This window comes from Luteolibacter rhizosphaerae, from assembly GCF_025950095.1.
Classification (GTDB): Bacteria; Verrucomicrobiota; Verrucomicrobiia; order Verrucomicrobiales; family Akkermansiaceae; genus Haloferula; species Haloferula rhizosphaerae.
The window spans coordinates 112,610-170,280 of the sequence record NZ_JAPDDR010000002.1 but is presented as its reverse complement, the minus strand read 5'-3'; the positions used below and the strand labels follow the sequence as shown (position 1 = coordinate 170,280).

At 61.2% G+C, this 57,671-nt stretch carries 46 protein-coding genes and 1 tRNA gene (2 of these 47 running past the window's edge); 21 read left to right on the top strand and 26 right to left on the bottom strand.

All coding sequences use genetic code 11. The annotated features are described in order from the left end of the window. On the bottom strand, nucleotides 1-43 hold the 5' portion of the coding sequence (locus OJ996_RS03725; RefSeq protein ID WP_264511309.1) for a glycosyltransferase family 4 protein. It extends 1,130 nt beyond the left edge of the window; only the first 43 of its 1,173 coding nucleotides appear in the window; it begins with the start codon at nucleotides 41-43; its stop codon lies off the left edge, out of view. Between the two features lie 84 nt (nucleotides 44-127). Here OJ996_RS03725 and OJ996_RS03720 point away from each other — a divergent pair, with 84 nt between their 5' ends. After that, on the top strand, nucleotides 128-925 hold the full coding sequence (locus OJ996_RS03720) for an FkbM family methyltransferase (protein WP_264511307.1): 798 nt from the start codon (nucleotides 128-130) through the stop codon (nucleotides 923-925). Between the two features lie 6 nt (nucleotides 926-931). Here OJ996_RS03720 and OJ996_RS03715 read toward each other — a convergent pair whose 3' ends face one another. The 17 genes from OJ996_RS03715 to OJ996_RS03635 form a co-directional block, all read right to left on the bottom strand. After that, on the bottom strand, nucleotides 932-2,524 hold the full coding sequence (locus OJ996_RS03715) for a hypothetical protein (RefSeq protein ID WP_264511305.1): 1,593 nt from the start codon (nucleotides 2,522-2,524) through the stop codon (nucleotides 932-934). Nucleotides 2,525-2,794: 270 nt separating this feature from the next. Then, nucleotides 2,795-3,559: a class I SAM-dependent methyltransferase gene (locus OJ996_RS03710; RefSeq protein ID WP_264511303.1), complete on the bottom strand. Its 765-nt coding sequence runs from the start codon at nucleotides 3,557-3,559 to the stop codon at nucleotides 2,795-2,797. Between the two features lie 42 nt (nucleotides 3,560-3,601). Next, a complete protein-coding gene (cysN, locus tag OJ996_RS03705) occupies nucleotides 3,602-4,846 on the bottom strand; it encodes a sulfate adenylyltransferase subunit CysN (protein WP_264511301.1) in 1,245 nt (414 codons plus the stop codon). Nucleotides 4,847-4,943: 97 nt separating this feature from the next. Next, nucleotides 4,944-5,849, bottom strand: coding sequence for a sulfate adenylyltransferase subunit CysD (gene cysD / locus OJ996_RS03700; protein WP_264511299.1), 906 nt, complete (start codon nucleotides 5,847-5,849; stop codon nucleotides 4,944-4,946). A gap of 421 nt (nucleotides 5,850-6,270) precedes the next feature. Then, on the bottom strand, nucleotides 6,271-6,795 hold the full coding sequence (locus OJ996_RS03695; RefSeq protein WP_264511297.1) for a DUF6036 family nucleotidyltransferase: 525 nt from the start codon (nucleotides 6,793-6,795) through the stop codon (nucleotides 6,271-6,273). An 11-nt stretch (nucleotides 6,796-6,806) separates the two neighbouring features. Then, the gene (gene cysC, locus OJ996_RS03690; RefSeq protein WP_345783758.1) at nucleotides 6,807-7,403 is read right to left on the bottom strand and encodes an adenylyl-sulfate kinase; all 597 of its coding nucleotides are present in this window, start codon (nucleotides 7,401-7,403) and stop codon (nucleotides 6,807-6,809) included. A 38-nt stretch (nucleotides 7,404-7,441) separates the two neighbouring features. Beyond that, complete coding sequence (locus tag OJ996_RS03685; RefSeq protein ID WP_264511292.1) at nucleotides 7,442-8,203, bottom strand: WecB/TagA/CpsF family glycosyltransferase; 762 nt, start codon at nucleotides 8,201-8,203, stop codon at nucleotides 7,442-7,444. Nucleotides 8,204-8,211: 8 nt separating this feature from the next. Next, entirely contained in the window at nucleotides 8,212-8,481 is a 270-nt protein-coding gene (locus OJ996_RS03680; protein ID WP_264511289.1) for a Txe/YoeB family addiction module toxin, read from the bottom strand. Beyond that, complete coding sequence (locus OJ996_RS03675; RefSeq protein ID WP_264511287.1) at nucleotides 8,478-8,753, bottom strand: type II toxin-antitoxin system Phd/YefM family antitoxin; 276 nt, start codon at nucleotides 8,751-8,753, stop codon at nucleotides 8,478-8,480. Before OJ996_RS03675 ends, OJ996_RS03680 begins: the two co-directional genes overlap by 4 nt. Nucleotides 8,754-8,789: 36 nt before the next feature. Continuing rightward, nucleotides 8,790-9,905, bottom strand: coding sequence for a GDP-mannose 4,6-dehydratase (gene gmd, locus OJ996_RS03670; RefSeq protein WP_264511285.1), 1,116 nt, complete (start codon nucleotides 9,903-9,905; stop codon nucleotides 8,790-8,792). Between the two features lie 21 nt (nucleotides 9,906-9,926). Beyond that, on the bottom strand, nucleotides 9,927-10,865 hold the full coding sequence (locus OJ996_RS03665; protein WP_264511282.1) for a GDP-L-fucose synthase family protein: 939 nt from the start codon (nucleotides 10,863-10,865) through the stop codon (nucleotides 9,927-9,929). Nucleotides 10,866-10,873: 8 nt separating this feature from the next. After that, the gene (locus tag OJ996_RS03660) at nucleotides 10,874-12,064 is read right to left on the bottom strand and encodes a DegT/DnrJ/EryC1/StrS family aminotransferase (protein ID WP_264511280.1); all 1,191 of its coding nucleotides are present in this window, start codon (nucleotides 12,062-12,064) and stop codon (nucleotides 10,874-10,876) included. A 38-nt stretch (nucleotides 12,065-12,102) separates the two neighbouring features. Continuing rightward, complete coding sequence (locus tag OJ996_RS03655) at nucleotides 12,103-13,419, bottom strand: nucleotide sugar dehydrogenase (RefSeq protein WP_264511277.1); 1,317 nt, start codon at nucleotides 13,417-13,419, stop codon at nucleotides 12,103-12,105. A 21-nt stretch (nucleotides 13,420-13,440) separates the two neighbouring features. After that, the gene (locus OJ996_RS03650) at nucleotides 13,441-14,406 is read right to left on the bottom strand and encodes a UDP-glucuronic acid decarboxylase family protein (RefSeq protein WP_264511274.1); all 966 of its coding nucleotides are present in this window, start codon (nucleotides 14,404-14,406) and stop codon (nucleotides 13,441-13,443) included. A gap of 216 nt (nucleotides 14,407-14,622) precedes the next feature. Then, nucleotides 14,623-15,165: a transcription termination/antitermination protein NusG gene (gene nusG, locus OJ996_RS03645; protein ID WP_264511272.1), complete on the bottom strand. Its 543-nt coding sequence runs from the start codon at nucleotides 15,163-15,165 to the stop codon at nucleotides 14,623-14,625. Beyond that, nucleotides 15,162-15,677 carry a GbsR/MarR family transcriptional regulator gene (locus OJ996_RS03640; RefSeq protein ID WP_264511270.1) on the bottom strand — a complete coding sequence of 172 codons (516 nt, stop codon included), beginning with the start codon at nucleotides 15,675-15,677 and terminating at the stop codon, nucleotides 15,162-15,164. The genes nusG and OJ996_RS03640 overlap by 4 nt, the downstream gene beginning before the upstream one ends. 67 nt (nucleotides 15,678-15,744) lie before the next feature. Beyond that, complete coding sequence (locus OJ996_RS03635; protein WP_264511268.1) at nucleotides 15,745-17,175, bottom strand: class I SAM-dependent methyltransferase; 1,431 nt, start codon at nucleotides 17,173-17,175, stop codon at nucleotides 15,745-15,747. Nucleotides 17,176-17,280: 105 nt separating this feature from the next. Here OJ996_RS03635 and OJ996_RS03630 point away from each other — a divergent pair. The 5 genes from OJ996_RS03630 (at nucleotide 17,281) to OJ996_RS03610 (ending at nucleotide 28,947) form a co-directional block, all read left to right on the top strand. Further along, a tRNA-Cys gene (locus OJ996_RS03630) sits at nucleotides 17,281-17,355 on the top strand. Between the two features lie 829 nt (nucleotides 17,356-18,184). Next, entirely contained in the window at nucleotides 18,185-21,487 is a 3,303-nt protein-coding gene (locus OJ996_RS03625) for a helicase-related protein (protein ID WP_264511265.1), read from the top strand. Between the two features lie 11 nt (nucleotides 21,488-21,498). After that, nucleotides 21,499-25,677, top strand: coding sequence for a DUF6577 family protein (locus tag OJ996_RS03620; RefSeq protein WP_264511263.1), 4,179 nt, complete (start codon nucleotides 21,499-21,501; stop codon nucleotides 25,675-25,677). 130 nt (nucleotides 25,678-25,807) lie between these two features. Next, complete coding sequence (locus OJ996_RS03615) at nucleotides 25,808-26,830, top strand: nucleotidyl transferase AbiEii/AbiGii toxin family protein (RefSeq protein WP_264511261.1); 1,023 nt, start codon at nucleotides 25,808-25,810, stop codon at nucleotides 26,828-26,830. Between the two features lie 1,166 nt (nucleotides 26,831-27,996). Continuing rightward, nucleotides 27,997-28,947, top strand: a complete 951-nt coding sequence (locus OJ996_RS03610; RefSeq protein WP_264511259.1) for a hypothetical protein — start codon at nucleotides 27,997-27,999, stop codon at nucleotides 28,945-28,947. Between the two features lie 290 nt (nucleotides 28,948-29,237). Here OJ996_RS03610 and OJ996_RS03605 read toward each other — a convergent pair whose 3' ends face one another. The 6 genes from OJ996_RS03605 to OJ996_RS03585 all read right to left on the bottom strand — a co-directional run bounded on the left by OJ996_RS03605 (nucleotide 29,238) and on the right by OJ996_RS03585 (nucleotide 36,761). Continuing rightward, nucleotides 29,238-30,275, bottom strand: coding sequence for a helicase RepA family protein (locus OJ996_RS03605; RefSeq protein WP_264511256.1), 1,038 nt, complete (start codon nucleotides 30,273-30,275; stop codon nucleotides 29,238-29,240). Next, nucleotides 30,272-30,664: a hypothetical protein gene (locus OJ996_RS03600; RefSeq protein WP_264511255.1), complete on the bottom strand. Its 393-nt coding sequence runs from the start codon at nucleotides 30,662-30,664 to the stop codon at nucleotides 30,272-30,274. The genes OJ996_RS03605 and OJ996_RS03600 overlap by 4 nt, the downstream gene beginning before the upstream one ends. Nucleotides 30,665-31,689: 1,025 nt before the next feature. Further along, entirely contained in the window at nucleotides 31,690-32,511 is an 822-nt protein-coding gene (locus OJ996_RS03595) for a hypothetical protein (protein ID WP_264511253.1), read from the bottom strand. Further along, nucleotides 32,508-33,044, bottom strand: a complete 537-nt coding sequence (locus tag OJ996_RS26505; protein WP_425605543.1) for a tyrosine-type recombinase/integrase — start codon at nucleotides 33,042-33,044, stop codon at nucleotides 32,508-32,510. Before OJ996_RS26505 ends, OJ996_RS03595 begins: the two co-directional genes overlap by 4 nt. A gap of 919 nt (nucleotides 33,045-33,963) precedes the next feature. Beyond that, nucleotides 33,964-36,057 (bottom strand): TonB-dependent receptor family protein, encoded by a 2,094-nt coding sequence (locus OJ996_RS03590; RefSeq protein WP_264511251.1) that lies wholly within the window; start codon nucleotides 36,055-36,057, stop codon nucleotides 33,964-33,966. A 320-nt stretch (nucleotides 36,058-36,377) separates the two neighbouring features. Then, entirely contained in the window at nucleotides 36,378-36,761 is a 384-nt protein-coding gene (locus OJ996_RS03585) for a hypothetical protein (RefSeq protein WP_264511249.1), read from the bottom strand. Between the two features lie 187 nt (nucleotides 36,762-36,948). Here OJ996_RS03585 and OJ996_RS03580 point away from each other — a divergent pair, with 187 nt between their 5' ends. The 4 genes from OJ996_RS03580 to OJ996_RS03565 all read left to right on the top strand — a co-directional run bounded on the left by OJ996_RS03580 (nucleotide 36,949) and on the right by OJ996_RS03565 (nucleotide 43,543). Further along, entirely contained in the window at nucleotides 36,949-40,077 is a 3,129-nt protein-coding gene (locus OJ996_RS03580; protein ID WP_264511247.1) for a glycoside hydrolase family 78 protein, read from the top strand. 246 nt (nucleotides 40,078-40,323) lie between these two features. Continuing rightward, entirely contained in the window at nucleotides 40,324-40,512 is a 189-nt protein-coding gene (locus OJ996_RS03575) for a hypothetical protein (RefSeq protein WP_264511245.1), read from the top strand. 95 nt (nucleotides 40,513-40,607) lie between these two features. Next, entirely contained in the window at nucleotides 40,608-41,309 is a 702-nt protein-coding gene (locus OJ996_RS03570; protein WP_264511243.1) for a CheR family methyltransferase, read from the top strand. A gap of 86 nt (nucleotides 41,310-41,395) precedes the next feature. Further along, nucleotides 41,396-43,543 carry a hybrid sensor histidine kinase/response regulator gene (locus OJ996_RS03565; RefSeq protein WP_264511241.1) on the top strand — a complete coding sequence of 716 codons (2,148 nt, stop codon included), beginning with the start codon at nucleotides 41,396-41,398 and terminating at the stop codon, nucleotides 43,541-43,543. Between the two features lie 3 nt (nucleotides 43,544-43,546). On the opposite strand, the gene OJ996_RS03560 is transcribed toward OJ996_RS03565, so the two are convergent. Then, a complete protein-coding gene (locus OJ996_RS03560; RefSeq protein ID WP_264511239.1) occupies nucleotides 43,547-43,690 on the bottom strand; it encodes a hypothetical protein in 144 nt (47 codons plus the stop codon). 66 nt (nucleotides 43,691-43,756) lie between these two features. Here OJ996_RS03560 and OJ996_RS03555 point away from each other — a divergent pair, with 66 nt between their 5' ends. The 5 genes from OJ996_RS03555 (at nucleotide 43,757) to OJ996_RS03535 (ending at nucleotide 51,005) form a co-directional block, all read left to right on the top strand. Then, nucleotides 43,757-44,242, top strand: coding sequence for a DUF892 family protein (locus OJ996_RS03555; RefSeq protein ID WP_264511237.1), 486 nt, complete (start codon nucleotides 43,757-43,759; stop codon nucleotides 44,240-44,242). 152 nt (nucleotides 44,243-44,394) lie between these two features. After that, entirely contained in the window at nucleotides 44,395-46,626 is a 2,232-nt protein-coding gene (locus tag OJ996_RS03550) for a hypothetical protein (RefSeq protein WP_264511235.1), read from the top strand. A gap of 29 nt (nucleotides 46,627-46,655) precedes the next feature. Further along, on the top strand, nucleotides 46,656-47,942 hold the full coding sequence (locus OJ996_RS03545; RefSeq protein WP_264511233.1) for a glycosyltransferase: 1,287 nt from the start codon (nucleotides 46,656-46,658) through the stop codon (nucleotides 47,940-47,942). Then, nucleotides 47,935-50,343 (top strand): endonuclease/exonuclease/phosphatase family protein, encoded by a 2,409-nt coding sequence (locus OJ996_RS03540; RefSeq protein ID WP_264511231.1) that lies wholly within the window; start codon nucleotides 47,935-47,937, stop codon nucleotides 50,341-50,343. Before OJ996_RS03545 ends, OJ996_RS03540 begins: the two co-directional genes overlap by 8 nt. Continuing rightward, nucleotides 50,340-51,005: a TVP38/TMEM64 family protein gene (locus tag OJ996_RS03535; RefSeq protein ID WP_264511229.1), complete on the top strand. Its 666-nt coding sequence runs from the start codon at nucleotides 50,340-50,342 to the stop codon at nucleotides 51,003-51,005. The genes OJ996_RS03540 and OJ996_RS03535 overlap by 4 nt, the downstream gene beginning before the upstream one ends. Nucleotides 51,006-51,047: 42 nt before the next feature. On the opposite strand, the gene OJ996_RS03530 is transcribed toward OJ996_RS03535, so the two are convergent. Then, nucleotides 51,048-51,269 (bottom strand): hypothetical protein, encoded by a 222-nt coding sequence (locus OJ996_RS03530; RefSeq protein WP_264511227.1) that lies wholly within the window; start codon nucleotides 51,267-51,269, stop codon nucleotides 51,048-51,050. Between the two features lie 31 nt (nucleotides 51,270-51,300). Between OJ996_RS03530 and OJ996_RS03525 the strand changes: the two genes are divergently transcribed. The 6 genes from OJ996_RS03525 to OJ996_RS03500 all read left to right on the top strand — a co-directional run. Beyond that, nucleotides 51,301-51,783: a hypothetical protein gene (locus OJ996_RS03525; protein ID WP_264511224.1), complete on the top strand. Its 483-nt coding sequence runs from the start codon at nucleotides 51,301-51,303 to the stop codon at nucleotides 51,781-51,783. Nucleotides 51,784-52,017: 234 nt separating this feature from the next. Continuing rightward, the gene (locus OJ996_RS03520) at nucleotides 52,018-52,698 is read left to right on the top strand and encodes an EF-hand domain-containing protein (protein ID WP_264511222.1); all 681 of its coding nucleotides are present in this window, start codon (nucleotides 52,018-52,020) and stop codon (nucleotides 52,696-52,698) included. A gap of 165 nt (nucleotides 52,699-52,863) precedes the next feature. Then, on the top strand, nucleotides 52,864-53,766 hold the full coding sequence (gene ku / locus OJ996_RS03515) for a non-homologous end joining protein Ku (protein ID WP_264511220.1): 903 nt from the start codon (nucleotides 52,864-52,866) through the stop codon (nucleotides 53,764-53,766). Beyond that, nucleotides 53,723-56,053, top strand: coding sequence for a DNA ligase D (gene ligD / locus OJ996_RS03510; protein ID WP_264511218.1), 2,331 nt, complete (start codon nucleotides 53,723-53,725; stop codon nucleotides 56,051-56,053). Before ku ends, ligD begins: the two co-directional genes overlap by 44 nt. Before the next feature lie 158 nt (nucleotides 56,054-56,211). Next, complete coding sequence (locus OJ996_RS03505) at nucleotides 56,212-57,297, top strand: DNA topoisomerase IB (RefSeq protein ID WP_264511216.1); 1,086 nt, start codon at nucleotides 56,212-56,214, stop codon at nucleotides 57,295-57,297. Between the two features lie 162 nt (nucleotides 57,298-57,459). Continuing rightward, a protein-coding gene (locus tag OJ996_RS03500; RefSeq protein WP_264511214.1) for a hypothetical protein crosses the window boundary here: on the top strand, nucleotides 57,460-57,671 show its 5' portion. 85 nt of this gene lie beyond the right edge of the window; 212 of the gene's 297 nt are visible here — the first part of the coding sequence; it begins with the start codon at nucleotides 57,460-57,462; its stop codon lies beyond the right edge, outside the window.

Sequence of the window (57,671 nt, the reverse complement as noted above, 5' to 3'; positions counted from 1 at the left end):
CGGCAAGCAGGGCCACTTTTAGCGGAGCGTGGATCGCAGGCACCTGGGGAAATTGGTTTTACCCTTCTCCGAGGGGTGGCTAGCGTGCCGCCGCTCCCGCATCCTTTGCATCCGCCTTTCCCTTCCCATGACAAGCACCAGCGAACCCTCTTCTCCCGGCTTGGCCAAACGCGCTGTCATTCACTTCAAGCGCGCCCAAAGCGCATTCCGGAACTTGGGATTGGTGGATACGGCAGACTTCATCATCAAATCGAAGTTTGCTCCTCCGAAGAAGGATTTCGTTCTGAACAGCCGCCATGCCGCGTTCCCCCTCAAGTGTCGTGCAGGATCCAGCGACTTGGACGTTTTCCGCCAGATCTACGTTCATCGGGAATACCGTTGCCTCGATCATATCGCGCCGCCCTCCCTCATTGTGGACTGCGGGGCAAATGTCGGCTTCTCGGCGGTGTACTTCCTGACGCGCTACCCGAAAGCCAAGCTACTCGCGATTGAGCCCGACGCCGGAAACCACGCGTGCCTGGTCGAAAACCTGAAACCTTTCGCCGCTCGCTCCGAATCGATTTTGGCCGCTGTGTGGCCGAGCTCGAAAGAAGAGCTGGTTTTCGCTCACTTCCGCGACGGCCGCGAATGGTCGCGCAGTGTCCGGGAACCCGAGCAAGGTGAAACGGGCACTGTTCTGGCAATCGATATCCCCGGCATCATGGCTCGTGCGGGTGTGGAGCGGATTCCGCTTTTGAAGATTGATATCGAAGGCGCCGAGGGCCCGCTCTTTGCGGAGAACAGCGAAGCTTGGCTGGGGAAGGTGGACAACCTGGTGGTGGAACTCCACGGCGAGGAATGCACCCGAATCTTCCACGAGGCGATCGCGCCCTACAACTTCGAGGTCTCCGAATGCGAGGAGCTGACGGTTTGCACCCGCCGATAAGCCTTCTCAAGCACCGCGCGTGCGCGGTGCCGACGAAGCGAATGCCGGAGCCGGAAGACGATTGCCGCGGACTGGAGCGGGCGCCTCTTTCGGGGCTTGCTCGGTCGCGGAAGCAAGCTCCGCCAAACGCAAGTTATCCAGCATCTTGAGGAGGCCTGCCAAAGCCAGGAATTGCGGGAATTCGAAGCGGTAAGCACCGAACACCAGCATCGACCAGAACGGATAGAGCAGGAAGGGAATACAAACGTAGGCGACCCACGGGAACTCCTCCCGCCCTCGATAGAAGCGCACCAGTTGGAGAGACTTCCGGAACAGGATCGCCATTCCCAACAGCGCCATCGCGAGCCCGAAGACCCCCGTGAAACGGATCGTTTCTACGTGGAAGCCGTGATAGCTACCGGTGGCGAGCATCTGGTCTTGGATGTCGAAATTCTGGAAGCTGTGGCCGAAAGTCTGGTCCAGCTTCGCCTGCATCTCTCTTGCACTGATCCCGAAGCCGTCTCCGAAAGCCTTGTTACGGATATAGCGGTCCGTGAAGAGCGCCAGACGCCACATCTCGAAGCGCCACTCGGAGCTATTCTCCGCATCCACCCGGGCGGCGGCGGATACATCCACCGGCAGGACGGAGAGAATGCGCTGGACGCCGAATGGCAGGCTGCGGAGCTGCCCGCTGATCATCAGAAGCGCGAGCCCGAGAACTCCAAGAAGTCCCATCACCGCGATATCCATGAAGCGCCGGCGAATGAGTGCCGACATGACGAACACCGCTCCGAGGTAAGCGGCGCCGCTTCGGAAACCGCTGAGGAGCATCATGATTCCCCCTCCCGTCGTCAAAGCGAAGAGGACGGGGCGGAAGGGACTGAAGCAACTCAAAGGCCGGTACAAACACAGCAGCGGGATCACGATCGCCCGACCGAGAATCGAGAAGCCACCACCACCACGCTCTTCACTCAGGTTCCAATCCGCACTGCCCGTGGTCGCCACGTTGAAATTGGCGTTCGAGTAAACGGGCATGATCGCGCTCGCAATGGATGGCACCCAGTCCCCCACGATGGAGATCATGCCATCCCCCAGCATCAGGGCGATCGTGAGAATCAGGGCAATCTTGATCTGCTTGAAGGTCGCCGGTGTGATCGCCAGGCAGAAATAGGCCACGAATGCGGCGCTGAAAACGAAGTAGGACTTACCCCCCGCGGAGTCGCCGCCCAGAAGCATCACGCCCGCCGGATTTCTGGCCCATGCCTGGCCGACGGCGAGCACCTGAAGGAAAATCGCGAGGTCGACCCAATCCAGGCGGAAGACGAAGTTCGAGCGGCGCATGGCCACCCGAAGGATATACATCATGGCGGTCACCGCGGCCGCCACGCCCCAAACCGGTGGAGAACCTGGCAGAGCGTTGATCGATCCGATCAGACTCGTGGTGGCCGGAATCAACATCCAGATGTTCTTCCCCATCGCGAGGATGAACGCGATGCCCATGAAGCCCGCCACCCAGGCGATCGCCTCGGTCTGGGCGGTGGCGGCAGCAACGCCGAGATACACCGCAAACATGGCGGCGATCACGACAATGAAGATGCCTTTGATCTGGGTCGATTCCATGAATGGTCAGGCTACGAGCGGCGGGAGTCTTCCCCGGTCCCAAGCTCAAGAGAAGCGCAAAAACTTCCGCAAAAGGGCAAGCTGCCGCCCTTGGTCAACCGTTCGATACAGGTGACGGGGGCGAGTCCAAGACCGCTAACGATGATTCGGAAGGAAGCATCCTCGGTTGCCGAATCTTCATACGCCGTCGGCTTGAATGTTCAATTAAAAATGAACACTCGGGAGAACCGCCATAATCATCTGAGCGCAAACAACAACCCCGGCCCCAGATCAAACAGGGCGCCTCAGCTCCCATTTGTCGTGACGGTGGGTGATGGGGAAACCGCTTTCACGAGCAAAGCGCTCAACGGCCAGGCGGACGCCGTCCCAGGACCAGTCATCGCCAAAAAGTACGCCGCCGGGACGGACGAGATCCCAGTAGGAGACGAGGTCCTGGTAGACGTCCTCTTCCTCGTGGCTGCCGTCGATGTAGATCAGGTCGGCACGAACGTCGTGCAGGGAAAACCACTGGGCAGCGGTGACGGAGGGGATCGGGAAGGGGGTGATGCGGGACTGTCGGCCGGAGCGGCAGACGTTGGCGAGAAACTGGTAGTAGAGGGTCGGGTAGCCGTGCCTCAGGCCGAGGGAGCCGAAGCGCTCCTCGTCTGCTTGGTCGGTCCACATTTCGAGGGCTCCGAGCCATGTATCGACGCAGATGATCTCGGTATCGAGGCCCAGTTTCTCGAGTTGGGAGGCGAGAGTGAGGGCGGAGCCGCCTTTCCAAGTGCCGACTTCGATGATGCGGGCCGGTCTGATCTCCGTAACCAGTTCAGCGAAAGCGGGTGAATCGGAGCCCCAGCCAGAGGAATTGTCAGGAAATGTCTGCCAATCGAAGTTTTCGTAGGGGTCGACCTTGTGGAGCAGGGGGCGGACCCTGCCGGTGTAGTCGCCGCCGCCGGAGGTATTCGCCTTGGCGGCACGGAGCCGCCGCAGGCTGAAGCCGCAATGATAGGCCAAGCCCTTGATCCAGCTTTGCATCTGGCGCGAGAGGGACATGACTTCAGGGGGCCGCAGGTGCGGCGGGTCGGGCCGGGAAACTCAGATGATCATGCCTGCCGCCACGGTCTCGTTCGAGCCAGGGTCGACCAGGATGAAGGAGCCGGTCTGGCGGTTGCGGCGATACGAATCGTGGATCACCGGCTGCGCGGTGCGCAGGGTGATGCGGCCAATGTCGTTCATCGCAAAGGTGCCAGCCCCCTCGACCTTGTGGAGAGTATTGATGTCCACGAGGTACTTCACCTCGCTGACGATCGCCTGCATCTCGCGGGAGGTGTGGCGGAGGATCAGTTTGGCGCGGGAGGCCATCGGTTTGTTAGAGAACCAACAGATCATCGCCTCGATATCCTGGGAGCTCTGGGGCGGGTTGTTCTTCTTCACGATCATGTCGCCGCGCGAGATGTCGATCTCGTCGGTCAGCGTGAGCGTGACGCTCTGCGGGGCGAAAGCCTCGTCGAGGTTACCATCCGCGGTGTGGATGGATTTGATGCGACTGGTGAAGCCGGAAGGAAGCACGGAGATCTCATCGCCCGGCTTGAAGACACCGCCCGCCACGCGGCCGGCGTAGCCACGGAAGTCGTGCCACTCGTCGCTCTGCGGGCGGATCACCCACTGCACCGGGAAGCGAGCATCCACGTGGTTCTCCTCACCGCCGACATAGACGTGTTCCAGATGATAGAGGAGCGAGGGACCTTGGAACCAAGGCATGTTCCCGGACTTATCCACCACGTTGTCACCGTTCAGCGCGGAGATCGGGATCGGCGTGATGTCGACGATGTTGTCGAGGCGCGAAGCGAACTCCTGATAGTCCTTGATGATCTGGTTGTAGACCTCCTCAGAGTAGTCCACGAGGTCCATCTTGTTCACCGCCACCACCACGTGCTGGATGCGGAGGAGGTTGGCGATGAAGCTGTGGCGCTTGGTCTGTTCGATCACGCCCTTGCGGGCATCCACCAGGATAATCGCGAGGTTCGCGGTCGAGGCACCGGTCACCATGTTACGGGTGTACTGGATGTGACCCGGAGTGTCCGCGATGATGAACTTGCGCTTCGGCGTGGCAAAGTAGCGGTAGGCCACGTCGATGGTGATACCCTGTTCGCGCTCGGCCTTCAGACCGTCGGTGAGGAGCGCGAGGTCCACGTGACCATCGCCACGGCGCTTCGAGGTTTCCTCAATGGCTTCGAGCTGGTCCTCGAAGATGGACTTGGAATCGTAAAGAAGGCGGCCGATCAGGGTGGACTTGCCGTCATCGACGGAGCCGGCGGTGGTGAAACGAAGAAGATCCATGGAAAGGCAGAAGATGGGAGATAGAAGATGGTGGATGGTAGATGGCGGGAGAATCGACGATGTGCGATCTTCCATCTGCCATCTGGAGCGCAGCGATTTAGAAGTATCCTTCCTTCTTGCGGTCTTCCATGGCGGTTTCGGAGCGCTTGTCGTCGGCGCGGTTGCCACGCTCGGTCTGGCGGGCGGCGGCGACTTCCTCGATGATCTTGTCCATTGTGTCCGCAGTGGATTCCACGGCACCGGTAATCGTGGCGTCACCCATCGTGCGGAAGCGGATGGTCTTGCTTTCCACCACCTCGCCCTCGCGGGGTTGCACGAACTCGGAGACGGCGAGGATCGTGTTGTTGCGGACCACGACGTCGCGGGTGTGGGCGTAATAGAGGCTCGGCAGGACGATGCCCTCGCGCTGCATGTACATCCAGATGTCCATCTCGGTGAAGTTCGACAGCGGGAAGACGCGGAAGTGTTCGCCGGAATGCTTGCGGCCGTTGAAGACGTTCCAGAGCTCGGGGCGCTGATTCTTCGGGTCCCACTGGCCGAAGTCATCGCGGTGGGAGAAGAAGCGCTCCTTGGCGCGGGCCTTCTCCTCGTCGCGACGACCGCCACCGAGGAGGGCGTCGAACTGGTACTCGGCAATGGTGTCGAGCAGGGTGGTCGTTTGCGCTCGGTTGCGGGAGGCGTTCGGGCCCTTTTCTTCGACCACGCGGCCTTCATCGATCGACTTCTGCACCGAACCGACGATCAGGCGGGCACCCAACTTCTCGGCGAACTCGTCGCGGTAGGTGATCGTTTCCGGGAAATTGTGCCCCGTGTCGATGTGGAGGAGAGGGAAAGGCATGCGGGCCGGGTGGAAGGCCTTGCGGGCGATCCAAGCCATCACGATCGAGTCCTTGCCGCCGGAGAAGAGGAGGCCCGGGTTCTGGAACTGGGCGGCCGTTTCACGGAGGATGAAGATCGCTTCGGCTTCGATCTGATCGAGATGAGAGAGCTGATAGTTCGGCACGGGATGGATCTTGGGTCGGTGGGAACAGGGAGCCCGCCTCGTGGCGGAGGGCGGGAGGAAAGCCGCCGCCCGCTGCCGGTGGCAAGCAATAATTACTTATTTAAGTAACTTAGTAATGATTAGCTGGAACGTGACATCCGGTGATCCAAGGCGCGCTCAAAACTAACGAGTTCGCGAAGAATCGAATTGTAGCGCGAGTATGCGTCGCCGGGTTCATCTTGAAGCATTTGGTACAACTCGAGCTCAGCGGTAATGTCCTTCCCCGTGGGAGGTGAGATCATACCGGCCCGTGCCAGACGCGGGGCGGCAATCCTTACCAAACACGCGTTGACCCCTTTGCGACCTGCGGCGTGATCCAACAGGCCCTGCTGGATCCGATCACTGCCGGGAAGCCCCGAGAGAAGCGTGGGATCTCCAGAGCTCATGACGCTTCAACAAAGCGGGTTACCGAGGCCCGGAACGACCGGGGGTCCAGTGAGGGATAGCGTATCAAATCCGGCTCAATCCGAAGAAAAAGGTCCAGCAACCTGTCGGAATTGATCAAGCCGGATTCACGCATTGCCGTCACATCCACAACATCTCTGGTGTGCCCACGCTCCAGTTTTGCGAGGGCCTGACTGTAGAGATCGTAATGATGAAAATCCAGACTGCCGTGCCTGACGATAAAAGGAGATCGCTCGCGCCATCCCGGCAACGCGGGAATGAACTGATCCGGCGATGCCAATTCAACATTCACCGATAGGTCGTCTTTCAAGAAAGCCAAAGCCTCGAACCATCCCGAAGGCTCGGGATCCGCTTTAAGGTCGATATCGATCGTGGAGGGTCGCCAGCCGTGCAGCAGGGCAGTCGCACCGCCTGTCAGATAAATCGTTCCAGCACCCCACGTCCGCTTCCCGAGCGAACGCATGAAGGATTCAATCTTAGCAGAATCGAGGGGAGCTCGCATGACCAGACGACTCAGACGACCACAGCAGTCCGCTCGGCTAAAAATCCTGTAACTTCAGAAACGGCGTCTTCCACGCTGAGGCGCTCGGTATCGAGCGTCAGATCCGCGTTCTGCGGCTCTTCAAAGCTGCTGTCTCGGCCCGTGAAGTGGGCCACCTCCCCTTTCGCTGCCTTGGCGTATAGCCCCTTCACATCGCGGGCCTCGCAGGCGGCGAAGCTGGCCTTCACGTAAATCTCCACGAAGTCCTCGCCGAGAATGCCGCGGGCCAGATCACGATGCATGCCGCGCGGCGTGATCAGGGAGCAGAGGACGATCACGCCATTCTGAGCCAGAATCTTCGCCATCTCCGCGGTGCGCCGGATGTTCTCCAAGCGATCGTCATCGCTAAAGCCCAGATTTCCATTCAGCCCGGTGCGCAGGTTGTCCCCATCCAAGCGGATGGTGAGGCGGCCTTGCTGGTGCAGAACACGCTCCACGGCACCGGCGATGGTCGATTTACCCGAGCCGGAAAGCCCGCAGAACCAAAGCACCACGCCCTGCTGACCGAGCAGGGTTTCCTTGTCGTGGCGAGGCAGCGTGGCGTGCGGGTGAATGTTGGACATGGTCATGGGAAAGTAGCAGGGAATCGGCGGGCGGGCGACCAGAATCAAGACCGGTCCTTCATCCGGTCAAGCAGGCTGTACCAGATGAAAAGCGAGTTGTAGGCAAAGTAGCGACGGAAGAGGCGGCGGGGTTCCGCGGCGATGCGATAGGCCCATTCCAGACCGAAGCTCTGCAGGATGGCCGGGGCTTGGGACACCTCTCCCGCGTGGAAGGCGAAGGCCGCGCCGATGCCGAAGTAGACACCGGGGGGGAGACGGTCCTTATGGCGGGCGATCCAATGTTCCTGCTTGGGGCAGCCGAGGCCGACCCAGACCAGATTGGCCCCGGAATCCCGGATCAGGCCGCAGATCTTATCGAACTCCTCCGCCGACCACTCGCCGAAGGGCGGCGAATAGGTCCCCGCGATCGCAACGCCAGGGAAGCGCTCGGCGAAGTTCCGCTCCAGCTTCTCCAGCGTGGACTCCTTACCACCGAGGAGGAAGTGGCGGAATCCGGAGCGACCCGCTGTGGCCTTCAGGGTCTCCAGCATCAGGGTCGGGCCGTAGACCCGGTCCTTGAGCTTCTCCCCCTCTGGCAAAGCCGCATTGAGGGACCAGACCAGCGGCATGCCGTCCGGCACGATCAGGTCGAACTGACGCATCGATTCACCGAAGGCGGCATCCGAACGGGCGAGTGCGGCCACGTGGGTATTCGCGGCTTCCACCGCAACGACCTCCCCAGCCGCCGCTTTCTCCAAAACCCACGCCACTGCTCCGGCGTAATCCGTGCAGGCGAGCGGGAGCCCGATAACGTGTTGGATTCGCAAAAGTTAGATCAGTAGTGATAGCGTGCTTGGGCGAAAAGCACACGGTCATCTTTCACCTTGTAGACCAAGCGGTGCTCTTGGGTGATCCGTCGTGACCAGACGCCAGAACCCAAGTGACGCAAGGGCTCAGGCTTTCCTATCCCGCCGAAGGGATCGCTGCGGATCGCCTCGATCAGTTCTAGAATCCGCAATGCGACCTTCCGATCGGTCGAGACCCAGTGCGGCAGGTCGTCCAGAAAGTCCCGATCAAAGATGAGAAGGCGATCGATTGGACTCATGGCAGTCCAACCCGCCCCGCCAACTCGTCGGTGGAGAGGTTTTGCCCTTCCCCGCCCTCAAGCCGCTGAAGGGCGGCTAACAAGCGTCGCGCGTTCGCGGGAGAGCGAAGGAGGTGAGCGGTCTCCTGCAGACCCTCCCACTCCCCTACCGGCACCAAGACAACCGACTCGTGCCCCCGGCGATCGATCACCACGGGCTCGCGGGTAGAGACGGCTTCGTCCCACACACTGGCTAATCTCTCGCGTGCTTCGGAATAGGAGATCGATCCCATACCCAAAGATTAATCCCGTACAGATTAGTTGTCCAACTATTCCTTGGAAACGGAGACTTTGTGGCCGTGAGCCGCGAGCAGGGCATGCTGACGGGCGGTATCGAGATCGGAGGCCACCATCTCGGAGCACATCTCCTCGACGGTGATCTCCGGCACCCAACCGAGCTTCTCCTTCGCCTTGGCGGGATTGCCGAGGAGGGTTTCCACTTCCGCGGGACGGAAGTAGCGGGGATCCACCTTCACGATGACATCGCCGGGCTTGACCGCGGGAGCGGTGGCGGGATCCGCGGACACCACGGTGGCCACCTCATCCACGCCGCTGCCGCTGAACTCGAGCACGATACCGGCTTCCTGTGCGGACATGCGGACGAACTCGCGCACGGAGATCTGCTTGCCGGTGGCGATGACGAAGTCGTCCGGGGTGTTCTGCTGGAGCATCATCCACTGCATGCGGACGTAGTCCTTGGCATGACCCCAGTCACGCAGCGCGTCCATGTTCCCGAGGAAGAGACATTTTTCCAGACCCTGCGCGATGTTCGCGATGCCGCGGGTGATCTTGCGGGTCACGAAGGTCTCACCGCGGCGCGGGGACTCGTGATTGAAGAGGATACCATTGCAGGCATACATGCCGTAGGCCTCGCGGTAGTTCACCGTGATCCAGTAGGCATACATCTTCGCCACCGCATAAGGAGAGCGCGGGTGGAAGGGAGTCTTCTCGGTCTGCGGGATCTCCTGCACCAAGCCGTAGAGCTCGGAGGTGGAGGCTTGGTAGAAACGCGTCTTCTTCTCCAGGCCGAGGAAACGGATGGCCTCCAGCAGGCGCAGGGTGCCGATGGCATCGACATCCGCGGTGTATTCCGGGGCCTCAAAGGAGACCGCCACATGCGATTGGGCGCCGAGGTTATAAACCTCGTCCGGCTGCACCTCGCTCAGGATGCGGGTCAGGTTCGAGGTATCCGTGAGATCGCCGTAATGCAGGCGGAAACGGGAATTCTCCACGTGCGGGTCCTCATAGATGTGATCCACACGCTGGGTGTTGAAGAGCGAAGCACGGCGCTTGATGCCGTGGACTTCATAACCTTTCTCAAGCAGGAACTCCGCAAGATAGGACCCATCCTGGCCCGTGATACCGGTAATAAGTGCGCGCTTCATGGGAGAGAATTTCTGTTTTTGTTAGAGTCGTGCTTCTCCTGATTCGAGTTTCGAGAGGAAGTCTTGATAGGCGGCCGCGAGGCCTTCTTCGAAGCCGATGACGGGGCTCCAGCCGGTGCCCTTGATGCGGGACACGTCCATCAGCTTGCGAGGCGTGCCGTCAGGCTTGGTCGGGTCGGTGAGGATCCCGCCTTGGTAGCCGACCGTCTTCGCGATCAGGGTGGCGAGTTCGAGGATGGTGACGTCGTCACCCACACCGACATTCACCCAGTCCGGCGGGCTCTCAAGATCGAGCAGGTGGAAGCATGCCGCGGCGAGGTCATCGACATGAAGGAACTCGCGGCGCGGAGTGCCCGTGCCCCAAATGGTCACGTCCGGCTTGCCGGAGACCTTCGCCTCATGGAAGCGGCGGATCAGGGCAGGGATGACGTGGGAATTCTCCGGGTGGTAGTTGTCGCCGGGACCGTAGAGATTCGTCGGCATGGCCGAGTGATACATCAGCCCGTGCTGCGCCCGGTAGTGCTGGCACAGTTTCAGGCCGGCAATCTTCGCGATGGCGTAGGCTTCGTTCGTGACCTCAAGGGGGCTGGTCAGCAGGCAGTCTTCCGGCATCGGCTGCGGTGCCAGTTTCGGGTAGATGCAGGAGGAGCCGAGGAAGAGCACGCGCGGCACGCCGGCGCGGCGGCTGCCTTCCACGAGATTCGAGGCGATACTAAGATTCTCGTAGATGAAGTCGGCCGGATAGGTGGCATTCGCGTGGATGCCGCCAACCTTGGCCGCGGCCACGATCACAACATCCGGCTTCTCCGCTTCCAGGAAGTCGAAGACGGCGCGTTGATCGAGGAGATCGAGACGATCACGGCCCGCGACGATGATTTCGTTTCCGCCGCGGCGCTCCGCTTCGCGGACCAGGGCGGATCCCACCATTCCACGGTGGCCGGTGATGAAGATTTTCGACATGGGGGGATTCAGTTGGGGAAAGAAACCAAGGCGGCGATCACCTCATCGAGCTGGGCGGTCGTGAGCTCCGGATAGACCGGGATGCTGATGACCTCGGAAGCCAAGAGATCGGAGACCGGGCACGCATCCAGCGCGTGTGCGGGTAGACCGGCGAAGCACTCCTGGCGGTGCATCGGGACCGGGTAGTAGATTTCACAACCGATCCCCTTCTCCGCCAGACAGGCGCGCAGGGCATCTCGGCGACCCTCGCCCGGGACGCGCAGGGTGAACTGGTTCCAGACATGGCCATTATGACCGTAGGCGACGGGCAGGATGAAGCGAACCCCGCCTTCCGAGATCCTGGCGGCCTGTTGCTCCGGGCAGCAGCAATCGGACTCGCTGGCCTGCACGGCTCCCGGGATCTCCGAGATGCGGCTCAGGTAGTAGTCCGCATTCCGCGCGCGGCCGGCAGCATAGTCCTTGATGTGGCGAAGCTTTACCCGCAACAGCGCGCACTGAAGAGCGTCCATGCGGAAGTTCCCCCCCACCAGCGAGTGGTAGTAGCGGGGGTGCATGCCGTGATTCCGGAGGCGCAGCAGCTTCTCGGCAAGCGCGTCGTCCTGAGTGGTGACCATACCGCCGTCACCGAAGCCGCCGAGGTTCTTGGACGGGAAGAAGCTGAAGCAACCGATCCTGCCGATGCCGCCGCAGGTCCTGCCCTTGTACGTGGCGCCGAAGGATTGAGCGATGTCCTCGATGACTTCCAGACCGTGCTCCGCGGCGAAGGCGGCGATGGAGTCCATATCCGAGGACTGCCCGTAGAGATGCACCGGGATGATCGCCTTGGTCTTCGGCGTCAGCTTGGCCTTGGCAGAGGCGACATCGATGCCGAAGCAAACCGGGCAGACATCGCAGAAGACCGGCGTGGCACCGGTGCGCGAGATGCTACCGGCGGTGGCGAAGAAGGTGAAGGAAGGGCAAAGCACTTCATCGCCGGGCCCGATGCCCAGCGCCATGAGCGCGATGATCAGGGCATCCGTGCCGGAGGAGATGGAGATCGCGTGCTTCATGCCGAGCTCCGCCGCGCACTCGCGCTCGAAGGCATCCACTTCCTCGCCCAGGATGAAGCGCCCGGAGTGGAGCACCTTGTGGAAGACATCCTTCAGCTCCGCTTCGATCGGCAGGTTCTGGGCATTAACGTCGAGTAGAGGTACCGGCATGAAGTTCTAAGTGAAAAGTTCCAGGCGCCAAACGGGCATCAGGCCTTGATGACCTGCCCCTCGGGGGTGCCGACGGAGGCCATGGCATTGCGCGTGTCGATGATCAGGTCGGACCAGGCCGAGAGCTGCTGCAGATCGAAGGCGGAGTGATGGGTGGAGATGACGATGCAGTCTTGGGCGCGGATGGTTTCCTCATTCCACTCCACGGAGCGGACACCGGCCCAGTTCATGTGCTCGCGCGTAGGACCGACTACCGGCACGTGCGGGTCGTAGTAAGACACCTCCGCACCGAGGCGCTTGAAGCCATCCAGAAGGGCGAAGGTCGGGGATTCGCGCATGTCGTCCACGTTCGCCTTGTACGCCAGGCCTAGTAGCAGGATCTTCGATCCCTTCACGGGCTTGGCACGGGAGTTCAGTGCCTCCATCGCGCGATGGATCACGTAGTCCGGCATGCCGCGGTTGATCTCCCCGGCGAGTTCGATGAAGCGGGTGTGCACACCATACTCGCGCGCCTTCCAGGTGAGATAGAAGGGATCAATGGGGATGCAGTGGCCGCCCAATCCGGGCCCCGGATAGAAGGGCGTGAAGCCGAAGGGCTTGGTGGAAGCAGCGCGGATGACCTCCCAGATGTCGATGCCCATGCGATCGGCAGCCACCTTCAGCTCGTTCACCAGGCCGATGTTTACCGCGCGGTAGATGTTCTCCAGCAGCTTGGTCAGCTCGGCGACCTTGCAGGAACTGACCGGGACGATCTTCTCGAAGGCGGACTCGTAGAGGGCCACGCCCGCATCAAGGCAAGCCGCCGTGACCCCGCCCACCACCTTCGGAATATTCGTGGCGGAGAACTTCGGATTACCCGGGTCCTCACGCTCCGGCGAGTAGACCACATGGATCTCCGTGCCGACCTTGAAGCCGGCTTTCTCCACCCGCGTGACCACTTCCTCATCCGTGGTGCCGGGGTAAGTGGTGCTCTCCAGGCTGAGGACCTGCCCCGCCTTCAGGTGCGGGACCACGGCATCCACCGTATCCGTGACGTAGCTGAGATCCGGCTCGAAGTGTTCATCGAGCGGGGTGGGCACGCAGAGGATGATCGCGTCCAGACCGGCGATCACCGAGAAGTCCGTGGTGGCCTCCAGTTTGCCGGCAGCCAAAGCCTCGGCCACATGCTCGCCGGGGATGTGCTTGATGTAGCTCTTACCCGCGAGCAGGGCCTGCGGCTTGGCGGCATCGATATCGATACCGACGGCGCGGAAGCCCTTCTTCGCGTAGGCAAGCAGCAGCGGCAGGCCGACATAGCCGAGGCCCACCACACCGACAGCGGCACTCCCGTCCGCGAACTTTTTCTGGAGACTCATGATGAATGGATGCGGGCGCGCTCAGGCGACCGGCACGAAATCGCGGAAATACTCGATCGTTTCGCGGATGCCCTTGTCGAAGGGAACCACCGGCTCCCAGCCGAGGATTTCCTTCGCGCGGGAGATGTCCGGCTTGCGGACTTTAGGGTCATCGGGCGGCAGCGGCTTGGGATCGACCTTCAGCTCGATGCCGAAGACCCCCGCGATGGCTTCCGCGAACTGGCGCATGCTCATCTCGTGCGGGTTCCCGCAGTTGACGGGCTGGTGGTAATCGCTGCGGGCGAGGCGCCAGATGCCATCCACCAGATCCGAGACGTAGCAGAAAGAGCGCGTCTGGGTGCCATCGCCGAAGATGGTCAGTGGTTCGCCGCGAAGGGCTTGGCCAATGAAGGCGGGCACCACCCGGCCGTCATCGAGGCGCATGCGCGGGCCGTAGGTATTGAAGATGCGGACGATCTTCGTATCGAGTCCGTGGGCGCGATGATAGGCCATGGTCGCGGCCTCGGCGTAGCGCTTGGCTTCGTCGTAGCAGGAGCGCACGCCGATCGAGTTCACATTGCCCCAGTACTCCTCCCGCTGCGGGTGGATTTCGGGATCGCCATAGACCTCCGAGGTGGAGGCGACGAGGTAGGTGGCCTTCTTCTTGAGCGCGAGATCGAGCGCGTTGTGCGAGGCGTAGGAGCCCGCCTTGAGGGTCTCGATCGGGATCTGGACGTAATCGATCGGGCTGGCCGGGGAGGCCATGTGGAAAACGAAATCGACCGGGCCTGCGACATCGAAGGGCTCGGAGACGTCATGCTCGATGAACTCGAAGGCGGGATTGTCCGCCAGGTGCTCGATGTTCCGTGCATGGCCCGTGACGAAATTATCGAGCGCCACCACCCGCAGGCCGTCCGCCAGCAGGCGATCGACGAGGTGGGAGGGCACGAATCCGGCACCGCCGGTCACGACAGCGGTTTTGCCTTTGAGATCCTGAATCTGCTTCATTGGTTTGTTCTGGGGGGAGACTGGGAGGGGTGGCGGGGAAAACTCAAGCAAGCTGCCGCCCGTGGTCGCTTGCCCCGGTGAAGAGCAAAACCAATGCGAGCGGACACGGAAAATGTGCTTCAGGCGGCTTCATCGCAGCGCCTAGGCGGGCCGATGGATTGAAATATCGGGCTTATGTTCAATCCGAAATGAACAAATCGGGCTGCCGTGATCACGTCAGGGAAGAGGTTTGCGGGGCAGCAGGAGGGAAAAGAGGTCGACCTCGATGACTTGCTCGCGGCCAAGGAATTCGAGCAGGACCTTCACCCGCTCCCGGGCGGGGAGGACTTCCACCACGGTAGCGCGCACGCCGCCGAGCGGGCCGTGCGCGAGTTCCACTTCCTCGCCCTCGGTGATCCGGGGGCCGACCGTGAGCACCTCCTTCGCGCCTTGGCGGGCGACTTCCAGCCGCAGCGCATCGACGAAATCGTCCGGCACGGAAGGCACCTTGTCCCCGAAGCGGACGAGTCCCCTCACCCCTTGGCTATACATCACGGCGCGCTCCTCGCTCTCCAGCCGGAAGCGGGCGAGCACGTAGCCGGGGAAGAGGGCCTCCACCCACCAGACCTTGCCCCGCCGTGTGGCCTTCCGGTAGCGCAGCATGGGGCAGAACACTTCGACACCCTCCAGCTCCCGCAGGTGCGCGGCGGCGATGGCCTCGCGCTTGGTCTGCGTCTTCAGGCAGAACCACTCGGCTTCTCTGGAGGGGGAGGATCTCATTGGCCGAGGACTTTTTGGAGCAGGGGCAGCACGAAGCGCCCGCGCCCGATCCAGTATTCCAACTGCCGCACGCGGGCGTCGTAGAACTCCCTGCGGGCGGGATCCGGTTCCGCGGCGGCCATCTGGAGGAGATTGCCCGCCTTCGACTGGCCGCTCTCAAGGTGCGGGCGGACTTGCTCGCGGATGAAGCCGCCGACCAAGCGCTTGAGCTCGATCGAGGCCGAATAGTAGCTGCGGCGTGAGCCTTCCACTTCGATCTCGCGCACGGCGCCGAGGGTCTTGAGGGCGCGCAGGCCTTGGCTGGCAGAGCCCTTGCTGATGCCCAGCTTCTCCACCAGATCATCGAGGGACAGCGGATCCGGTGAAATGAAGAGGAGGCCGTAGATCTCACCGATCGACCGCGGCAGGCCGAGGACCTTCACCCCGTCCACGAAGAACTGGATGACTTGGCTCTCAAGCGAGCCGAGCGACGGGAAATCGCGGATGTCTTCCTCTTCGCGCAGCGGGGGCACGCGCGGGTGATAACTTGAGAAGGGGAAGTGTTCAATCTCAATTGAACATCGCGATATCCGCAAGCTCCTAACGGAGAATCCCTCGCTCCGCCAGATGGGAGATCCAGCGGGCGAAATCTAGGTCCGGAAACTCGGCGGCGGCTTGGGTGGCCAAGGCCTCGAAAGGGCGGGTGCCATCCATGCTGGCGAGCAGGCGCTCGTGACCGGCTGGGTAGCGGCAGGTGACGTGCCGAGCATCCACGACCGGCAAGCCGTTGGCGGAGAAGTAGCGGTTCAGCTTCGAGATCTCCGGTTGGGCGCCGGGGCTGGACGGGACTTCGATTCCGTCGGCGCGGAGTTCGAGGCAGCCGATGCGGGCCATTTGGAAGACCCAGCCGGCGATTTCCTGCGAGTGGTGGGTAGGATCCCAGCTAACGCCGAGGCGCGATGCGGTGCGCTCCAGAAGCTCCTGAACCGGAGTGCAATTGCCACCGGCGGCTTCGACCTGCTCGCGGAAGGCCCGGGTGACGGGGCTGCCGGAATGGGCCTGAGGCAGCGGCTCCGGCCCGAGACCGGTGGCAAAATGGAGGACGGCGGCGGTCGTGGTGCCTTCTTCCAAGGGAGCATCCGCCCGGCAGAGGAGGCTATTCCGGTGGGTGCGACCGGAGAGAAGGTCGAGTGTCTGTTGGAGCAAGATCGGATCTGCCGCGAGCGGTGCGAGCTTCTCGAAGGCGGCGGGATCGATGCCTTCCGGGAGGTTTTCACGGAGATCAGCCTCGCCGAGATAGCGGAGACCACGCTGGCCTGCCCAAGCGGCGAACTGGGCGAAGTAGACGGGATCGCAGACCGGGGCGAAGTCGTCGAAGGGCAAGACCTCCGGGCCCTTTCTCACGATTTCACGGCAGGTGGCTTGGAGGTGGGCGGCGTGGGCGGTGGAGTTCCCGGCCATTTCGGCGAGGGAGGCGGCGACCTCGACGACGTTTCCACCCAAGGCGGCCCCCGCCGGATTGCCAGCCAGACTGCGGATGAGCGGCACGACGTCGCGTTTCAGCGACCAGCCGGGCAGGGTGTTGTAGCTGATGCAGGCGACACCCGATTCGGAGAGAACCTGGCTGACGAGGTCGAGTAGCCGGGACTTCACGGCATCCGGCACCCAAGAGAAGAGACCGTGGACGATGAGGTAATCGCAGGGGTGAGAGGGCCGCCAGTGTTCGAGATCGGCGACTTCAAAGAGGACGTTTTCCAAGCCGGCCTCCCATGAAGCGCGGCGGGCGCTGCGGATCGCGGTGTCCGAGAAATCGAGGCCGGTGAAATCGCTCTTCGGGTAGCGGGCGGCGAGCGGAAGGAGGTTGTGGCCGGAGGCGCAGCCGAATTCCATGACGCGGGAGCCTGCGGGCAGGGCGAGGCGTTGGAGGCCGCCGAGCCGCGCTGTCACGGCGATCCGCGAGATGTCCGTGACCGGATGGCTGAGGGCCGGGTAGCGCTTTTCGGAGTAAAGTTCGCGCACCGGTTCATTCATGGCGCATTGAGGGCAGGCTGGCCGTGCATTTCAACCTCAACCCGGGCATTGACACGGTCCGCTCCGCCACGTAGGGAATCGGCCCCCGCGCGACGAGCGTCAAACGGCGGAGTAGCCAAGTGGTAAGGCATCGGTTTGCAAAACCGCTATTCGTGGGTTCGATTCCCACCTCCGCCTCCATCACAACTTATTCAAAGTGATCGGATCGCGGCAGTTGGATCCATTTTCCACAGGGTCCCACTACCGCAGAAAAGCGCTCAAAAACGCACCCATTTCTGGATGGTAAGTGGATGGTGCTTTTGGACTGCCCTGCTGCCGCCTTCCCGACCCCGGCAGAGTCCGGTCTTCGGCTGACTCTGACGCCGGGGGTCAATGTCTGCCCGAGGTCCCCTCGCGCGCGCATGCGCGCAGGCGCGCCTGAGACTCGGCTACATGCGTCCGAGGCCTCAAAACGGCCAAATTGACCCATCCGGGAGTCCTTAACCATGCAAGACGCACGAAAAGGTTGCCGAGGGTCCCGAGCGCGCTTGGCCACCACTTTTTCGAAAGACCTGACTCAAAGTCCCAGCCGGGGACGGCTTCGCGGTCTCAGGCGGCGAGGCAGCCCAAGACCTTAACACTCCTCATGCGCCAACGGGGAGTTGTTGAGGACCTTCCGGTGAGTCTATCACGGCAACGAACCGGTAGTTGTGGCTGGGTTCGATCTGGTGGGTCGCCGTTTCTGTCCACCGGAGCAGCGCGGCGCTGCTTGATCGACCCGAGTCGACCGACGAAGCTCCTCCTGGCCTACGGCCAAGGGTGCGTCCACGCGGGCCTTGGGATCCGGCCGATAGACGCTGAGGTGTAGGTTCTTGATTGCCTGCGGCCGTTCATCACCTGATGACGCTCACGACGAAGAGCTTTCCGATACTTAAGCTGCGCTTTGAGGAGAGCACCGGTTTCGTCTTGCTGGATTCGTCCAAACGGTGCGGAGTTATCAAAATCTTTGGAAATCCGAAGCCGCCCTTTAATGTCCACCCGCTTCTTCACCAACGATCAGAGCAACACGCTTCTCAAGAAATTTGAAGGGATCTTCGAGCACAACCCCGATCTCGCTCGCTTCGATGCATTGGTAGGCTACCTGCGGGCATCCGGGTACTTCGCCCTCCGGCCCCATTTGGAGAAGGTCCCCGTCGTTCGGATACTGGTGGGCATCAACGTCGACAATATCGTCGAGGAGTATCACAAAAAGGGTCAGCTTTTCCTCGCGGATGCCGGCAAGGCGCTGAAGGAGTTCCGCGACGGCTTGATCGCCGATATCCAGGGTGCGCGGTACTCGCGTGAGGTGGAGACGGGGATCCTCCAGTTTGTCGAGGATGTCGCGGCCAAGAAGGTCGAAATCCGCGCCCACCCCACGAAGCGGCTCCACGCAAAGATTTACATCTTCCTCCCCCAGGGTTTCAACGAGCACAAGCCCGGCCACGTGATCACCGGATCGTCGAACCTCACCGCATCTGGACTCGGTGCTCAGCGTGACGACCAGACCTACGAGTTCAATGCCCTGAGCCACGACTACGCGGACGTGAAGTTCGCCTCCGACGAGTTCGAGAAGCTCTGGGCCGAATCGGTTCACGTCCTTCCCAAGGAGGTCGAGGAAGTCACGAAGAATAGCTTTCTTCGGGAGGACATCACCCCCTTCGAGCTATACTACAAATTGCTCATCGAGTACTTCGGTCCCGCGATCGAATACGATCCGAACAGTGAGACCGATCTCCCGGAGGGCTTCATGCGCCTCGCCTACCAGATGGACGCGGTCACCCAAGGCTTCCTCCTCCTGCAGAGGCACGGCGGCTTTTTCCTGTCGGATGTCGTTGGTCTAGGCAAGACGATCATTGCCATTCTGATCGCCAAGAAATTCTTCTACCACAATGGCTTCCCGGCCCATTTATCGGAGACGCTGATCATCGTGCCGCCAGCCTTGAAAGATGGCTGGTTGACGACCATCGAGAAGTTCGGGTTGAAGGGGGTGCGGGTTGTCAGCAACGGGAGCCTCCACAAAATCCAGAACGCCAAAAAATACGACCTCGTGATCGTGGACGAGGCCCACAAGTTCCGGAACGACACCGCAGCTTCTTACGACGAACTCCAGCGGATCTGCAAAACCCGTACGACCCGCCGCTTTCCGGACGGCAGCTATTACAGGAAGCGGGTCATCCTCGTTTCCGCCACGCCGCTGAACAACCGGCCGAACGATATCAAGAATCAGCTCCTACTATTCCAGGACGGCAAGGATTCCACCCTTGAGGTGCCAAACCTGCAGCGCTTCTTCGCCAACCGCCAGAAGGAGTTCCAGAAGGCGCTCAAGGACCTGTCACCCGAGGACGCACGCGTCGAGATCCAGCGCATCTACGAGCTTATCCGCACCAAGATCGTCACCGAGGTCACGATACGTCGCACTCGCACCGACCTGAGGGACCACGAAGACTACAGCAAGGACCTCGACGCCCAGGGAATCACCTTTCCGAAAGTGAAGCCGCCGGAGAAGATTCTCTACCCGCTGAGCCCGGCCTTAGAGTTGCTTTACGACGAAACTCTCGCCGATCTCGACAGGGGGCTCACTTACAACCGCTACCGGGCGATCGGAGCGTTGGTCCCGGAAAAGCGGATCAAGTACCAGCAGGCCGAGCAAATATCCTCACAGCTCGCCCGGATCATGCGGACGTTGTTGTTGAAGCGCCTCGACAGTTCCTTCCACGCCTTCACCCGGTCTTTGTGCCGCTTCCGGGACAACACGCAGGCGATGGTCACCATGTTCGAGAACGGGAAGATCTACATCGCGCCGAGCCTCAATGTCTCCGAGTACATCATCGAAGACCGAGAGGACGAACTGGTCGAGCTGATCCTGGCCATGCAGGGCGACGATGCGACGCTCCAGATCTGCACGCCGGAGGATTTCGAGGCGAACTTCCTGCCGGGCCTGAAGAAGGACCTTGAGATCCTCAATGACCTCGCCGCCCGGTGGGGGGCGGTGAAGGAGGATCCGAAGCTCGACGAACTCGTCCATCGCCTGAAGACCGAGTTGCTCTCTCCCAAGATCAACCACTCCGCCGCCACGCACGGCAAACCCAAGCTTGTGGTCTTTTCCGAATCCAAGGAAACCACCGACTACCTGGTGAAGCAGCTCCACCACCACGGCTTCGAGAAGATCCTCACCATCGATTCCAGCACCCGGAAGGACCGCATGCCGAAGGTGAGGGCGAACTTCGATGCCAATGTCCCGCTCGCCGAGCAGGTTGACGACTTTGAGATCATCATCTCCACTGAAGTCTTGGCGGAAGGCGTGAACCTTCATCGGGCAAACGTCATCCTGAACTACGACACGCCGTGGAACTCGACCCGCCTGATGCAGCGCATCGGCCGGATCAACCGAATCGGCACCACCGCCTTGGAAATCCACATCTACAATTTCTTCCCCACCGCCAAGGTGGATGCCGACATCGACCTGAAGAAGAAGGCCCTCGTCAAACTCCAGGCCTTCCACTCCGCCCTCGGTGAGGACAGCCAGATTTACTCGACCGACGAGGAGGTGGATAACTTTGGCCTCTTTGACAAGGACTTGGAAGAGGAGAAGGACGAATCCCTCGCCCTGCTCATGGAGCTGCGGAAGTTCCGGCAGCAGAACCCCGAGCGCTTCCGGGAGATCCGGAATCTGCCGCTCCGGGCCCGCGTTGGCCGGAAGGACAAGATTCGGGACCAGTCCACCATCAGCTTCGTCCGCAATCGCCGGCGGGACGGTTTCTACTATGTTCACCCGGACAAGACGGTGGAGGAACTCTCCTTCGTGGAGGCGGCACGGATATTCCATGCAAACGCCCGGGAAAAAAGCGTGCCGCTCCCAGAATGCCACCACGAACAAGTAACCGTGGCGGTGGGGCACTACCACGAAACGCTCAAGTCCGAAGCCGTACGCGATCAAATCGTGGATAGCCATATCGGCCCGAACGAGCGCAAGGCCCTTCAGTTCCTCAATATTTTCATCGCCCACCCAACCCTCGCTTCTGCCGAGGAAAAGACCCACCTCAAGCATGCCCAGCTCGCCGTGCGCAAGGCGGCTTTCGGCAAGCTCCAGCGCGATCTGGTCAAGCTTGAGAAAGGCCAGAAAAAGACCCCTCTCAAGCCCGCCGCCCTGCTCGACAAGACCCTGGAGATCGTCGGCCGCTACGACTTCTCCAGTTACGACGGCGAATCCGCTGAAGACCTCAACGCAGGGCTCAGCGCGGCCGATCTGGAGCCCGTCATCATCCTCTCTGAATCCTTCACCCACTCCGACTGACCTTCCCCTCGATGAGCGAACCCAGCAGGCTTCTAGACCGTCTCCGCAAAGCCTTTGATCGGGAGGCCTGGCAGCAGGAGCTACATGACCTCTTCCCTAACGGAACGGTCACCCTTTTCGCCTCACCGCAGATCCTCTCCACCAGCCAGGAGAAGGTTACCTCCACGCTTCAGCTTGGCGTCATCAATTTGTCCGACGGACAGACCCTCGCGCTGCTGGAGGTCGAGACCAGCAATCAGGTCCTACTCGCTCGGAACCGCGTGGGACTGCGCAACTTTGTCGCCGGCTTTATTGATGAGGCTGGTGCCGCAGCCGTTCTCGCCGTGTTCCACCAGCCTGGTTCCCCCGACTGGCGTCTCACCTACGCCTCACGCCGCACCACGCTCGATGAAGACACCTTTGAGATCACAACCATAGAGACGGCACCCCGGCGCTATACGTTTTTGCTGGGCGAGAACGAACCTTGCAGGACGGCGGCATCGCGGCTCGCCATGCTCCTTGAAAAGGAGGACAATCTTACCCTCTCCGACGTGGAGAAGGCCTTCTCGGTGGAATCCCTCACCAAGGATTTCTTCAAGAAATACAAGGAGCACTATCAGGCTTTCACCGGCTATCTCTTGTCGAAAGGGATCGCAGACGCCACACGCCGGACCATCGGAATTCCGATCTCGAAGAAGGATCAGGAAAAGGCCGATAAGCCCGTCCGTGACTTCGTGAAAACCCTGCTCGGCCGGTTGGTGTTCCTGTACTTTCTGCAGAAGAAGGGCTGGCTCGGATGTCCCGCGGGGACCACCTCTTGGACCGGCGGCGATCCAGCGTTCATCCAATCCCTCTTCGCGCAGGCACAAAGTTCGGGAGATGCCGACCGCTTCCACTCCAAGTATCTGGTCCCGCTATTCTTCGACGCCCTGAACAATCCGGAGTCAAACCATCGGCCCTTCCCCCTTACTGGAAATCGTCTGCCATATTTGAACGGCGGCCTTTTTGAGGTCGATTCAAGCGCTCTCCGCAGCATCGATTTCCCTGCCGATTTGTTTGATGCTCTCCTCCAGTTCTTCAGTGAATACAACTTCACGATCGACGAGAACGACCCCGAAGACCACGAGGTGGGGATCGACCCCGAGATGCTTGGTCACATCTTCGAGAACCTGTTGGAGGACAACAAAGACAAGGGCGCCTTCTACACGCCCAAGGCAATCGTCTCCTACATGGCCCGCCAGAGCCTGCAGCACTACCTGCGCACCCACTTGGGCGACGAACCGGAACTCGAAATCCTGCTCAACGAGAAGGACCACACGAAGCACCCGAAGGGCTCCTTCGTCGCAGTCAACGCCAAGCACATCGCGAAACTGCTTGATGAGGTAAAGATCTGCGACCCCGCCATCGGCTCCGGGGCCTTCCCTATCGGGCTTCTGCAGGAGATCCTGTGGACCCGGCTGGCCCTGAATCTCGAACTCAACGAGCCGGCGGAGCGCGCCAAGCTGAAGCGCCGCATCATCCAGAACTCCATTCACGGCGTGGACATCGATCCGGGCGCCGTGGAAATCGCTCGCCTTCGCTTCTGGCTGGCGCTCGTGGTCGATGAGGAAGCTCCCCGTCCGCTACCGAACCTGGACTACAAGATCATGCAGGGCGATGCCTTGCTGGAGTCCTTTGAGGGCATTGATCTCTCCCGTATCTCGACAGGCGAGCAAGCCTCCTATGCCCTCACCGGCATCATCGGAGGGCAGAGGGAGTTTGCGCTCGACGATGCCAAGACCCAGATGGAACTGCAGGTCACCGAGCGCCGGGAAAAGATCTCCGGCATGCTGCGCGACTACTTCCCGGAGACGGATCCCGTCTTGAAGAAGCAGCGGCACGCCGAGATCGACGCGGAAGTGCTCAAGCACCTCGACCACGCCATCGCCTGGGAGCGCGAGCGGATCGAGGGCCTGCTGGACCAGCAGCGGAAGATCCGCGGCGGGAAGATCGCCGGGACTCGCGGCTGGACCCCGGCCAAGGGCGACAAGGCGATCGCCGGCTACGAGGCCGACCTCGCCGCGCTGCGAGTGAAGAGCGACAAACTACGCGCATTGCAGACCTCCCCCGAGCGGCCCTTTTTCCTCTGGCATCTCTACTTCCAAGAGGTCTTCGAGAAAGGCGGCTTCGACATCGTCCTCGCGAATCCGCCATACGTCCGCCACGAGACAATCAGCGACTATGCCCCCGTGCTGCGCGAGCACTACGAGGTCACGGCGAGCCGCGCTGACCTCTTCATCTTCTTCTACGAGCAGGGCGTGGAACTGCTGCGGGATGGCGGAATCCTGACCTTCATCACCTCCAACAAGTACTACCGCGCAGCCTACGGCTCGAAACTCCGGCCCTTCCTGCGCGACAAGCTCACGCTGCATACCCTCATTGACTTCGACGATGCACCGGTCTTCGACGCCATCGCCTATGCTTCCATCCTCATTGGGTCAAAAGGAGCGGCGGAGGAGGGCCACCGGATCCGCGCCTACAACTGGAAGCCAGAGGATTCGGTGCAACGTCTCCCGCAGGTCCTGGAGGCAAATTCCTTCGCCCTCAGGCAGGCCAAGCTCTCTGCGGAGGGCTGGCAGCTCGAACCGCCGGCTGTCGTTGAGCTTTTGGACAAGCTCCGGATAAAGGGGACACCGCTCGGGGATTATGTCGGCGGCCGATTCTATCGAGGGATCATTACGGGCCTCAACGACGCCTTTGTCATCACCGCGGAAAAGCGCGAGGAATTGAATGCTGAAGACGAGAACTCAGAAGATCTCATCAAACCCTTCCTTCGCGGGAAGGACGTCAAACGGTGGCAGGTAACTCATCATAATCTTTACCTGATTGTCTTCCCGCATGGGTTTCACTCTCAGCTCAAGAATTACCCGGCCATTCTGAAGCACTTGAAAAGCTTTGAAACAGATCTCAAAAAGCGCGGTCAGTGCACCAGCTCCCGGGGTGACAAAGGCGAAGGGCAGCACCATTGGCTGGAACTCGATAACAATCCGAAAGCGTCTTACCTGAATTGCTTCGCTGGCAAGAAAATCGTGATGCCTGCGATCGAGCGGCGCACCGCCTTCGTTGTGGATCATGGCCACTATTCGAACGACAAGACAAACATCTGCGTGGCAGACGACTGCGAGTTCTTGTGCGCGGTGTTGAACTCATCGACCACCTGGTGGGTGATTACCCAAACAGCGGCCACCAAGCAGAACGGCTACTACGAGTTCAAGCCTCTCTACATCAAACCGATCCCAATCCCTCCCGCCTCCGCCGGTGAAAAGGCCCGATTGGTGGAACTCGGGGAAGCATGCGTCGTTGCCACAGCGAAGAAGGATCCGGCTTCCCTTGTCATCCTCGAACGCGAGATCAACCAGATCGTTTATCGTCTCTTCGACTTGACGCCCCAAGAGATTCGCCTGATCGAGGGCGAGGCCGCTCATCAATCGACCGCCGGAACCCACGGGCATACCAAAGACAAGGACGCGCTTTTCCGCCGGCTGCGTGCCTACGGCCAGGAAAGCCCCTATTTCTCCATCGAGAAGATCCGTGCCGACTTGAAGGAGGAGAATCTCAAGTTCACCGACGAGCTGCTCCGCGAGTATCTGAGCGAGGCAATGCAGCGGAAACTCGTCCACGATGCCGGCAGGGGCTGGTACAGTTCGTTGGCCATTCCCGCCGTCCTCGACCCCGAGCCGGTGGCCGACCTGCGCGCGACGCTTGCGAAGCGCTTCCCCTTCCTACCGCACTATGTCTGGTCCACCCAGCAGGTGAACCCATGGATGCACCACCTGCTCGGCAAGTTCATCCGCTTCGTTCACGTCGAGCGCGATGGCGCGGACGACGTGGCGGCCTTCCTGCGCAACGAGGGCTGGATCGTCACCGTCAACCCCACGGCAAAGACCGCCAAGGATTTCACCCCCGGCGACCGCAGCGTGGTCGTCCGGGGAGTCCTCCGCGGATTTGACCCCACTGTCGAACCGCGGGTCGAAACTGTGCTCGTGGACCTGTTGCTGGAGAACCGTCGGCTCAATTTGATGGACGAGGGAGAACGGCAGGAAATGAGCCGCAAGCTCGTGACCACCCACCGGGTGGAGATTTCCAACCTGCTTTCCCGGTTGGGGGATCACAAGCGGTCGCTTATGGATCTCGTTGGTTTGGCGATTCCACCAATTATCGCGGAAAAATAGGAAAATTCCGAAATCATGGGCAGACTTGAATTTTTCATATATGATTCCAACCCATTGCTTTCAAGAAACTTGGCTTCGCGATCAAGGAGCTGCGCTCCGTGCACGGGACCTCCGAACCCTTGAGAAAAACATGCTGGCGCTGGAGCTCGTCGCCCGCCTCCAGCAGGGCGGCTTGGAATTCATTTTCAAAGGTGGAACGTCTTTGGCCCTGCTCTTCACCCCGATCCGCCGCCTATCCATCGACGTGGATATTCTCAGCCTCGAACCACTCGATCGGTTGAATAACGTCTTGGCACGGGTAACGCAGGATCGTCCGCCATTTCTCCGGGCAGAGCATCAGGACCGCCGGGACCGCGAGGCCCCTCCCACCAAACACTTTAAGGTCTACTACAGCTCCGCGCTGGATCCGGGTGGGATTCACTCGATCCAACTGGATGTGATTGCTGGGGAGAGTCCGTATGCCACGACTGAGCGCCGACCCGTGCGGGCTTCGTTTTTCGAGGTGGAGGAGGAGGTGCAGGTCATCATGCCGACCGCATCAAGCCTCCTGGCGGACAAGATCGCTTGCTTCGCCCCCTCGACCATCGGCTACCCGTACCACCCTCTCGTCGCACGGACTGGAGCGCCGGCCGATCCCCGGCCGATGAAAGTGGTGAAGCATCTCTTCGATATCGGCGAGCTGGCAACCATCGCCGACAACCTACCCGAAACTGTCGCAACCTATGCTCGTGTGCATGAGGAACAAGTCCGCTTTCGTGGCGGCGACTGGTCCATCGATCAGACTCTTGACGACACGCAGGACGCGGCGTTCTGGGTCTCCCGTGTGGATCTTCGCCCGAATGAAGTTCATGAACGAATCGACTTCTTTCGTGGTGGGGTGAGTGCCTTGGACAGCCACCTATTCAACCACCCCTTCCAGCGCGCGGAATCCCGGCTAGCTGCGGGCAGGGCCTCACTGGTCGCGGAATTGATCCGCAGGAACTCAGCTGGATTCGACTTGCGGGGCTTTCTCGCGGCCGAAACTGACAATGCCCTCGTTGGGCCCGCAACCTTGGCCGATCCTTGGGCCAATCTGAACCGCCTCAAACAAACCGACATCAAGGCGTTTGATTGCTGGAATCAAGCGCAACTCTTACGAGCCCCGAGCGAATAATCGTCTCGAATGCCTACGGCCATTGCTGTTAGGGCAGGGCAATACCGCCAAAAGCCACTATCCTGCCCAAAATGAAGCGCTATATTGCCTGCCCCGAGTGCGCAACTTTGCTGGTAGCCCATGCTGACCTCACCGGCCAGCGCGTGCGATGCTCGGGATGCGGTCGAGCCTTCGTCGTGAAATCCGACTTCTTGCCTCCCCAGCATGTACTGACTGAACCTGTACCCCAGAGCAAGCCCCGCGCAGAGGAGACTGGAACGGGAAGATCTCCCACTCCGACCGAACGGCTGTGGGTTGGATCGATCATGGACCTAGTGCTTTGCCAAATCGAAGAAAGCGGCGCCCGCGATCTGGAGCATTGGACCATCGTAATCGATGAAGACCGCAACCAGCCTTATCTCGTACTCGGCAGAACCCACCAAGGCCGCAGAAGGGTAATGTTGGGGGACTGCATGACGTTCCCTCTCTTCGCTACGTGCGCGGAGGGTCCCGAAGCGGAGATGATTTTCCAAGAGGTGGCGCTCGAAATTTATAGAAGCTTGTCGCGGCAATGAGAGGATCTCCGCTGCGAACGCAGTGGCGGAAGCAACCCGATCTATTTGGGGCCCATCCTTGGGACGAGCACTTTTCACCCAAGATGATCCGCGAACGATGAAGGAAGTCTCCCGCTAGTAGCATTGCCTGCACTCCCCCCGGCGTGTTCCAGGACCCGCGATCAGGCAATTCGAGAGGCAACGACTAAGACGTCCTGTGCTCTCGTTGCAGGCCTCCCACGAAGCAGATCTTTGTCCTGCGCAGCAGTGGCTGCCCAAATCCCCCGAAAAAATCCCGAACGCGCCCTTTTCGAGAAACCGCATACGCTCACGCGGCAGGTGTAGAAAGTACCGACGAAGAGGTAGCGGAAGCGAACGGGAAGTTGCGGGCGAAGAATGACGAGAAGCGCAAGTAGAAGACTTCTTGAAAATTAATAAAGCGTGTGCTTGAACCGTCGCGCCACGCAATCGCGTGGGCTGGGCGTCAGAACCCATGACAGCCAACCGGACAAAGGGTCCGGGAGGCACCGGCGCATGTCCAAGGGGCCTCGCATCGCGGGGTCCTGAAAGGCCCGTGCGGTCATGCTGTCATGACTTCTGAACTCCCGGGCCACCTGGTGCGGGCTTCCTCCCATGCTTGAAGAAATCCTCACCGTTCTGTTAGTTTGCGGAGTTCCTGCCGCCTTGGTTTTTCATGGGTGGAAGAAAGGAGGTCCGATCGACCGACTTGAGTTTCTCCGCGACTGTATTGGAGTTGCCGTGACCAGCTTTGTCGCGGCGGCGTTTCGAGACGGCGCAGGGGTGGTTGTGACCCTTGCTGCATGGATTGGTTCCGCCCTTTGGATGTTCCGATCCCTTGGGAGGAGACTCAAGGACGCTCGGGTTCCTGCATGGTTGGTGTGGGTCATGGGGGCCGCTGGCATCACGGGGGTTCCCTACCTGATAGCTCTCCTTCTTCCCTCGCAAATGCTCAAAGAGGCAGCCGCGCAAGAAACCAATCGCTTGGAATCAACAGCCCATCCCGAGCCCGAACCCGCTATGAAACACAGTCATTACTCCGTCCACATTCCCGAAGGAGAGGAACTCTCCGAAGGATACGTTTCCATGGCCCATGGCTCACCTTACACCATCCGCCTCGAAAACGGGGGTCAGCGGAGATGCGATGCAAAGGTGGAAATCGACGGCCACGACGTTGGCACGTGGCGGGTAAACGCGCGGGATTTCGTGGTTCTCGAACGGCCCGCCCATGATACTGGCCGCTTCACCTTCTTCAAGGTAGGCACTGCGGAAGGAGCCCGGGCCGGTATCGTCAAGAATGAGAAAACTGGTCTCATTTCCGTCACCTTCATTCCCGAATCATCGCCGTATTCAGGAGGGCTTTGTGCTGCACCTCTCAGCGATGATAACGAAGCAGGAGGAACCGGACTCACTGGTGAGAGTGCCCAGAAGTTCGGAACTGCGGAAGCCATCGAACGAGCCGAGAATGAGGCTTTCACCATCCACCTCCGCTTGGTCGCCAAGCCGGAATTCATCCGGCCACTGATTCCACGATCAACACCAATCCCTCCTCCGATCGGGACGTAAAGCTCCATAGCTCTAGCAGCTGACCTTCGGAAGTACGTCGCCGAGTGCGCACCCTTGAGCTGAGGTCGCCCATCCCTTCTGCCCGCTAGAAACTAGCTGCTTGGACCTCCCCTATCGCGATCTCTTGGCCGCGGGGTGAACATGGGATGCACTCCGGCCACGGATGGGTCGGACGGCTCCGGAATCGGGGGGAGTCCGGAGTCCGGTATCTATAGATATACCGGACTTTCCGGACTCCATTGGTCCGATAATCCGAAGATCCAATTCTGGACTTGCCGGACTTTCCGGACTCATTCCTTGACCAACCTCCCGGTGCCCACCTCAGCGCGGTATGCCTTCCGTTGCTGAAGGGCGTTTTTCAACTCGTAGAAGACCGAGCGGGATACTCCGCAATCCTCGCTCGCCCGCTCCTGCCACTCCTTCACGTTTGCCGCCGGGAGGTAGGCGAGCATGGCTTCGGGCTGATAGGTTGCCTTCCTGCCTGCCGTCCTAGGCTTGCTCGCCATCATTTCGTCCTCGTGATGCACCACGCAGGACGTAAGGGGCTTCCCGCGGCGGTTCGCGCCGAGCATTACTTGCCGGAGCGTGAAGGGCATCGGTTCGCCTGCTTCAAGGTCGCGCTGCTTGGTCACGCGGACGGTGGAGACGCGCTCGCCCTCGGGACGGAAGATTTCAATCTCGGTATCAACCGCAGCCCGGAGGGAGGAATGCCCGCGGGCTCCTCTTGCCTCATCCTTGCCGCAGTGGTGGACCACGCAGACATGCGCCCCGGTCGCCGCCCTGATGACGTCGATAGATGCAACCGCAAAGGTCATGTCCTGCCCCTTGTTCTCATCGCCCCCAGCCATCGCCCTTGCGAGCGTGTCGAGGACCACAAGGCGGCAGGGCAAGTTTGATTGGCTCGCTGCCTCCTTTACAGATTCGGCTAGCATCCGGGCATGGCTCGCTTCCAGCAAGGACACCGGGGCAGTGCAGACGTAGAGAGGGGCATCATCCGGCAAGCGTCCTTCGCGGCGGAGTGCCTCAAGCCGGTTCTTCAGCCCGTTGGAGCCTTCGAGCGCCACATAGACCACCGCGCCCTGGTCCACCTCGATTTCATCCCGCCATGTTCTGCCGGTTGCGACATGCACCGCAAGGTCGAGAATCCAGAAGCTCTTGCCGACGTTGGATGCGCCATAGACCACGCTCGCGCCTCCATCGGTCAGGAGTCCTTCCACAAAGTCCGCCGCAACATGCATGCCCTCCAAAAGATCCGCCCGTGTGATCGGGAACGATTGTGCGGCCTTTGCGTCGGGGTCTGGCGGACTCTTCCATTCATCCGTTTTCATCCACCCTCCTTTCCAAGCTTGGAGGGATCGAAGTATGCGACCTCTTGGCGCTTTCCCTTGTCGGCCCGCCACCCTTGGGGGAGTCGCACGAACTGAGATCGGGTCCATGTTGCCGGATCCGCGCCGATGGAAACCGCGTAGCGCATGAACTCCCTTACGATCCCACCTTCCCCCTCAGGGCACTTCCACCAAGCGTGGAGGGACTTGCCGCCGGAAGACAGGACAAGAGCGAGAGTCGGGGCAAACTGCCGGAGATGCCAGATAAGCGCCGCCTGCTCGTCAGCGGCACCCGAGTCAAATTCGGTCACGAGAAAGCGCCGAGGGCCGGTGTTGTCCAGCGTGTGGGCCGAAATGCGGCCGTCCTTGGTGAGGCCGGTCGCCATCGACATTGGGGAAGGCACGATGAGCGAAAGCTCCGAAAGCTGACCACGGAAGTCTTCACGCGGCGCCGTTCTGAAATTGGAGTTGCTGACTCCAATGCAGAGCAGAGGGTTGCCTGGAAAGAGTGAATCCGCGAAGAACTCGGCATCGGTCGCATCCAAGTCACAGCGGGTCGGGCTAGCGTCCCAAAGATCGGCTAAGCCCAGGATTCCGGAGGTGGCTACAGCCTTGGATCTCGCTTCCGCATGAAGCGCCGGCCACCTACGTTGCACGGGCTCGACTATGGCCTCGCGGGCGCAGTTTGGCTGCCACGCGGTTGCCAAGGCATTCCGCACCGCCTCTTGAATCTCGCGCTCGGAAACAGGCCGGCCGCAGCCTTGAACCGCCACAGCGAGCAAATTCACAATGTCCTCCGGCTTTCGGTGGGCGTGAAGGTGCCGGGCTACCTTGTAGAGCCACTGGTGAACCCCCTCTCCGTGCTTTGGCGGCGCGGCGAGGTGATCCAAGAGCCATTGGGGAAGGCCGCACCTCGTGAAGGTAGGAGACGTCACGGGGCCCTCCTTTCACCGCGATGAAGGGCCGCCTCGAACCGGCTGGACTGAAGGTCTTCCGATCTCTCAGACCCATCAGCGGCGACGATGGCAGCTTGCGCTGCAAAGTTTCCTGTGACAGTCTTCAGAAGCGTTTTGAAGATCTGCCCCGTCCCCGGCTGGCGGGGCTTTCTCCTTTCACGCCGCACCTCCCTTGCGACGAAGCCAAGCAAGCACTTCGGATTCAATGTATCGCCGACTGCGCCCGATCCGCAGGCAAGGCATGCCCCTTGCCTGGAGGTGATCGACCGATCGCAGGGAAATGCAGAGACGCTGCGCCAGCGATCTCCGGGTATGGATGACCTGATCCGATGCAGGGTCCATGTCATTCGGTAGTGTGGTGGCCATGGCGCATTGGTGCGCCTAAACACGCCCCAGTGCACCTTTTCCACGGTCCACCGTTGTCCTAGGGACACTGATGGATAACACTGGAAATCAACATGCTAAGCATCTTCAATTATTTTTGCCAGTACCGCACCGTAGTCCGAGCGGTGCGAATTCCCGAACCCTAGACGGCTAATGTCCCTCTTTATCCGCTCGGAGGACCTAACCGCATCGTTGCCACCACCGAGTTTCCAGAGGATTTCATCCGCCGTCATTGTCCAAAAGGAACGCGGGAGCCAACCGAAGGCGACGAAATTGAGAAACTCCGGGGCCTTCCTATTGGTCCCCCGTTTCTTCTTTCGGGTTTCGGCCGCGACCTTTCGGCGCTGTATGTCGGCAACCGAGTCTGCGAACGCATCGGCGCTGGCCGAGTGCTCCAGCGCTGCATGAAGCCAATACTTCTTCTCTTCCGGATCGATCGGCGCGTCCGGCTCGATGGCCTTGATCGATGATTCAAGTCCAGCGTATGGCTCAGCGTATTGATAGACCCTTGTCCAATCTTCGAGCGCAGAAAGGAAGCCCTCCAATTGCGTGGCCAAGCCAAACTTGGCGAAGGCGACTGGGCCCAATTCCCAAGCGTAGAAGGCCGCATCGACGAGTGCGAATCCACGCGAATTGCCTGCCGCGGCCAGATAAATCAGCTCATGAGTTTCGACAGGACAAGCGCGCCCACAAAGCGCCAATCCGAGGTACTTGGAGCGAAAGTATGTTTGCGCGATCCGACGCTTTGCGGTTGGGGCTGCTAGCAACCAGTAGTCGTTGGGGAGGTCTATGAGTTTACGGAACTCCTCAACACTCGGGGCGAACGGCACCACGGGAGTAGCGCCTTCTGCCCACTCGCTAAGTGTCCGGGAGAGCGGGTGCGAGCGCTTTTCACTCATGACGCGGTTCTCAACACGTTATCCGAGCCCCTTTGCGAGCGACTCCGTTCGGACGATTTAGGAGGCTGAACATCAAACCATTTTGCCCCGGCATCTTTGGCCACCGCATGGCGATACCTTGCAACGAGCAAGCGAGGGTCCCGCGCGTGGCCAAGCCAAGCCGCGACCTTCGCGAAGTCCTCGTGCATTGCGCAGGCGTGCGACGCGAAGGAGTGCCGCAGGGCATTCGCCGGCCAATCGACGATTCCTGCTTCTTCGCGCACATCTTTCAGCCAGCGGATCATCTGGCCCTCCGAACGGCCTTCGGAGCCCCCCGGAACGAGCTTCCCCACCGGGGCCACTCCTGCTGCTTCGGCAGCTTCCAGCCAAGCAACGAGGGCCGAAGGGATGGGCACAAATCTCGCTACCCCGCTCTTGGCCACCTTGGCGGAAATTCGAAGCTCCATCCGCTTCCTATCCAAGTCTTCGAAGGAGAGTCGGCATATTTCCGCTCTACGCGCCCCACAGAAGGCCCAAGTCGCCAAGGCGGGCACGGCGCGGACAGATCAGCAATGCCGTCCTGAGCAATCCTAGAAGCTGTGAGGGGGTAATGGTGCCGACCTCGCCCTGTGTGACCTTGGGTTGCCTTCGCCTTGGTCACGGGGTTCGTGATGATCAGCCCGCGGTCGATCCCCCACTGGAACAACCCGTGGGCTGCGGTGCGGATTCCTTTCACAGTCTGCGCGGACAAGCCGCCGGCCCGCATTGAGCTCAGGGCGGATTCGATCTCCTCCGTAGTGATGGCCCCGGCAAGGTCACCGGGGGCGAAGTACGAGACGAAGCGCTTGAGTCGGTGCTTCAGACCAACCAAGTGACGCGGAGAAAGCTCTTCCCTAGCCCGCGCTTCGAGGAAGCGATCGCGAAGCTGTCCGATCTCGGGACTTTTCACTCCAGCCTTCTGCCGCTCGATTGCTTGGCGGATGATGTCGCGCAATGCCGGGGCGTCACGGCCGGCGGTGCTCTCCGCTGCGACGTATTCCCGCCAAACCCGGAGCGCGTCGATCTCGTCCGAATTGACGGCCGCCGCTCGGCCATGCCGCTGCCGCTCCTTCGTGAGGGTAGCGATGTAGCGGTCGGCATCATCCGGATCGGTGAAAAGGCGTGCGATCACCTTCCCGTTGGCATCGCTCGACCTAACGCGAAGGTAATCTCTGCCGGTTTTGGGATCAGTCCATGACCGGGCCTTGGGCTTCCTCATGCCTAGCATTTTCGCCCCTTTTCGCTTCGGTGCGTCAAGGCGCGTTTTGGATGGTAAGTGGATGGCACGCCAGCAAATCCACATCTAGCGTTGTTAACTGCGGTTTGCAAAACCGCTATTCGTGGGTTCGATTCCCACCTCCGCCTCCAGCTTCTCTAAAGCTGAGGACAAAAGGGTTTGAGTCTCCTGTCCCTCACTTGGCGGCGGTCTATGATTCACCAGCGGTATTCGACGCCGGTGAAGACGCCGCGGCCGTCTCCGGGGAGGAATTGGCGTTGGTCGGTGCCGTTGGCGTTCTCGATGACGCCGGTGGTGGCGGCGTAGCGCTCGTCGGTGAGGTTCTTGCCCTCGATGAACCAGGACAGGCCTTCCTCGACACGGCGGCCGAGTTTGAAGCCGAGCAGGGCGTAGGGGTCGGCGGAAAGGGTGTTGCGATGATCGACCCAGGTCTTGGTGGGAACCCACTCGAAGGTGGGGCCGGCATACCAGCCGCAGTCGTTTTCCCAGAGGAGTTCGCCGCGGATCAGATGCTCGGGGAGACCGGCGATGCGGTTGTCGCCGTAGGTGCGATCATCATCGAAGTGGAAGTCGCCCCAGGTCCATGCGGTGCGGAAGACCAGACGATGCGCGGGGTTCTCCAGCCAGGATTTTCCTAACAGATCGATCTCGGTGGCGAGTTCGACGCCCTGGTGGATCGTCTGGTCGGCATTGATGGTGCCGGTGGCACCGATGGCTGCGGGCGGCGGGAGCTGGACCGTAAGCAACTCGTCCTCGACCTGCGCATGATAGACGGAGGCATCCCAGCGGAAGAAGGCTTGGGTGCCGCGGGTGCCGAGCTCGTAGCTGGTGGCTTCCTGCGCGCGGTTCGCCACGACGGCGGTACCGGATTCGCTGAAGGAGGGCGGCTCGTAGCTGCCACTGACGTTCGCATAGACTTGGATGTCCTCATGCTCCCAGCGCAGGCCGACTTTGGGCGCGAGGTCGTCGTAGGTTCGGTCGTAGCTGCTATTCGGCGGGGTAGCGCCGAAGATGCGGCGGGTTTCGCGCTCGTTCCGCGAGGCAGCGGCACCGAGCACGGAGGTGAAGCCGTAGCCGAGTTCAAGCTGGCTTTCGAGATAGGTCTCGAGGTTCTGTGAAGTCTGGTCGTCCTTTTGCACAAGCGCCCCGCGTTGGCCGCCGACATTCAGGTAGTTCGCCGCATGGGTCTCGCCGCGGGAGTAGTTCACACCGGCACGAATGCGGTGGCCGAGGCCGAAGAGGTCATCGGTGTTCGTGATCGCGAAGCCGAGGAGCGCATCGTTCGACTTCTGGTCGATGACTTGGAAGATCGGGTGGTTGAGATCCTTGTAGGTCCAAGCCGCGATCAGATCCACGGTGGTGTTGTCATAGGTGGCCGTGGTCTTGCTGGCGAGGCGGTAGAGTTCGAAGTCGCGGCGCTGGTCCTGGAGAAGGTTGTTAGGAGCGGCCATCTTGGGATCCGTCTCCAGTTCGCGCTTGGTCAGATTGCCCGGGAGACGGGAATCGGTGGTGAGCGCGGTGACGTAGAGGCGTGTCTCGATGTTGTCGGCAATCTTCCAGCCGAAGTTCGCGAAGAGCCGCTGGGCATCTTGTTCCGAGTGATTGCGGAAGCCTTCCTGCGATTGATGCGAAAGGCTGAAATAGGCATCGAGCGGGCCTTCGGACAGGCCCGCCGCCACCCGCGTTCGGAGGTAATCGAAGGAGCCGCCTTCCATGCGCAAGGAGTATCCGGGCGAAGTCAGGCCGGTACGGGAGACGTAGTCGATCGCACCGCCCAAAGTAGCGGACCCGTAGGCAAGCGAGTTCGCACCGCGCCACACATTGATGTACGATGCGGATAGTGGATCGAGGGCCTGGAAGTCGAAGCCGCCGTCCGCGAGGTTGATCGGCACGCCATCCTGAAGCACCCGGAGTCCGCGGCCGTGGAAGGTCCGCTGCAAGCCGGAGCCGCGGATGGAAAGGCGAGCTTCATCCGAGCCGAAGCGCGGCTGGGCGAACACGCCGGCCGAGAGCGCGAAGGTATCCGCCACGGTGCTGGCGCGGCCGGTGAGATAGCGCTCGGCATCGACCGTTTCCGCACCGCCCGGCACCTTCGCCAACTCGGCGCGGCTGTCTTCCGGGGAAGGAACGGTGAGAGAGGGGCTGGTCCTACCTTGGGAGGCGGTTACGACGATTTCCTTGAGAGGGGTCTCCTCCTTGGAGGCGGGATCTTCGGTCTCCGGGGCAGCGCCCGCATGGTGGAAGGGAGTGAGGATGCCGGCGAGGAGCAGGCTGAATCGAATCGAGTTCACGGGATGAGGAAGTTGGGTGGAAGTATGAGAGAAAGAGAGGGGAGGAAGTCCCTCCTGCCGCCCGGGGACGAAGCCCCCACGGCAGGAGGGTTCCAGTCCCTTTGTCCTTGCGCGTCCGGCACGAGGCCGGAGTTGCGGGACCGGAAAGTCGCTAAAGGCCGAAGGCCGCGCACAAATCGCCAGACATCTGGCGATAGCCCTTCAAGTGCGGCTTCACTCCGGATGCCGCCGCAGCCTCAAGGGCGCGCGGCGAAAAGCATGATCCGAGGATAGCCACCGAGACCTGCGAACGCAGGTCCCTTAGGGGCACACGCGAGCCTTCAAGCAAGCTGCTTGGGAGGCGGAAGGGCGGGCGCGATCCTGAGGATTCGCTCCAATTCGCAGCGGCCCGGAAAGGCGGGCTGAAGATAGGCGGTCGAGCGCGGGGGACTCAGCAAGGGAAGGTCCACGGCCACGAAATCCTGGAGAAACTTGCCGAGCGAGGGCAAAGGCAAGGGCGTCTCCTTACCTTTGGGATCATCCTTCCGCGCTTCGGCGATCTTGCAGCAGAGCTCGCAGGGTTTCTCGCCACTGAAGGTGTCTTTGGCACCTTGCAGAAGACCTTCGGTCTTCGAGTAATTCACCAACATGCCGGCCCATGCATAGACCTGCATGAGCGAGTACGGGCCGCCCGCCAGATGGAGGCAACCGAGAGAGACAAGCACGAGTTGGAAGAGCTTCTTCAGGGTATGAGATTGCTACCGAGTTCGAAGCGCAAGGACACCTTTACCTAGGAAGCCCCCTCCCCCACCGCAAGGTAAATCTCCCCGACCGCTCTTTTGTCATCCACGCTGCGGCCTGCAGCTTTGCTTGAAGGAAACGCAGGCGGCTGAAAGTATTCAAATCCAGAACATGAATCGATTCCTTCTAGCCGCCTTCGCCTTGATCACGACGAGCCGTGGCGACATCGCAGCGGTGGATCCCAAGGTCCTCTCGCTGCAGAATCCGGAGGCCGTGGACGAGCTGCCGCGCCTGTCGTGGAGAATCGAATCGGAGGACAAGAATGCGATCCAATCCGCCTACCGTCTCCTGGTCGCCTCATCGGCCGAGCTACTGGCGAAGGATCAGGGCGACCTGTGGGATACAGGGAAGGTGGTCTCGCAGACCACGCTGCATCTGCCTTACGCCGGCAAGGCCCCCGGCAGCGGCACGCAGGCGCACTGGAAGGTCATGGTCTGGGATGGGCAGGACAAGGCCTCGCCATGGAGCGAAGCGGCGCGATGGCGCACGGGTCTGTTAGAGAAGGGCGACTGGAAGGCGGAATGGATCGGGCTCGATGAAGTCGCGCCCGCGGATCTGCCGTGGCGCGAGACGATGCCGCCGCTGGATGCCTTCGCAGGGGCAAGCTGGATCCGCGCGGGCAAGACGGATGCCGAGGGCAAATCCTGGTTCCGGGGCAAATTCCAACTGCCTGCCGACCGGCCGGTGAGGCAAGCCACCGTGTTCTTCACCGCTGATGACGAGTTCACCCTGGCGGTGAACGGCAGTGCCTCGCTCTCGGGCAAATCATGGCGAAGCGTGGGCGTGAAAGCCGTGGCCGCGGTGCTGCAACCCGGCGAGAACACCCTGAGCGCGGAAGTCGTGAACGGTGGAGCCGCTACCGGTCTGTTAGGCGCGATCACGGTCGAGTTTGCGGACGGCGGCGTGCTGAACTTCAGCACGGGCAAGGACTGGGAAGCCTCGCGCGACGGCAAGCGCTTCGAGGCGGCCGATGTGCAGGGAAACAACGGCTCCGCGCCGTGGGGTGCGCTGAAGCCGGAACCGGTGGTGAAGAGCTACCTGCCCGCCACGCAGCTCAGGAAGGACTTCAGCGTGACGCGCCAGCCGAAGCGAGCCGTGCTCTACACCACCGCGCTCGGCCATGTGCAGGCGCGCTTGAACGGCGAGCCGGTGGACGACTCCTACTTCGCACCCGGATGGACCGACTACCGCAAGCGGCTCTACTACCGCGCCCATGACGTGAGCTCACGGATCAAACCCGGTGCGAACACCCTGGGGGCACTGCTCGGAGACGGATGGTTCCGTGGCAACATCAGCATCCTGGGCCAGAACCGCCACGGCACGAAGACCCGGCTGAAGGCGCAGCTCCACCTCTACTACGATGATGGCAGTAGCGAGGTGATCGCGAGCGACAGCTCATGGAAAGCAAGCACCGGCCCGATCCTGGAGGCCGACATGTTCGCCGGGGAGAGCTACGATGCACGCCTGGAGCAGCCGGGATGGGACGCGCCCGGGTTCAAGGACGAGGGCTGGAAGCCGGTCGTGAGCGGCCCCGAATTCGAACCCGCCACGCTTGAAGCCTACCCGATGCCGCCGGTCCGCAAGGTGGCCGAGTTGAAGGCCGTGAAGATCGTCTCACCGGATCGCGGCCCGCAAATGTTCGACTTCGGCCAGAACTTCTCCGGCTGGGTGCGGCTGAAGGTGAAGGCCCCGGCCGGCACCGTGATCCGCCTGCGATTCGGCGAGATGCTGCAACCCAACGGCAAGCTCTACACGGAGAACCTGCGTTCCGCCCGCGCGACCGACCACTACATCTGCAAGGGTGGCGGGGAAGAGATCTGGGAACCACGCTTCACCTTCCATGGCTTCCGCTATGCGGAGATCAGCGGTCTCCCCTACCCCGCGGAAACCTCCACGCTGACGGGCATCGTGATCAGCTCCGACCTGGAGACGAGCGGTTCCTTTTCCTGCTCCGATGCCCTGATCAACGCGATCTACAAGAATACCCTGTGGGGCCAGCTCTCCAACTACTTGGAGGTGCCGACCGATTGCCCGCAGCGCGACGAGCGGATGGGATGGAGCGGCGACACGCAGGTCTTCGCCCAAACGGCGGCCTACAACATGGACGTGAACGCCTTCCTGACCAAGTGGACGCAGGACATGGTGGACGCACAAAGTCCGGCTGGAGCTTTCCCCGGGATGGCTCCCGTCTATCACGACATGTGGAGCCCCGGATGGGCCGATGCCGGGGTGATCGTGCCTTGGACCCTATACCGCATGTATGGCGATACCCGGGCAGCCATGGAACACTTCGAAGCGATCCGCAAACACCTCGCACTCTACCGCAGCAAGGCACCGCAAGACATCGGCCCGAACGAGGGATTCGGCGACTGGCTGGCCGTGGGCGGCGACACCCCGAAGGACCTGCTCGGCACCGGCTACCATGCCTATAGTAACAAGCTGGCCAGTGAACTGGCAACCGCGCTGGGCATGACGGAAGAAGCGGCGGCCTACGCCAAGCGCTTCCAGGAAATCCGCCGCGCCTTCCAAGGCGCCTTCGTGAAAGCCGATGGCAAGATCGGCAACGATACCCAGACCGGCTATCTGGCGGCGCTGAGATTCGAGCTACTGGATGAGCAACAGCAGGCGAAGGCGGCGAAGCACCTCGCCGCCGCGATCGATGCCAAGGGAGGTCACCTCGGCACCGGCTTCCTCGGCGTGAACCTGCTGCTTCCGGTGCTGAGCGAGATCGGCCGCGATGATCTGGCCTATGCCCTGATCCGGAAGAAGACCTATCCCTCGTGGGGCTACTCGATCGAGCAAGGTGCCACCACGATCTGGGAGCGCTGGAATAGCTACACGGTGGAGAACGGCTTCGGCGATGTCTCGATGAACTCTTTCAACCACTACGCCTACGGCGCCTGCGTGGAATGGCTCTATCAGAGCGTGCTGGGGATCACCCCGCTGGAACCGGGGTTTGGAAAAATCTCCATCGCACCGGTCCCCGGCGGCGGACTCAGGCATGCGAAGGGACACTACCAGTCGGTGCGTGGGACGATCTCTTGCTCGTGGCAGACGGATGGAAAATCCTTTGAAATGGAGGTAACGGTGCCTCCCAACACGAGCGCCGAAGTGAGCGTGCCGGCACGACCCGGTGCGAAGGTCACCCAAGAAGGGGCAAGATTCCTGCGAGAAGAAAAGAACCGAACCATTTTCGAGACAGGCTCGGGAACCTATCGCTTCCAAGTAACGCTGAATTAGGCCAGCTGCCGAATAGAAACCGGATGCAAGATGCAATTCCGGAAGGTGCGCTTTGCACTATTGCTCTCATGCGGTAGAGGCCATTTGCGGCTTCCTAGCTCCGCAATTCTAGGGGTAATAGGGCATGCCGATCTTGGAACAGGAGTTGCAAATGAAGTGCTCCCGCCGGGCGGGGCGGCATCTCCGCGCCCTTAAGCGAGCGGCTGCTTCACGACTCCGCGATACCGATGCCTGACGTCCCCCCTCTTGCCCATCGTCCGCAACAATGGCTCTCCGATCGCGAACGCGCTCTCTCCCCCGGCGAGCGCCCGGAGCGATACCGCTGCATCGGCTTTTCCGGAATACCGCTCAGCTTCGGGCAGCAGCGACGGGATGGGCGTGGTCTATCGTGGAGGCTTGAGAATAGCTCTCAAGGCCTTCGGGGAAGCGACGTAGTAGGGCCTCTGGAGGACCGCGAATTTCCCTGCATTGAAGGTGTCTTCGCCTTTGAAGTGCTGCGCATGGCGGGACTTGATCCGGCGGGCTACCGAATGGCCCCGCTGATCAGGCGTCTTCCCGCCTGCCTTAGGGCGCTCCGAGTACCGTCCATCGCGGTCGCCAAGGATCTGCTGACCCGGCAGCCCCCGAAGCTGCAACTCGCGATCGATGCCCTGCTGATCGGAACGAGTTCCTTTTTCCGCGACGACCTAGTCTTCGAGCATCTGGCCGATGAGGTGATCCCGGCCATGGTGGCCCGAACGGGAAAACCGCGGGTCTGGAGTGCCGCGTGTTCGAACGGAATGGAACTCTACTCCGTGGCCATGATGCTCGCCGACCACGCTGCGCTGAGCCTCAAGCAACTGCTGGGTACGGACTTCCGCAGCGAAGCGATCTCCGAAGCGGAGCGAGGCATCTACTCTCCCGAGGCGGCCTCGGGCATCCCGCCGACGCTTGCGAAACGCCACCTGATCCGGGGCAAGGCATCGGTAGCCGTGGCACCCGCAATCCATGCCTCGGTGCGCTGGGAATGCCGTGACCTTTTGACCGACAGTGACCCCGGCCCATGGGACATGATCTTGTGCCGCAATCTCGCCATCTATCTGGAGAGCGGAGTGGTGGCGCAGCTCTGGAAGAAACTCCGGGCCGCGCTCGCCCCCGGCGGCGTACTGGTGGTGGGGAAGGCGGAGAAACCCCGTTTGAACGGCCTCACCCAAGTGGGCCCCTGCATTTATCGGAAGCACCCAGTGGAATGACCCGCATCTCCTCATCCGCGTCGAAACGGCGCCAAGCACCCCCTTTCGCGTTATCCCTGATCCTCAGCCTCGGAATCATTGGGCTGATGGCCTGGCTGAGGCTGAGCGTGTACAATGACCGGGTCTTCCCGATTTCCACAGGCCTGCCGCTACTGCTGTGTCTTTGGACCCGGGACCGATTCTGCCTGTATCTGATGTCGGCGGCCTTCACTGCCACGGCGCTGGTGAAAATCCTGTGGCTAACCCCGGCGGGCGTGAATACGCCGCAGTACGAACAGCTGCTGATCGGCTCCCAGCTCGCGAATATCTGGCTGGTTGCAGGGGTGATCCACGCGATCCTGGCGGCACTGGACCGCATCGAGCGAACGAACGACGAGCTTTCACAGTTGAACGTCGAGCTGGAGACGAGCAACGAGGAACTGGCCGCCAGCAACGAGGAGATCGCCGCGCGTGAAGAGGAAATCATGCGGCAGAACGAGGAGTACCAGAGCCAGAGCGAGGAACTGGAACAACAGTCCGAAGAACTCCGGCAACAGGCGGAGGAAATGGAGCAGCAGAGCGCCGAGCTGAGCGATGCCAACCACGAACTCCTGCGGCGCGAACGCGGCTTGCAGACCCTTCTGGAATCCGGTCGCTGGCTGCAGAGCGACATGAACGAGGTGATGGTGATGAACGGCATCTGCCAAGCGGGCGTGCAGGTGCTGGGAGACGAGGTGCAGGCCGCTGCCGTGGTGATCGAAAACGAGGGGGCGATCGAGCTGAACGGGAGCACGGGATTCGGCCTGCATGGTGCGGTGCCGCCGGACTTCAGCTATGATGAGTCCTTCTCCTCGCTGCTTCTGGACAGCGGACGGACAGCCTGCATCGAGGACATCGAGGCGAGAGCGGATCTCCGTCTGCCGCAGCCGGGTGCCGGGCGCCCCTTCCGGGCGGTGCTCGGTTCGCCGATCTGGCACGAGGGGCGTCCGGTCGCGACCTTGGAGCTCTATAGCAGCTCGCCCCGACGCTGGTCCGAACACGACTTCCGGATCGCGGAATGGCTGGCGGGACAAGCGGCGCTCGCACTGCAGGCGATCCGCTTCCGCAAGGAGATCGAGGAGAAGCGCAAGGCCGCGGAAGAGGCCTCGATCCAGAAGACACGGTTCCTGGCGGCGGTATCCCACGACGTGCGGACCCCTGCGAATGCGATCTCGCTCCTGGCCGAACTGATCGAGCGCTGCGCGAAGGATCCGGCACGGGCTCACCAGGTGCCTGCGCTGGCGACGAACCTGTGGAGCAATGCCCGGGCGATGATCGATCTGGTCAGCGACGTGCTCGACCTGACCCGCTTCGACTCCGGCCGATTGGACCTGGACCTCTCGGAATTCTCACTGGGCGAACTGATCCGCTCGGAGCTGGCTCAAGCCGAGCCGCTGGCGGAGCGCCGCGGGCTGGTGCTGAAGCATGTGCTACCGCGGGAGGTGATCATTCGTTCCGATCGGACGAAGCTAGCGCGGGTGCTGGCCAATTTCATTTCAAATGCCGTGAAGTTCACGGAGTCCGGTGAGATCCGGGTGGAATGCCGCGATGGGCAGGACGGTGGCCAGGTGATCGACGTGAGCGACTCGGGAATCGGGATTCCGAGTGAGCATGTCGGCTCAATCTTCGATGAATTCTTCCAGCTCAGGAACCCGGAACGCAACCGGGACAAAGGGGCGGGGCTGGGACTGGCGATTTGCCGGCGATTGCTGGATGCCCTCGGCTTCGAGGTGACGGTGAGAAGCTTGGTGGGAGTGGGCACGACCTTCTCCATCCACATCCCTGCGGAGTGCGTGGAAGATGGGATGGCGAAAGATACCGGCGAGATCCACTGCGACTCCCTGAAGGACCGAAGCATCCTGCTGGTGGAAGACCACCAGGTGGCGCGGGTGACGACGGCGCAGCTGCTGGAAGCGGAAGGAGCCACCGTACAAACCGCGGAAACCGGGCGCGAGGCGATCCATCTGCTGGCGAGCGGCCAGCACGATATCCTGCTGCTGGATTTGAATTTACCGGACTTCGACGGGACCGAAATCCTGCGCAGTCTGCAAAGCTCCAAGCCACCACGACTCCAGTGCATACTAGTGGTAAGCGGCGACGTACGCCCCGAGCGGATCGCCGAGGTGAAGAGCTTGGGCGCGCAGGACCTACTCCCGAAACCGGTCAGTATCGAGCGGATCCGGAAGGTGCTCGCACTCTGCGCCAGCGGGGCCTGAGCGCTACTTCTTCTTTTGATCCGGGCGGGTTTTGGATTGATCCGTGCCGGGTGGCGGGGTCGAGACATCCTTCTCCTTGGGGAAGCCGTCGTTGGCCGGCTCGATGGGCTTGGATGGCGTTTTCGTGACTTCGGATTTTGAGGCCATGGTCGCTCACCCTCGGCCGAAAACAGGTCATTTCAAGAGTGGCATTGTTCTTGCGAAAGATGATGCATGGAAACGGATCTGAAGGGTGCTTATTTCCGGAAGCTGCGGATGCTTCATTGCAGCGAACTCCAGCTGATCAGCTTCTATTCGGAAGCAGCTGCGCGTTCAGGCGACCACGGCGTGGAGGCCTTGACCGATCATAGCCGGGACCGCCGCAATCTCCTGGAGAACTTGGCGGAGACCCATGGGATTTCCATTTCGGGGGACGATTGCCAATCGATGCGGCGCCTGATCGCGGCTTCACGCTCGAAGATGACTCAAAACTGCGATTCCTGCAGCGATCTGGCGGAGGACATTTGCGAGTCGGTACATCGGCTGCAGATTTTGAATTACAGCGTGGCGCGTAGTCTCGCCGCCAAGCTGGGAGCAAAGGATGATCTGGTTCATCTCGACCAGGCTCTGAACGGGTTGCTGGAATGTTTTCCGATGGCGACCGAGTCCGTGATCCCGAGCGGGATGACGGGCGAGCTGGTGCTGGCCCGCCCGCACTGAAAGGTCGCTGACGAAAATGCACGGGTTGAGTGACTGCCCGATGCAGATTGCATATCCCGGAAAGAGGGAGCGGAAGGGGCTTATCCCTTTGCAACGCGGGTTTGAGCTCCTTGCTGCAATCTGGACCAAATCGTGCAAACTTCCCGGTACTCATGTTCCGGTTTCTACCATGGAAGTTTCTCGTGAAGCACGCGGCCCGTCGCTACGGGGTCATCGATCCCGCGACCTTCATGGCGCGGATGCGGCGCTTCTCGCAGCCTTCCGAAGTAGCGGAGCCCTTGGAACTTCTGCGGGCGGGAATTGTCTTCCATGCGCGCGGCCTGGTGAACGCGAAAGCGATCCAGCATAACCTCGACTGGGTCTGGCCCTACTGGGTGGAGCGGCAGTTCAATCCGAAGGACCCTTCGTTTATTCCGCGGGCATTCTCATTCAGCCATATCAATCTGACACACCGCAACTGGACGGCGGTGGGACTGCCGGGGGTGGCCGCTTATCCGATCGTGGATCCGCGGGGGCTCGTCACTCCACTGCATGACGGCTGGTCGCTGGACTTCTGGATCGTGACCGAGAAGCGCCGCCGGTTGCTGCCGAGCAAACTGGATGACTCCGCGGTGACACAACGGTTGATCCTCGACCCGACGCTGATCGTTCTAACAGAGGTCGCGAAGGATGGCCTGAGGCTGGACCTCGAAACCAAGATGGTGCTGCGCGAGGGCAAACCGGAGGTCTGTACCGAGGTGCGCGCCACTGCAGACGAAGACGGCTGGGTGGTGGTGGCGGTGAGGCCCTACAACGCGGAGGGGGTGCAGTTCATCAACCGGATCGAGATGGAGAGCTGCGGGACGGCCTTCCATGTGAATGGTGAATCGAGCGTAAAACTGGGCGAAGCTCCCGACTCCCTGCGCATGGCCCACTATGCGGAAGGCGACGTGTATCTCGATCTGCCGGGTAGCAGCGAGCAGCGCGAGACGAGCTGCGATACAGGCATGGCCACGGCGGCGGCCTTGTTCCGGATTCATGCGGGCAAGCCCCGCGTGCTGGGAGTATCCGCCACTCTGGATCGCGATACCAAGGAAGCGAAGCATCTCGATGTGAATCTGGGATGGAAGGAAGCGCTGAAGGAGACGGCACAACTGAGGGTGCCGGATGAGAAGATCCAATTCCTCTACGATGCGGCGGTGCGGACCATGCTTCTGCTTTCGGCCGAGGATCTGGTTCCCGGGCCCTATACCTATCGTCGCTTCTGGTTCCGCGATGCCTGCCTGATGCTTCACCCGATGCTGGCGATCGGATTGGTGGAGCGGGCGACGCGGGTGCTCGCGGCATTTCCCGGCCGACAACAGATCAACGGCTACTTCCTCTCGCAGGAGGGCGAATGGGACTCGAACGGGCAAGTGCTCTGGATCGTGGCCCGCTACGCGGCGATGACGGGTGGCAAGCTGGATGCGGACATGGAGCAAGCCTTGCGGAAGGGTGTGCGCTGGCTCGATAAGAAGCGGCTGACGACGAATGACCCGGTTGGCACAAAAGGTCTGCTCCCTGCGGGCTTCAGTGCAGAGCATCTCGGACCTAACGACTACTACTACTGGGATGATTTCTGGGCATGGGGCGGTCTGAAAGCGATCGCGGACTACTGGCACAAGGCCGGTGATACGGCGGCGGCCAAGGAAGCGGAGGATCTGGCAAAAGCCTACGAGACCAGCATCGAGTCAAGCTTGGCAGGCATCCCGGCGAAGCGCTCGCTCGGGGCGATGCCGGCCGCGCCGGGCCGCCGCATGGATGCGGGTGCAATCGGGTCGATGGTGGCGGACTACCCGCTGCAGCTCTATCCCGCGGGCGAGCCGCGGCAGTTGAAGACGGTGGAGTTTCTGATGGAGCGATGCTTCCAGCAAGGCGGCTTCTTCCAAGAGATGATTCACAGCGGGGTGAATGCCTATCTCACGCTCGACCTTGCGCAGACGCTGCTCCGGGCCGGGGATCCGCGCTTCGCCGGATTGATCCGCCGTGTGGCCGAGCTCGCTTCTCCTACGGGACAATGGCCGGAAGCGATCCATCCGCTCTCGCTGGGCGGCTGCATGGGCGACGGGCAGCACGGCTGGGCGGCGGCGGAATGGGTGATGATGATCCGCAACTGTTTCGTGCGCGAGGAATCCGACGAACTCGTGTTAGGCTCGGGTATCCTGCCGGAATGGCTGGAGGGCGAGCTTCACTTCGGCCCGACCTTGACCTCATGGGGAACGGTGACGGTGAAGGTCGCCAACTCCCAACTGACCTTGGAAGCAAACTGGCGCGGGGAAGCGCCGCGCGTTAGGATCGAGGTTCCCGGATTCGTGCCAATCGGCGCCGATGGAAGCCGTGAGGTGTTTCCGCTACAACCGAGCTAAGACCGTTTCTCTTCACAATTGCCCTGATCATGAGAATCGCGATGTTCACGAATACCTATCTCCCCCACGTCGGTGGCGTGGCGAGGTCGGTGAATACGCTTGAGGAGGCCTGTCGTCGGCAAGGCCACGAGGTGAAGGTGATCGCGCCCCAATTCGATGGGGCGATGGAATCACCCGACGTTCTGCGGGTGCCGGCAATCCAGAATTTCAACGGCAGCGACTTCTGCGTGCGGCTGCCGCTGCCGAACGTGATCCGCGATTTCGTGGAAGACTTCGGGCCGGACATCATCCATAGCCATCATCCATTCCTGCTAGGCGATGCGGCTCTGCGCGAGTCATGGAAGATGCAGGCACCGATCGTCTTCACCCATCACACGCTCTACGAGCGCTACACGCACTATGTGCCGCTGGATTCTCCCGCCCTGAAGCGGATGGCCATCCAGCTGGCAACGGAGTACTGTAATCTCTGCGACCGGATCATCGCGCCGAGCGAAAGCATCGCGAAGCTCTTGCGGGACCGTGAGGTCACGGTGCCGATCTCATCGATTCCGACCGGGATTGACACGGCGGCTTTTGCAAAGGGCGACGGACCGGGCTTCCGCAGGCAAGCGGGGATTCCGGAAAGTGCGCGGGTGATCGGGCATGTGGGACGACTCGCGAAGGAGAAGAATCTGATCTTCCTCGCGGAAGCGGTGGCTCCGCTCCTCAAGGAAGATCCCGAGGCGGTCTTCCTGTTAGTCGGTGATGGCGATGCGCGAGAGGAGATGACGAAGATCCTGGCCGATGCCGGGGGTGAAGGGCGGATCTTCGCGGTGGGCAAGAAATCGGGGAGCGATCTAACAGGAGCTTACGCCGCGATGGACTGGTTTGTCTTCGCATCACAAACGGAGACGCAGGGGATCGTGCTGGCGGAAGCGATGGCGGCTGGAAATCCGGTGGTGGCGCTGGATGGTCCGGGGGTGCGGGAGATCTTGAAGGATGGTGAGAACGGCCTGCTTCTCGCGGCGCATGCGAGCGCTGAAGAGTATCGCGCCGCCCTGAAGCGTTTGATGAACGACGACGAATTGAGCCGGCATTGCGTGGAGAATGCGAGACTGAGCGCGGAAGAATACGAGACGGACCGGTGCTCAAGCCGGATGATCGACTGCTACAAGGAGACGATCGCGCGGCATGACCGCCTGGCGGACGATGATCCGATGCCTTGGGACCGGCTCATCGACGGGATCGGGATGGAGTGGGACCTGCTTTCCGCCAAGGTCTCTGCCGCGGCAGCCGCGGTGATCGTAACCCCAGCCACGGAGGCCAGCCTTGATTAGCAGCATCGCCGTCCGCCTGAGATGGCTGCGGCGAAAGGTCAGCCGCACGCATTGGGCCGCGCTCCTGTTGGGAGTCACGCGGCCATCGGGAGAGACCGACGAACCGGGCTTGATCCTGATCCAGATCGACGGGCTTTCCCGCACGCAGTTGGAAGCGGCGATCGAACGGGGACGGATGCCATTCCTCGCACGGCTGACGAAGCGCGGCCACTTCTCGCTGGAGAACTTCTATTCCGGCATCCCTTCAACGACACCCGCGGTTCAGGCGGAGATCTTCTACGGAGTGAGGGCTGCGGTGCCCGCATTCCATTTCCTTCATCGCCCCACCGGCAAGATGATGCGGATGTATGAAGCTGAATCCGCGTCCGAGATTGAGAAGGAACTTTTCGACCGATGCCCGAACCCCTTGCTCAAGGAGGGACACGCTTACTCCAATATCTATCGCGCCGGTGCGAGCCGCACCCGCTATTGCTCGCAGGACCTGGCACCGGATGAATTGCTGAAACGGCTTCATCCTTTCAAAAGCCTGCTGCTGATCATCGTCTACCTGCCAAAGATCCTGCGCATGATCGGCCTAGCAGTGGTCGAGTTCGTGCTGGCTCTGATCGATGCGGTGAAGGGCCTCTACGAACGGGAGAACTTCCTCAAGGAGATCGCCTTCGTGCCCGCACGCGTGGTGGTGTGCATCCTCGTGCGGGAGTTGATCCGCTTCCGAGTGCTGCTGGATATCGAGCGCGGAACGCAGGTCATCCATGCAAACTTCCTAGGCTACGACGAACAAGCACACCGCCGCGGCCCCGACTCTGCTTTTGCTCATTGGACGCTCAAGGGCATCGACCGGACGATCCGCGATATCTATCGGGCGGGTCACCAATCGGGTCATCGTGACTATGAGCTTATGATCTACTCCGATCATGGCCAGGAACACACCGAGCCTTACGAGAACCGCCATGGCCGAAGCTTGGAGATCGCGCTGGCCGAGATCTTCAAGAATGGACCGCTCGCCGGATACGGCATCTGGTCGAGGAATTCCCCGGACTTGGTGGGCAGTGCTCCCAATCGTCGCCGCACGCCGCCGAAGAGTTCTTCCGGAGACGAAGCGGATCCTTCGACCCAAATCGTGGTGGCGGCGATGGGGCCCATCGGCCACCTCTACTTACCCTGCCAGGTGGGAGCACTCGCCATGGAGGACTACGCCCGCGCCCTGGTCGTAGAAGCGGGCATCCCCTTGGTGATGCTGAAGCAGAAGGACGGAGACGTGAAATGCTTCAATCCCCGAGGTGCCTGGATTCTGCCCGGCGATCGCGCTGAAGTTCTTGGTCCGGATCATCCGTTTCTGGATGAAGCCGCGGATGATCTTGTAAGCCTCTGCTTCCACCGGGATGCGGGCGATATCGTGATCAGCGGATGGGATCATCGCGGAAAGCCAATGTCGTTCCCGCTGGAGAACGGCGCCCACTGCGGTCCGGGCTACGAAGAGACACGCGGCTTCCTGCTCGTGCCGGACCGTATCCGGCGCTGGCATGTGGCACACTTGGCGCGCACAGGGCAGCGGGTCCGCGGCGAGGATCTGAAGAAAATCGCGGAACACTATCTGGGTCGGGACGGGGTCCGGGAGGAACGCGTGCCAGAGCATGCAAAGCGGGAGGCCGATCTGCCACTGCGGGTAATGACCTACAATATCCACAGTTGCCTGGGGATCGATGGCAAGTTGCGGCCGGAGCGGGTCGCGCGGGTGATCAACCATTTCGATCCGGACGTGGTGGCCGTGCAGGAGGTGGATGCCCACCGCCCGCGGAGCCGAGGTCATGATCAGGCGCAGCTCATCGCGGACCACCTGAGGATGACGCACGTCTTCCACGCGATGCTTGAGGAAGAGGCGGAGCGTTACGGCATCGCCATTTTCTCCCGCTACCCCTTCCAAGTGGTTAAATCGGGTCTGCTCACGGGCGCGGAACACAGTTTCATCAAGGAAGCCCGGGGAGCGATCTGGGTGAAACTGGAAATCGAGGAGCGTCCCGCATTCCATTTTATCAACACCCATTTCGGACTGGGGCGGCAGGAACGCAGGATGCAGGCGGAGGAGCTGTTAGGGAAGAACTGGATCGGGGGCATCCCGGAGGATGAGCCGGTGATCCTGTGCGGGGACTTCAACTCGGGGGCGCGGTCGAAGGTGTTCAGGCGGTTGGCGGGAGCGATGCGGGACAGTCAGACGATCGCACCGGACCACGTCCCGCTCGCTACCTTTCCTTCCACCTCGCCATTCCTGCGGCTGGATCATATCTTCACGAGCTCGCATTTCAGCGTCGAACGGGTTGAGCGACCACGCACACCGACCTCCATAATGGCATCCGATCATCTCCCGCTCTGCGTGGAGCTAACCCTTCATCCGCCCACATGAAGCTCACCGAACTCATGATGAAGCACCGGGGGAAGATCGCCTCGACGCTGGTGATCCTGCTGCTGGCAGGCTGGATGATCTGGCACCACCGGGCGGACTTGAGCCGCGAGGCACTGGTGGCGTGGGGCAAGGACCTGCACCCGGCATGGTTCATAGCGGCCTTCTGCATCCTGCCGGTGCTGGGCTTTCCGCTGAGCATTCTGCTACTTCTGGCAGGCGTGCGCTTCGGGCTCACGGGCGGGATGATCCTGGCCACGGCGGGAACCTTCTTCCACCACTTCGCAGCCTTCTATCTGGCGCACGGGTCTTTCCGCGACAGTGTCCGGCGCAGATTGGAGAAAGCGGGACGGAAGATCCCGCCGATCAAGGAGAAGCACCGGATCTGGTTCACGGCACTCTTCGCCGCGATTCACGGTCCGCCCTATGCAGCCAAGCTTTATCTGCTCGCGCTGACCGATGTTCCCTTTCGCGTTTACCTTTGGGCGGGTGCGCCGGCCTATGTCCTCTTCTGCTTCGTACCGGTCGGTGCCGGCAGTGCGGTAACGACATTCAATCCGACGTGGATCTACATCCTCACGGGTGTGATGGCGGCAATCCTGCTCGCGGGATATCTTCTGCGGAAGCGTTTCGGAGCCATGATGAATCAGGACGAAGCCTCCTGATTGCGATCCGCATGATCGCGGAAGCAATTTGCTTCAGAAACATCAGTTTGAACCGAACGATCGCCGCTCCTTTTTGAACTTTGGATCGTGGCTGTGGTCGTGACCGTTCTCGATCATCGAAGTGCAGGAAAGCTGCGTGGCAGCAAGGATTGCAACGGCAAAGAAGGCGGAGAATCGGATCTTCATATCGCGTTCTCCAGCGGATGGCGTGCCGGTGGTGGCACAGCGGTTGCGATTGTAGCGCCGAACGATGCCGCGGGTCATTCCGCGATTGTCGGACTCAACCATGAATCCCATGAAAACCATTACCAAAGCATTTGGAATCGCCAGCTTGATGGTCCTTCCCGTCGTGGCCCAGGTCACGGAAACCACCGAAACCACGGAGACCACCGAACATGAAGATGGATCGGTGACCGAAACCACCACGACCACCACGCGGACCTTCGATCCGGCGCTGCGCACCAAGGTCGTGAGTTACTTCGACCCCTACAAGGAAGAGCGCTACGGCCTACCCCCTGGCGTCTACACCGATGAAGTGGTGACGAAGATCCCCACCGCCTGGAGAACAACCGCGATCGCTCCGGGAGTGGTCGTGACCGAGAAGGAACGCCCCTATCTCGTCGCGGCTCCGCCGAAGCTGATCAGCCTGCTTCCGCCCGCTGAAGAGCGTCACGTGAAGTACTACGTGGCCGGTGGCAACGTGGTCGCCGTGGACAAGGAGTATCGCGTGGTCGACTCCGTCCACATTCCGACTGTCAAATTCACCGTGGAAGAGTAAGATTCTCCCACGATCGACAATGGACCTAGGGCCGGGCTCGCTGAAAAGCGGCCCGGCCCTACTGCTTTTCACAAGCTCGCATGGCAGTTTGCGAGGATGAACGTGCGTCCGGCAATGGCATGGCTACAGTATTTCCCCGCATTATTACGAATCATAATTCATAATGAATTGTTTATCAATATCGAACCTCGGTTACGGAATCCGGGCCTGACCATTGCTCAGGGAGACGCTCCCATGAAGAACCAATCGAATCCCATCCGTCGTCTCCTCGCAGCCACTACGCTCGCCAGCGGCTTGGCCCTGAGTTCCGCCCAAGCAGGTGGGCTCGATGCCAACGCGATTTTTGTGGCGGCAGACTTGGACATCTCCGGCACCCTGAGCCTCGGCGAGTTCACCACCACCCTTGATGCAGGTGTTTCCGCACGGGCCGCGCTGAAGAAATTTAGAGGTGCGGACCGCAACGTCAACGGTTCGATCGAACTGACCGAGTTCCTGATCTTCACCGGTACCATCCCGAAGCCGACGAAGATCGAAGAACTTTTCGACCAGACCGACACAAACGCGGACGCATCGATTAATTTCGACGAGTTCACGGCGACCTTCAAAGCGAAGGCATCGCTCGTCTCTATCCGCCGACACTTCGTGCGGGCGGACGTCGATGCGAGCGGTGGCATCTCCGAAACCGAGTGGGAAAACTTCAAGCGCGGTCGCGGTCAAGCCGGGATCAACCTCACCGTCTTCGAACTCGCCGACTTCAATGCGGACAATCAACTCACGGTCGTGGAATACGGCTACGTCTTCCCGCGCACCGCCTCCGAGGCGAAGGTTCTGGCCAAGTTCAACAAGCTGGATGATGACGACAACGGCGTGTTGGTCACCGCGGAGTTCAATCCGGGGGTCCGCGCCGGCCGCTGAGACTTTCCCCCCTTAAGAAGACGGGCGCGGGCATGCCCTGCGCCCGTCTTTCATTTTGCGCGATTCGGAACAGGTGACAAATGGCAGATTGCAACTGCCGTCTGTTTGGCACGCGATAGAAGGCCTGAAACCGGACGGCACGCGTTGTGCGGGAATGATCCCCTTATGGCTCGTTCCATCTGGAAAGGTTCCATTGCCTTCGGCTTGGTGAATATTCCCGTGTCCCTCACCGGGGCCGAGGTGAGACCGGACGTGCAGCTCCACATGGTGGACAGCAAGAATCACGCGCGGATCCGCTACGAGCGGGTGAACGCGGACTCCGGCGAGGAGGTGCCATGGGACCGGATGGTGCGCGGCTACGAATATGAGGAGGGCCAGTTCATCCTGCTCTCGGACAAGGAACTCGAATCGGTGGAACCCAAGCTGACCAAAACGATCGAGATCTCCGAATTCGTGAAACTGGACGAGATCGATCCGCTTCTATTCGACAAGCCCTATTACCTGGAGCCCGACAAACGCGGCCGGAAGGCCTACGCGCTACTGCGCGAGGCGCTGCGGAAGTCGGGCAAGGCCGGCATCTCACGCGTCGTGATTCGAACGCGCGAGTATCTCTCCGCGATGTTCGTGAGAGACGATGTACTCGTACTCATGCTGCTGCGATTTCCGCAGGAGATGAAAGCCTCCGCGAAGCTCGATCTCCCGGTGTCGTCCGACAAGGAGTGGCAACCTGCCAAGCGTGAGATGCAGCTTGCGGAACGGTTGATCGACGAGATGAGCGAGAAGTGGAACCCGAAGAACTACCACGACGAGTATCGCGAAGCGCTGATGGAGTACATCGAGAAGAAGATCCGCAGCGGCGACACGGTTGAGGATGTGAAGGAAGGCGACGAGGAAGAGCCGAAGTTGAAGGGCAATGTGGTCGATCTGGCCGCCTACCTCGAACAGAGCATCGGCAAAAAACCAAAGGCCGCTGCCGCCAGGAAGAAACCTGCAGCGAAGAAGACTGCCAAAAAAGCCGTGAAGCATGCCAAAAAGTCCGCCAGCAAGAAAGCGCGCCGCTCCGCTTGAGAAATATCGCGGCAAGCGCGACTTCAAAGCCACCCAGGAGCCCGCAGCGAAGCGCAAGAAGGAGAGCGGCCACAGCTTCGTGGTGCAGGAGCATCACGCACGCTCGCACCACTTTGACTTCCGGCTGGAGATGGATGGCGTGCTGGCAAGCTGGGCGGTGCCGAAGGGCGTGCCGGAGGACACTGGCTCGAACCGGCTCGCCGTGCACGTGGAAGATCACCCGGTCGACTACGGCACCTTCGAAGGTGAGATTCCGAAAGGAAACTATGGCGCCGGGAAGGTGGCGATCTGGGACAGCGGCAGCTGGGAGCCGCTGGAGAAGAACTGGAAGCGCGACTTCGCGAAAGGTAAGTTCAAGTTCATCCTGCACGGCAAGCGACTCGACGGTCCCTACCTCCTCGCGCGGATGAAGGAGGAGCCGAACTGGCTGCTGCGCAAGCTCGACCCGGCCACGCATCCCACGGGTACAATCCCCGGGCCAGCGAAGGAAACCGCCGCTTTCGTCGCGCCGCAACTCGCCCGGCCGGTGCCAACGGTCCCGCAGGGCAAGGACTGGCTGCACGAGATCAAGTACGACGGTTATCGTTTGATCGCGGTGAGAAAGAAGGGCGAGGTGCGGCTCTTCACCCGCAAGCAGCTCGACTGGACCGATCGCTTCGCTGCCCTGGCAAAGAAGCTGGGCAAACTGGGCGGCGGAGACTTCGTTCTCGATGGCGAGGCTGTGGTCCTCGACGGCAAGGGGCGGACGAGTTTCGGCGGCCTGCAGGAAGAACTGAAAGGCAAGGGAGAGAAAATCGAGTTCATCGCCTTCGACCTGCTGAACGCGGATGGCAAGAACTTGCGGGATCTGCCGCTGAGCCTGCGGCTGGAGCAGCTCAAGAAGGTGGTGCCGAAGGAAGACGGCCCCGTGCGGCGCTCGAAGGTCTGGCAAGGCGATGAAGGCCCCAACCTGTTCCGTCAGGCGTGCAAGCTCGGTCTGGAAGGGATCATCAGCAAGCACAGCCATGCCCGCTACCTGCCGGAAAGCCGGCGCGACTGGGTGAAATCGAAATGCCGGCCGCGACAGGAATTCGTGATCTGCGGTTACACGCCTCCCAAAAACTCCTGCCCGGCCTTCGGCGCCTTGGTCCTAGGCTCTTACGAGAGCGGCAAACTGGTGCCGCGCGGCAAGGTGGGAACGGGTTTCAACGAAGCAGACCGCCGTGCACTCCTCAAGCTGATGGAGAAGCGCGCCGTAAGCACCGCCCCCTTTGATGCGGAGAAAGGCGTACACTGGATCCGCCCCGAACTGGTGGCGGAGATCGAGTTTGCGGAGATCACCCGCGACGGCTCGATCCGCCAAGGCAGTTTCATCTCACTCCGCGAAGACAAGACGGCAAAAGAGGTGCATCTTGATTCCGTGGACCAGGCATCCATCGGCGAGGAGGAAGCCACCGTGCGCGGCATCGTGATCACACATCCGGAGCGGGTGGTATTTCCCGATGACGGCATCCAGAAACTCGAGGTGGCACGCTACCACGAACGAATCGCCGAGCTGATGCTGCCCCACATCGTGGATCGTCCGCTCGCCCTGCTGCGGGCCCCGGATGGCATCGGGGGCGGAAGCTTCTTCCAGAAGAGCTTCAAGGATCACGTACCGCCGAAGGTGAAGACGAAGACCCTGGAGGACGGGACGGAGGTGATTCACATCGGCTCGGAGGAAGCGCTGATCTCGCTGATTCAGTTCGGCGTGTTGGAGATCCATCCTTGGGGTTCATCTTTCGCGAACATCAACAAGCCGGACACGCTGATCTGGGATCTGGATCCCGACTCCAGCGTGCCATGGCCGGAGACCTTGGGGGCGGCCTTCCTGCTGCGGGACTATCTGGCGAAGCACGATCTGGAATCGCGGGTGAAGACCTCCGGTGGCAAAGGGCTGCACGTGATGATGCACCTGAAGCGGAACCACGACTGGGAGATCATGAAGCCCTTCGCGAAAGCGGTGGCGGCGCGGATCGCGGAGCTAAGCCCGCGGCGCTTCACCATCACGGCGAGCAAGGCGAAGCGCGGAGGGAAGATCTACATCGACTGGCTGCGCAATGGCAAAGGGGCGACTTGTGTGGCGCCATGGGGACTGCGGGCGCGACCGGGTGCGCCTGTTTCCACGCCGATCAACTGGAAGGATCTGGGAGACCTTGATCCGCGGGGCTTCACGATGAGGGAGCCATTCAAGCTGCCTTCCGATTGGAAGGACATCACGCCGCAGTCGATCAGCAAGGCGCTGATCAAGGAGGTGATGGACGGCTAGAGAACGCCGGGAGATTACACCGCGTCCTTGAATCCGGCTCTGCCGCAAAAAGGCGCAAAGGGCGCGACAACTGAAAGGCAGGAAAGACGAGAAGCCTTCCACAACAAGCACCCTCCCGGGCTGTCACTCATGGCATGGGCGATGCGAAGGAAGAAGGTGTGAAACCCATCACCGACTCGCTTGTCCCGCTGGCGATCCTGAAGCAGCACGACCTCGTTTTCACCCATGATGCCATGCCCGGCTACACGCGCCGACGGAGCGGCAAGGGATTCAGCTACCGCACGCCGGAGGGAGGAGTGCTGAAGAGCAAGAGCGAGCGGGAGCGGATCACCTCGCTGGTGATTCCCCCGGCCTATGAATCGGTGTGGATCTGCAAGGTTCCCAACGGACATTTGCAAGCGACCGGACTGGATCAACGCGGGAGAAAGCAGTACCGCTACCACCCCGAGTGGCATCTGCTGGCGGGCGACCGGAAGTTCCATCTGCTGCCCGAGTTCGTGAAAGCCCTGCCGAGGATACGCCGGAAGATCAACAGCGCGCTCTCCGAAGAGGGTTTGAGCCGCGAGCGGATCATCGCCGGAATCGTGGCGCTGCTGGATAGCACCGGCTTCCGAATCGGGAACCACCGCTATGCGAAGGAGAACCGGAGCTTCGGGATCACTTCCCTGCTCTCCCGGCATCTGAGCGAGGGCGAGGGTGAATGGGTGCTGCGCTTCAAGGGCAAGTCCGGCAAAGAGCACGAGGCGCAGATCCGGGACACGAAGATCGCGGCACTCATCGCCGAGCTACAGGAGCTACCGGGGCAGCGGCTTTTCCGTCATGAGGACGAGACAGGCGGCTGGCATGACATCGGCAGCAGCGATGTGAACGGCTGGCTGAAGGAAATTGGCGGAGGGGAATTCACCGCGAAGCAATTCCGCACTTGGAAGGCGACGCTGCGCTGCGCGACGGAACTGGGAAAAATGCCGCCGGGGGAATCCGAGGCGGCCTGCAAGCGCGCCGAGGTGGCGGCGATCCGGGTGACAGCAGAGGCGCTCAATCACACGATGGCGACCTGCCGGAAATACTACATCCACCCGGGGATCCTGAAGGCCTATCGGAGCGGATATCTCTACCGGGTGATGTTAGCAAAGCCACCGCGGATGCGGCGGGCGGATGAGAGCGCGAAGCTGAGGGCAGACGAGCGCCGGGTGCTCACGCTGATTGAGAAGTATCCGGCGCGACCGAGGAGGCGAAGGGGGTAGAGGTCGAGCGGTTCCTAGCCGTGGTGGAGCGGCAATCTGCACGGATGCGTGTGCGAGAGTTTGCGTTCCGCTCCGGCTGGCTGTCCCAAGGCGCTGAGACTGTGCGTCCCAGCGCTTGGAACGCAGCGTGCGAGAATAGGATCCAAACCAAACCCCAACGCCATGACACCGATTGATCCAGTCGAAGCCATCCCCTCCACCCGCAAGTCCCCGACCGCGCCGCCTTATGTCGATGAGGAGCCGAACATCACCCTCGTGGAGCAAGGTCTGGAGGTAGCGGAAGACGAAATCCGCGGCGCGGTAGCCGACGCCTATGAGGAGGGTGCGCGCGGCAGCGCCGAGATGAGCGATTCCTTGGACGACATCGACTACGT

What these genes read in the sequence shown, in the direction of transcription:
- OJ996_RS03720 (WP_264511307.1), top strand. Translation starts at nt 128, where the DNA reads ATGACAAGCACCAGCGAACCCTCTTCTCCCGGCTTGGCCAAACGCGCT.
- OJ996_RS03715 (WP_264511305.1), bottom strand. Translation starts at nt 2,524, where the DNA reads ATGGAATCGACCCAGATCAAAGGCATCTTCATTGTCGTGATCGCCGCC.
- OJ996_RS03710 (WP_264511303.1), bottom strand. Translation starts at nt 3,559, where the DNA reads ATGTCCCTCTCGCGCCAGATGCAAAGCTGGATCAAGGGCTTGGCCTAT.
- cysN (WP_264511301.1), bottom strand. Translation starts at nt 4,846, where the DNA reads ATGGATCTTCTTCGTTTCACCACCGCCGGCTCCGTCGATGACGGCAAG.
- OJ996_RS03695 (WP_264511297.1), bottom strand. Translation starts at nt 6,795, where the DNA reads ATGCGAGCTCCCCTCGATTCTGCTAAGATTGAATCCTTCATGCGTTCG.
- cysC (WP_345783758.1), bottom strand. Translation starts at nt 7,403, where the DNA reads ATGACCATGTCCAACATTCACCCGCACGCCACGCTGCCTCGCCACGAC.
- OJ996_RS03680 (WP_264511289.1), bottom strand. Translation starts at nt 8,481, where the DNA reads ATGAGTCCAATCGATCGCCTTCTCATCTTTGATCGGGACTTTCTGGAC.
- OJ996_RS03675 (WP_264511287.1), bottom strand. Translation starts at nt 8,753, where the DNA reads ATGGGATCGATCTCCTATTCCGAAGCACGCGAGAGATTAGCCAGTGTG.
- gmd (WP_264511285.1), bottom strand. Translation starts at nt 9,905, where the DNA reads ATGAAGCGCGCACTTATTACCGGTATCACGGGCCAGGATGGGTCCTAT.
- OJ996_RS03665 (WP_264511282.1), bottom strand. Translation starts at nt 10,865, where the DNA reads ATGTCGAAAATCTTCATCACCGGCCACCGTGGAATGGTGGGATCCGCC.
- OJ996_RS03660 (WP_264511280.1), bottom strand. Translation starts at nt 12,064, where the DNA reads ATGCCGGTACCTCTACTCGACGTTAATGCCCAGAACCTGCCGATCGAA.
- OJ996_RS03655 (WP_264511277.1), bottom strand. Translation starts at nt 13,419, where the DNA reads ATGAGTCTCCAGAAAAAGTTCGCGGACGGGAGTGCCGCTGTCGGTGTG.
- OJ996_RS03650 (WP_264511274.1), bottom strand. Translation starts at nt 14,406, where the DNA reads ATGAAGCAGATTCAGGATCTCAAAGGCAAAACCGCTGTCGTGACCGGC.
- nusG (WP_264511272.1), bottom strand. Translation starts at nt 15,165, where the DNA reads ATGAGATCCTCCCCCTCCAGAGAAGCCGAGTGGTTCTGCCTGAAGACG.
- OJ996_RS03635 (WP_264511268.1), bottom strand. Translation starts at nt 17,175, where the DNA reads ATGAATGAACCGGTGCGCGAACTTTACTCCGAAAAGCGCTACCCGGCC.
- OJ996_RS03625 (WP_264511265.1), top strand. Translation starts at nt 18,185, where the DNA reads ATGTCCACCCGCTTCTTCACCAACGATCAGAGCAACACGCTTCTCAAG.
- OJ996_RS03620 (WP_264511263.1), top strand. Translation starts at nt 21,499, where the DNA reads ATGAGCGAACCCAGCAGGCTTCTAGACCGTCTCCGCAAAGCCTTTGAT.
- OJ996_RS03615 (WP_264511261.1), top strand. Translation starts at nt 25,808, where the DNA reads ATGCTGGCGCTGGAGCTCGTCGCCCGCCTCCAGCAGGGCGGCTTGGAA.
- OJ996_RS03610 (WP_264511259.1), top strand. Translation starts at nt 27,997, where the DNA reads ATGCTTGAAGAAATCCTCACCGTTCTGTTAGTTTGCGGAGTTCCTGCC.
- OJ996_RS03605 (WP_264511256.1), bottom strand. Translation starts at nt 30,275, where the DNA reads ATGAAAACGGATGAATGGAAGAGTCCGCCAGACCCCGACGCAAAGGCC.
- OJ996_RS03600 (WP_264511255.1), bottom strand. Translation starts at nt 30,664, where the DNA reads ATGTCGATGGCGACCGGCCTCACCAAGGACGGCCGCATTTCGGCCCAC.
- OJ996_RS03595 (WP_264511253.1), bottom strand. Translation starts at nt 32,511, where the DNA reads ATGAGTGAAAAGCGCTCGCACCCGCTCTCCCGGACACTTAGCGAGTGG.
- OJ996_RS03580 (WP_264511247.1), top strand. Translation starts at nt 36,949, where the DNA reads ATGAATCGATTCCTTCTAGCCGCCTTCGCCTTGATCACGACGAGCCGT.
- OJ996_RS03570 (WP_264511243.1), top strand. Translation starts at nt 40,608, where the DNA reads ATGGCCCCGCTGATCAGGCGTCTTCCCGCCTGCCTTAGGGCGCTCCGA.
- OJ996_RS03565 (WP_264511241.1), top strand. Translation starts at nt 41,396, where the DNA reads ATGGCCTGGCTGAGGCTGAGCGTGTACAATGACCGGGTCTTCCCGATT.
- OJ996_RS03560 (WP_264511239.1), bottom strand. Translation starts at nt 43,690, where the DNA reads ATGGCCTCAAAATCCGAAGTCACGAAAACGCCATCCAAGCCCATCGAG.
- OJ996_RS03555 (WP_264511237.1), top strand. Translation starts at nt 43,757, where the DNA reads ATGGAAACGGATCTGAAGGGTGCTTATTTCCGGAAGCTGCGGATGCTT.
- OJ996_RS03550 (WP_264511235.1), top strand. Translation starts at nt 44,395, where the DNA reads ATGTTCCGGTTTCTACCATGGAAGTTTCTCGTGAAGCACGCGGCCCGT.
- OJ996_RS03545 (WP_264511233.1), top strand. Translation starts at nt 46,656, where the DNA reads ATGAGAATCGCGATGTTCACGAATACCTATCTCCCCCACGTCGGTGGC.
- OJ996_RS03535 (WP_264511229.1), top strand. Translation starts at nt 50,340, where the DNA reads ATGAAGCTCACCGAACTCATGATGAAGCACCGGGGGAAGATCGCCTCG.
- OJ996_RS03530 (WP_264511227.1), bottom strand. Translation starts at nt 51,269, where the DNA reads ATGACCCGCGGCATCGTTCGGCGCTACAATCGCAACCGCTGTGCCACC.
- OJ996_RS03525 (WP_264511224.1), top strand. Translation starts at nt 51,301, where the DNA reads ATGAAAACCATTACCAAAGCATTTGGAATCGCCAGCTTGATGGTCCTT.
- OJ996_RS03520 (WP_264511222.1), top strand. Translation starts at nt 52,018, where the DNA reads ATGAAGAACCAATCGAATCCCATCCGTCGTCTCCTCGCAGCCACTACG.
- ku (WP_264511220.1), top strand. Translation starts at nt 52,864, where the DNA reads ATGGCTCGTTCCATCTGGAAAGGTTCCATTGCCTTCGGCTTGGTGAAT.
- ligD (WP_264511218.1), top strand. Translation starts at nt 53,723, where the DNA reads ATGCCAAAAAGTCCGCCAGCAAGAAAGCGCGCCGCTCCGCTTGAGAAA.